Origin of the sequence: Saccharomonospora sp. NPDC046836 (assembly GCF_040645195.1) — a bacterium.
Taxonomy (GTDB): Bacteria; Actinomycetota; Actinomycetes; order Mycobacteriales; family Pseudonocardiaceae; genus Prauserella_A.
In genome coordinates, this window is the sequence record NZ_JBEYXW010000016.1 from 1 (window position 1) to 56,983 (window position 56,983).

54 protein-coding genes are annotated in these 56,983 nt (G+C 70.0%); 41 read left to right on the forward strand and 13 right to left on the reverse strand.

The genetic code is table 11. The annotated features are described in order from the left end of the window. Nucleotides 1-198: 198 nt before the first annotated feature. Nucleotides 199-768 (reverse strand): carboxymuconolactone decarboxylase family protein, encoded by a 570-nt coding sequence (locus tag ABZ863_RS18935; RefSeq protein ID WP_358537143.1) that lies wholly within the window; start codon nucleotides 766-768, stop codon nucleotides 199-201. Then, a complete protein-coding gene (locus ABZ863_RS18940) occupies nucleotides 765-1,409 on the reverse strand; it encodes a nuclear transport factor 2 family protein (protein ID WP_358537510.1) in 645 nt (214 codons plus the stop codon). The genes ABZ863_RS18935 and ABZ863_RS18940 overlap by 4 nt, the downstream gene beginning before the upstream one ends. Nucleotides 1,410-1,561: 152 nt before the next feature. On the opposite strand from ABZ863_RS18940, the gene ABZ863_RS18945 reads away from it, so the two are divergent. The 6 genes from ABZ863_RS18945 to ABZ863_RS18970 all read left to right on the forward strand — a co-directional run bounded on the left by ABZ863_RS18945 (nucleotide 1,562) and on the right by ABZ863_RS18970 (nucleotide 8,333). Beyond that, on the forward strand, nucleotides 1,562-2,119 hold the full coding sequence (locus tag ABZ863_RS18945) for a hypothetical protein (RefSeq protein ID WP_358537145.1): 558 nt from the start codon (nucleotides 1,562-1,564) through the stop codon (nucleotides 2,117-2,119). Between the two features lie 136 nt (nucleotides 2,120-2,255). Next, nucleotides 2,256-3,308, forward strand: a complete 1,053-nt coding sequence (locus ABZ863_RS18950; RefSeq protein WP_358537148.1) for a LacI family DNA-binding transcriptional regulator — start codon at nucleotides 2,256-2,258, stop codon at nucleotides 3,306-3,308. 106 nt (nucleotides 3,309-3,414) lie between these two features. Next, nucleotides 3,415-4,374: an ABC transporter substrate-binding protein gene (locus ABZ863_RS18955; protein ID WP_358537151.1), complete on the forward strand. Its 960-nt coding sequence runs from the start codon at nucleotides 3,415-3,417 to the stop codon at nucleotides 4,372-4,374. A 4-nt stretch (nucleotides 4,375-4,378) separates the two neighbouring features. Next, nucleotides 4,379-5,905: a sugar ABC transporter ATP-binding protein gene (locus tag ABZ863_RS18960; RefSeq protein ID WP_358537153.1), complete on the forward strand. Its 1,527-nt coding sequence runs from the start codon at nucleotides 4,379-4,381 to the stop codon at nucleotides 5,903-5,905. Beyond that, the gene (locus ABZ863_RS18965; protein ID WP_358537156.1) at nucleotides 5,898-6,941 is read left to right on the forward strand and encodes an ABC transporter permease; all 1,044 of its coding nucleotides are present in this window, start codon (nucleotides 5,898-5,900) and stop codon (nucleotides 6,939-6,941) included. Before ABZ863_RS18960 ends, ABZ863_RS18965 begins: the two co-directional genes overlap by 8 nt. Before the next feature lie 42 nt (nucleotides 6,942-6,983). Then, nucleotides 6,984-8,333 carry a hypothetical protein gene (locus ABZ863_RS18970; protein ID WP_358537158.1) on the forward strand — a complete coding sequence of 450 codons (1,350 nt, stop codon included), beginning with the start codon at nucleotides 6,984-6,986 and terminating at the stop codon, nucleotides 8,331-8,333. Nucleotides 8,334-8,348: 15 nt separating this feature from the next. On the opposite strand, the gene ABZ863_RS18975 is transcribed toward ABZ863_RS18970, so the two are convergent. Together ABZ863_RS18975 and ABZ863_RS18980 are read right to left on the reverse strand one after the other, a co-directional pair. Continuing rightward, nucleotides 8,349-9,251, reverse strand: coding sequence for an SDR family NAD(P)-dependent oxidoreductase (locus tag ABZ863_RS18975; protein WP_358537160.1), 903 nt, complete (start codon nucleotides 9,249-9,251; stop codon nucleotides 8,349-8,351). A gap of 61 nt (nucleotides 9,252-9,312) precedes the next feature. After that, on the reverse strand, nucleotides 9,313-9,924 hold the full coding sequence (locus ABZ863_RS18980; RefSeq protein ID WP_358537162.1) for a TetR/AcrR family transcriptional regulator: 612 nt from the start codon (nucleotides 9,922-9,924) through the stop codon (nucleotides 9,313-9,315). Between the two features lie 126 nt (nucleotides 9,925-10,050). Between ABZ863_RS18980 and paaZ the strand changes: the two genes are divergently transcribed. The 10 genes from paaZ (at nucleotide 10,051) to ABZ863_RS19030 (ending at nucleotide 21,421) form a co-directional block, all read left to right on the forward strand. Beyond that, complete coding sequence (gene paaZ, locus ABZ863_RS18985; protein WP_358537513.1) at nucleotides 10,051-12,078, forward strand: phenylacetic acid degradation bifunctional protein PaaZ; 2,028 nt, start codon at nucleotides 10,051-10,053, stop codon at nucleotides 12,076-12,078. An 8-nt stretch (nucleotides 12,079-12,086) separates the two neighbouring features. Then, nucleotides 12,087-13,022 carry a 1,2-phenylacetyl-CoA epoxidase subunit PaaA gene (paaA, locus tag ABZ863_RS18990; RefSeq protein ID WP_358537516.1) on the forward strand — a complete coding sequence of 312 codons (936 nt, stop codon included), beginning with the start codon at nucleotides 12,087-12,089 and terminating at the stop codon, nucleotides 13,020-13,022. Then, nucleotides 13,019-13,306: a 1,2-phenylacetyl-CoA epoxidase subunit PaaB gene (gene paaB, locus ABZ863_RS18995; RefSeq protein ID WP_358537164.1), complete on the forward strand. Its 288-nt coding sequence runs from the start codon at nucleotides 13,019-13,021 to the stop codon at nucleotides 13,304-13,306. The genes paaA and paaB overlap by 4 nt, the downstream gene beginning before the upstream one ends. A 7-nt stretch (nucleotides 13,307-13,313) precedes the next feature. After that, nucleotides 13,314-14,198, forward strand: a complete 885-nt coding sequence (gene paaC / locus ABZ863_RS19000; protein WP_358537167.1) for a 1,2-phenylacetyl-CoA epoxidase subunit PaaC — start codon at nucleotides 13,314-13,316, stop codon at nucleotides 14,196-14,198. Next, complete coding sequence (gene paaD, locus ABZ863_RS19005; RefSeq protein WP_358537170.1) at nucleotides 14,192-14,683, forward strand: 1,2-phenylacetyl-CoA epoxidase subunit PaaD; 492 nt, start codon at nucleotides 14,192-14,194, stop codon at nucleotides 14,681-14,683. Before paaC ends, paaD begins: the two co-directional genes overlap by 7 nt. Before the next feature lies 1 nt (nucleotide 14,684). Next, nucleotides 14,685-15,764, forward strand: coding sequence for a 1,2-phenylacetyl-CoA epoxidase subunit PaaE (gene paaE / locus ABZ863_RS19010; protein ID WP_358537173.1), 1,080 nt, complete (start codon nucleotides 14,685-14,687; stop codon nucleotides 15,762-15,764). 50 nt (nucleotides 15,765-15,814) lie between these two features. Beyond that, nucleotides 15,815-17,284 carry an MFS transporter gene (locus ABZ863_RS19015; RefSeq protein WP_358537175.1) on the forward strand — a complete coding sequence of 490 codons (1,470 nt, stop codon included), beginning with the start codon at nucleotides 15,815-15,817 and terminating at the stop codon, nucleotides 17,282-17,284. 71 nt (nucleotides 17,285-17,355) lie between these two features. After that, the gene (locus tag ABZ863_RS19020) at nucleotides 17,356-18,396 is read left to right on the forward strand and encodes a ketoacyl-ACP synthase III family protein (protein WP_358537178.1); all 1,041 of its coding nucleotides are present in this window, start codon (nucleotides 17,356-17,358) and stop codon (nucleotides 18,394-18,396) included. After that, nucleotides 18,384-19,883: an AMP-binding protein gene (locus tag ABZ863_RS19025; RefSeq protein ID WP_358537181.1), complete on the forward strand. Its 1,500-nt coding sequence runs from the start codon at nucleotides 18,384-18,386 to the stop codon at nucleotides 19,881-19,883. Before ABZ863_RS19020 ends, ABZ863_RS19025 begins: the two co-directional genes overlap by 13 nt. After that, entirely contained in the window at nucleotides 19,880-21,421 is a 1,542-nt protein-coding gene (locus tag ABZ863_RS19030; RefSeq protein ID WP_358537184.1) for a phosphopantetheine-binding protein, read from the forward strand. Before ABZ863_RS19025 ends, ABZ863_RS19030 begins: the two co-directional genes overlap by 4 nt. Nucleotides 21,422-21,475: 54 nt before the next feature. Here ABZ863_RS19030 and ABZ863_RS19035 read toward each other — a convergent pair whose 3' ends face one another. Next, the gene (locus ABZ863_RS19035; protein ID WP_358537186.1) at nucleotides 21,476-22,282 is read right to left on the reverse strand and encodes an AfsR/SARP family transcriptional regulator; all 807 of its coding nucleotides are present in this window, start codon (nucleotides 22,280-22,282) and stop codon (nucleotides 21,476-21,478) included. Between the two features lie 400 nt (nucleotides 22,283-22,682). Here ABZ863_RS19035 and ABZ863_RS19040 point away from each other — a divergent pair, with 400 nt between their 5' ends. The 15 genes from ABZ863_RS19040 to ABZ863_RS19110 all read left to right on the forward strand — a co-directional run bounded on the left by ABZ863_RS19040 (nucleotide 22,683) and on the right by ABZ863_RS19110 (nucleotide 40,125). Further along, on the forward strand, nucleotides 22,683-24,419 hold the full coding sequence (locus ABZ863_RS19040) for a fatty acyl-AMP ligase (protein ID WP_358537188.1): 1,737 nt from the start codon (nucleotides 22,683-22,685) through the stop codon (nucleotides 24,417-24,419). Next, nucleotides 24,416-26,185, forward strand: coding sequence for an acyl-CoA dehydrogenase family protein (locus tag ABZ863_RS19045; protein ID WP_358537190.1), 1,770 nt, complete (start codon nucleotides 24,416-24,418; stop codon nucleotides 26,183-26,185). Before ABZ863_RS19040 ends, ABZ863_RS19045 begins: the two co-directional genes overlap by 4 nt. Next, nucleotides 26,182-27,816, forward strand: coding sequence for an acyl-CoA dehydrogenase (locus ABZ863_RS19050; protein WP_358537192.1), 1,635 nt, complete (start codon nucleotides 26,182-26,184; stop codon nucleotides 27,814-27,816). Before ABZ863_RS19045 ends, ABZ863_RS19050 begins: the two co-directional genes overlap by 4 nt. Before the next feature lie 25 nt (nucleotides 27,817-27,841). After that, nucleotides 27,842-28,120 (forward strand): acyl carrier protein, encoded by a 279-nt coding sequence (locus ABZ863_RS19055; protein ID WP_358537195.1) that lies wholly within the window; start codon nucleotides 27,842-27,844, stop codon nucleotides 28,118-28,120. Then, nucleotides 28,117-31,044 carry a beta-ketoacyl synthase N-terminal-like domain-containing protein gene (locus ABZ863_RS19060; protein ID WP_358537198.1) on the forward strand — a complete coding sequence of 976 codons (2,928 nt, stop codon included), beginning with the start codon at nucleotides 28,117-28,119 and terminating at the stop codon, nucleotides 31,042-31,044. Before ABZ863_RS19055 ends, ABZ863_RS19060 begins: the two co-directional genes overlap by 4 nt. Then, nucleotides 31,041-32,057: a 3-oxoacyl-ACP synthase III family protein gene (locus tag ABZ863_RS19065; protein ID WP_358537201.1), complete on the forward strand. Its 1,017-nt coding sequence runs from the start codon at nucleotides 31,041-31,043 to the stop codon at nucleotides 32,055-32,057. The genes ABZ863_RS19060 and ABZ863_RS19065 overlap by 4 nt, the downstream gene beginning before the upstream one ends. Then, on the forward strand, nucleotides 32,054-33,784 hold the full coding sequence (locus ABZ863_RS19070; protein ID WP_358537203.1) for an HAD-IIIC family phosphatase: 1,731 nt from the start codon (nucleotides 32,054-32,056) through the stop codon (nucleotides 33,782-33,784). Before ABZ863_RS19065 ends, ABZ863_RS19070 begins: the two co-directional genes overlap by 4 nt. Beyond that, nucleotides 33,781-34,008: an acyl carrier protein gene (locus ABZ863_RS19075; RefSeq protein WP_358537206.1), complete on the forward strand. Its 228-nt coding sequence runs from the start codon at nucleotides 33,781-33,783 to the stop codon at nucleotides 34,006-34,008. Before ABZ863_RS19070 ends, ABZ863_RS19075 begins: the two co-directional genes overlap by 4 nt. Further along, complete coding sequence (locus ABZ863_RS19080; protein WP_358537209.1) at nucleotides 34,005-34,772, forward strand: 2-oxo acid dehydrogenase subunit E2; 768 nt, start codon at nucleotides 34,005-34,007, stop codon at nucleotides 34,770-34,772. Before ABZ863_RS19075 ends, ABZ863_RS19080 begins: the two co-directional genes overlap by 4 nt. Continuing rightward, a complete protein-coding gene (locus tag ABZ863_RS19085) occupies nucleotides 34,759-35,439 on the forward strand; it encodes a 4'-phosphopantetheinyl transferase superfamily protein (RefSeq protein ID WP_358537212.1) in 681 nt (226 codons plus the stop codon). The genes ABZ863_RS19080 and ABZ863_RS19085 overlap by 14 nt, the downstream gene beginning before the upstream one ends. Further along, complete coding sequence (locus ABZ863_RS19090; protein WP_358537215.1) at nucleotides 35,436-36,521, forward strand: hypothetical protein; 1,086 nt, start codon at nucleotides 35,436-35,438, stop codon at nucleotides 36,519-36,521. The genes ABZ863_RS19085 and ABZ863_RS19090 overlap by 4 nt, the downstream gene beginning before the upstream one ends. Then, entirely contained in the window at nucleotides 36,518-37,291 is a 774-nt protein-coding gene (locus ABZ863_RS19095) for a thioesterase domain-containing protein (RefSeq protein ID WP_358537217.1), read from the forward strand. The genes ABZ863_RS19090 and ABZ863_RS19095 overlap by 4 nt, the downstream gene beginning before the upstream one ends. Next, complete coding sequence (locus ABZ863_RS19100; RefSeq protein WP_358537220.1) at nucleotides 37,288-38,511, forward strand: FAD-dependent oxidoreductase; 1,224 nt, start codon at nucleotides 37,288-37,290, stop codon at nucleotides 38,509-38,511. Before ABZ863_RS19095 ends, ABZ863_RS19100 begins: the two co-directional genes overlap by 4 nt. Continuing rightward, entirely contained in the window at nucleotides 38,508-38,819 is a 312-nt protein-coding gene (locus ABZ863_RS19105) for a hypothetical protein (protein ID WP_358537222.1), read from the forward strand. Before ABZ863_RS19100 ends, ABZ863_RS19105 begins: the two co-directional genes overlap by 4 nt. 172 nt (nucleotides 38,820-38,991) lie before the next feature. Next, a complete protein-coding gene (locus ABZ863_RS19110; protein ID WP_358537225.1) occupies nucleotides 38,992-40,125 on the forward strand; it encodes a cytochrome P450 in 1,134 nt (377 codons plus the stop codon). Between the two features lie 58 nt (nucleotides 40,126-40,183). On the opposite strand, the gene ABZ863_RS19115 is transcribed toward ABZ863_RS19110, so the two are convergent. Continuing rightward, nucleotides 40,184-41,401, reverse strand: a complete 1,218-nt coding sequence (locus ABZ863_RS19115) for an MFS transporter (protein ID WP_358537227.1) — start codon at nucleotides 41,399-41,401, stop codon at nucleotides 40,184-40,186. Nucleotides 41,402-41,509: 108 nt separating this feature from the next. Between ABZ863_RS19115 and ABZ863_RS19120 the strand changes: the two genes are divergently transcribed. The 3 genes from ABZ863_RS19120 (at nucleotide 41,510) to ABZ863_RS19130 (ending at nucleotide 42,711) form a co-directional block, all read left to right on the forward strand. After that, nucleotides 41,510-41,821, forward strand: coding sequence for an SRPBCC domain-containing protein (locus ABZ863_RS19120; protein WP_358537230.1), 312 nt, complete (start codon nucleotides 41,510-41,512; stop codon nucleotides 41,819-41,821). Continuing rightward, nucleotides 41,797-41,958 (forward strand): hypothetical protein, encoded by a 162-nt coding sequence (locus tag ABZ863_RS19125; protein ID WP_358537232.1) that lies wholly within the window; start codon nucleotides 41,797-41,799, stop codon nucleotides 41,956-41,958. The genes ABZ863_RS19120 and ABZ863_RS19125 overlap by 25 nt, the downstream gene beginning before the upstream one ends. Before the next feature lie 87 nt (nucleotides 41,959-42,045). Next, entirely contained in the window at nucleotides 42,046-42,711 is a 666-nt protein-coding gene (locus ABZ863_RS19130) for a hypothetical protein (protein ID WP_358537235.1), read from the forward strand. On the opposite strand, the gene ABZ863_RS19135 is transcribed toward ABZ863_RS19130, so the two are convergent. From ABZ863_RS19135 to ABZ863_RS19160, 6 genes are read right to left on the reverse strand one after another with little or no spacing between them, the layout of a single operon-like run. After that, nucleotides 42,693-43,475 carry an ABC transporter ATP-binding protein gene (locus ABZ863_RS19135; RefSeq protein WP_358537236.1) on the reverse strand — a complete coding sequence of 261 codons (783 nt, stop codon included), beginning with the start codon at nucleotides 43,473-43,475 and terminating at the stop codon, nucleotides 42,693-42,695. The genes ABZ863_RS19130 and ABZ863_RS19135 overlap by 19 nt on opposite strands. Next, complete coding sequence (locus ABZ863_RS19140; RefSeq protein WP_358537238.1) at nucleotides 43,472-44,497, reverse strand: iron ABC transporter permease; 1,026 nt, start codon at nucleotides 44,495-44,497, stop codon at nucleotides 43,472-43,474. Before ABZ863_RS19140 ends, ABZ863_RS19135 begins: the two co-directional genes overlap by 4 nt. Then, entirely contained in the window at nucleotides 44,494-45,513 is a 1,020-nt protein-coding gene (locus tag ABZ863_RS19145; protein WP_358537240.1) for an iron chelate uptake ABC transporter family permease subunit, read from the reverse strand. The genes ABZ863_RS19140 and ABZ863_RS19145 overlap by 4 nt, the downstream gene beginning before the upstream one ends. Beyond that, entirely contained in the window at nucleotides 45,510-46,496 is a 987-nt protein-coding gene (locus tag ABZ863_RS19150; RefSeq protein ID WP_358537243.1) for an ABC transporter substrate-binding protein, read from the reverse strand. Before ABZ863_RS19150 ends, ABZ863_RS19145 begins: the two co-directional genes overlap by 4 nt. Further along, nucleotides 46,480-47,268, reverse strand: coding sequence for a TIM barrel protein (locus ABZ863_RS19155; protein ID WP_358537245.1), 789 nt, complete (start codon nucleotides 47,266-47,268; stop codon nucleotides 46,480-46,482). The genes ABZ863_RS19150 and ABZ863_RS19155 overlap by 17 nt, the downstream gene beginning before the upstream one ends. Further along, nucleotides 47,265-48,521 (reverse strand): MFS transporter, encoded by a 1,257-nt coding sequence (locus ABZ863_RS19160; RefSeq protein ID WP_358537247.1) that lies wholly within the window; start codon nucleotides 48,519-48,521, stop codon nucleotides 47,265-47,267. The genes ABZ863_RS19155 and ABZ863_RS19160 overlap by 4 nt, the downstream gene beginning before the upstream one ends. A 141-nt stretch (nucleotides 48,522-48,662) precedes the next feature. On the opposite strand from ABZ863_RS19160, the gene amiA reads away from it, so the two are divergent. The 4 genes from amiA to ABZ863_RS19180 all read left to right on the forward strand — a co-directional run bounded on the left by amiA (nucleotide 48,663) and on the right by ABZ863_RS19180 (nucleotide 52,500). Continuing rightward, on the forward strand, nucleotides 48,663-48,785 hold the full coding sequence (gene amiA, locus ABZ863_RS19165) for a streptamidine family RiPP (RefSeq protein ID WP_358537250.1): 123 nt from the start codon (nucleotides 48,663-48,665) through the stop codon (nucleotides 48,783-48,785). Between the two features lie 61 nt (nucleotides 48,786-48,846). Continuing rightward, the gene (locus tag ABZ863_RS19170; RefSeq protein ID WP_358537252.1) at nucleotides 48,847-49,692 is read left to right on the forward strand and encodes a hypothetical protein; all 846 of its coding nucleotides are present in this window, start codon (nucleotides 48,847-48,849) and stop codon (nucleotides 49,690-49,692) included. A gap of 4 nt (nucleotides 49,693-49,696) precedes the next feature. Next, nucleotides 49,697-51,142, forward strand: coding sequence for a CocE/NonD family hydrolase (locus ABZ863_RS19175; protein WP_358537254.1), 1,446 nt, complete (start codon nucleotides 49,697-49,699; stop codon nucleotides 51,140-51,142). Beyond that, the gene (locus ABZ863_RS19180) at nucleotides 51,136-52,500 is read left to right on the forward strand and encodes a YcaO-like family protein (RefSeq protein WP_358537256.1); all 1,365 of its coding nucleotides are present in this window, start codon (nucleotides 51,136-51,138) and stop codon (nucleotides 52,498-52,500) included. The genes ABZ863_RS19175 and ABZ863_RS19180 overlap by 7 nt, the downstream gene beginning before the upstream one ends. A gap of 5 nt (nucleotides 52,501-52,505) precedes the next feature. On the opposite strand, the gene ABZ863_RS19185 is transcribed toward ABZ863_RS19180, so the two are convergent. Further along, a complete protein-coding gene (locus tag ABZ863_RS19185; RefSeq protein ID WP_358537259.1) occupies nucleotides 52,506-53,735 on the reverse strand; it encodes a CoA transferase in 1,230 nt (409 codons plus the stop codon). A gap of 73 nt (nucleotides 53,736-53,808) precedes the next feature. On the opposite strand from ABZ863_RS19185, the gene ABZ863_RS19190 reads away from it, so the two are divergent. The 3 genes from ABZ863_RS19190 to solA all read left to right on the forward strand — a co-directional run bounded on the left by ABZ863_RS19190 (nucleotide 53,809) and on the right by solA (nucleotide 56,951). Then, nucleotides 53,809-54,639, forward strand: a complete 831-nt coding sequence (locus ABZ863_RS19190; protein ID WP_358537261.1) for an IclR family transcriptional regulator — start codon at nucleotides 53,809-53,811, stop codon at nucleotides 54,637-54,639. 98 nt (nucleotides 54,640-54,737) lie between these two features. Then, complete coding sequence (locus ABZ863_RS19195; RefSeq protein WP_358537263.1) at nucleotides 54,738-55,796, forward strand: C45 family peptidase; 1,059 nt, start codon at nucleotides 54,738-54,740, stop codon at nucleotides 55,794-55,796. A 12-nt stretch (nucleotides 55,797-55,808) separates the two neighbouring features. After that, a complete protein-coding gene (solA, locus tag ABZ863_RS19200) occupies nucleotides 55,809-56,951 on the forward strand; it encodes an N-methyl-L-tryptophan oxidase (RefSeq protein ID WP_358537265.1) in 1,143 nt (380 codons plus the stop codon). Nucleotides 56,952-56,983: the final 32 nt, after the last annotated feature.

The following is a 56,983-nucleotide window of genomic DNA, read 5'->3' on the forward strand; positions in this document are numbered from 1 at the left end:
CCGCTTCGCCATCTCAGCCACAAACGATCATGGCAACCCCAAACCCCGGCTCCGCCGGGGACCCACCACGCCACCACCGAAAGCGCGCCAGAGCCGTTTGCGGTACGGACCCGATCCGGTGGCGCTGGCGTCATGATCGGTCGGCTGCCTCGGCCGGCGGATCCCTTCGGGTAGGCCAAGGCGTCAGCGGCGCGTGGATCAGTGGCGGTGGGCGGGTACCCCGGGATGTGGCGGAGCTGCGGCGGCGATGTCGAGGGCGTGGAGAACTGCTTTCCGGCCAGCGCCGAGCCGGACTGCGTTAGCGAGGTGCAGCCGGAGGCGGGGCACGTAGCGACGCGCGGGGGTGGCGTCGCTGGCCATGGAGATCAGTTCCTTGACCACGGCGCGCGCCTGGCGGGTGCGCCAGGGGAGGGCGCAGTAGGCGAAGAACGCCTCGTACGCCTCCGGCGACATCCGCAGCAGCGCGTCGAGGAAGCCAGGGACCTCCCGCTCGAACTCGGCCCAGTACGGGTCGAGGCCCGGCAGCCGCTCTCGCAACGCCGTGCGCTCGGCATCCAGCGGTTCGTTGAGGTCGCCTCGTTGCCGCAGGATCGTGGCCAGTCGACGCGAGCCTTCCGTCAGCGTGTGCACACCGAGCCCGGACACGACCACGAGCGTTTCGTGCGCCTGGGCCGTGGTGGCGCCAGCATCGAGCGCTGCGCGGATCCGGTGATCGATACCGCCGGGATGCAGCGTCGCCACCGCCGCCCAGACCGTCGACACGTTCACGGAGATCCTGTTCGGTGGCCTCCTGCGCTCGTCCGAGAAGGACTAACGCGGTAGGTCGGCGGGGGCGGGGCCCTGGCCGGGCCAGGGGGCGCGCAGGTCACTGGTGAGCGAGGTCGCCACGTCCTCCTACCGTCCGACGTGGATGGTCGCGAGCTCTCGCCGTGTGATCTTCCAGCTCTCCGGCGTGCGGACGTAGTCGTCGAGGGTTCCGGACTCCGCCGTACACCGTGGTCCCGCCGCGGTCGAGTTCCAGGCGCGCGCCGACGACGCCGCTCGCGTGGTCGTCGTTTGGTGAACGTCAGCAGGGTGTAGTTGTGGGTATGCACGGTGGCGCCCATGTTCTTGCGGTCGTTCTCGATGAACTTGACGATCGCTGCGCGATCGGAGCCGCCCGAGAATCCACCGCCCATGACGAACTCGGCGTCCTCGGCGAAGGTCGACCCGAGTGTCTCCAGGTCGTTGTCGTCGGCGGCGATGAAGTAGCCGAGCACCGCTGGTTCTGGGACAAGTGGTTCATCCCGCACGGCCAGCAGTTCCCCAACGTGGTCATCGGCACCGCCGACGAGATCTCGCGCCAGATCGAGCAGGCACACGAGCGGCTCGGCTTCAACGAGTGCTTCCTCATGTTCGGCCAGGGCCACCTTGAGCCCGGCCGCAACAACGAGGAACTGGCCCGCTTCGCCGAAGAGGTGGCGCGAGATTATCCACAAAGGACAGTGAAGGAACCCTGGTTTAGCGCGCGAACACCGTCCACATCGACCATCCAAAAGAACCAGAAGGTGAGCCCGAGATCATGAAGAGCGGAATCTTCCACGTCCCGTACATGCGCCCAGAGCGCTCACCGCGCGAAGTGTTCGACTACTCCGGCCTCTCGCCGATCTCGTTCTTCGGTGGGCTGGACATCGCGCGCTCGCACTGGGACACCTACGCCAAGGGGGCCGCCGCCAAGGGGTACGCGGCCGACCGCTGCCGGTTCCGCATCTGTCGTGACATCGTCGTCGCCGACACGGACAAGGAAGCCAAACGGATCGCGATCGAGGGCGGGCTCGGCCACTGCTGGCGTCAGTACCTCGTGCCGGTCTACAAGACCTTCAACATCCTTGACGGCTACATCGACGGCACCGACATCGACGCGGCAGACATCGACCTGGACTTCATCGCCGAGCACGTGTGGATCTGCGGCTCGCCCGAGACCGTGATCGAGAAGATGGCCGAGGACACCGGCGGGTTCGGCCAGATCGTGATGAACACCCACGACTACGTCGAGGACCCCAAGCCGTGGATCGCGTCGATGCACCGCATCGCCAAGGAGGTTGTGCCCAAGGTGCGCGGTACCGTGCAGGTGAGCTGAGCCTGACGACGGCAGTGAGGGCCACCGACGCAAGCACAGTGGCCCTCACTGCGTTCAACACCTGTCTTGACGAGCGTGAGATCACCACTTATGGTCCTTCCTAATCGTTTAGCCCTAATCGTTTAGGAGACGGCAGGTGGCGAAGAAGCCGACGCTACGGGACGTCAGTCGTGCCTCGGGACTGTCGATCTACACCGTCTCGCGCGCGCTGAGCAACGCCGACGGCGTCTCCCCGGCGAGCCGGGAGCTCGTCCTGAAAGCCGCTCGTGAACTGGGCTACGTGCCGAACCGGGCCGCGCAGGAGCTGCGGAAGAACACCCGCAGCTCGGTCGCGGTCATCACGGCGAGTACCTCGAACTACTACTACATCGACCTGATGAAGGGCATCCAGCGGACACTGCGCGCCTCCGGCAGGACCGCCGTCGTCGCCGACATCGCCGTCGAGGGCTACCACACCGCCGAGCACGAGGACGCCACGGTGCAGCACCTCATCCAGTCCCGGACCGCGGGTGTCATCTCGACGCTGCCGCTCAGCCCGCACAACACGCGGCTGCTCGCAGACTGGGACATCCCGCTGGTATTCGTCGACTCCCAGCCGCTCGACAACACGCGCATCCCGAGCGTCACCACCGACAACTTCTCCGCGAGCATGAGGGTCGGTGCTCACCTCGCCGAACACGGCTATACCGACTGGCTCTTCCTCGTCTACCCCGCGCTCTGGTCCACCCGGCTCGAACGCGAGCGGGGGATCAGGGAGGCCGCTCGCAGGCACGGCGCGGCGCTCACCATACTCGAGAGCGAGAACGACTCGGCCTCCGCCTACGCCACTCTCGCGGCCCACCTCGACCAGGGCGGTGGCACACCCCCACGTGCCGTCATCGCCGGTAACAACCCGATGGCGCACGGCACCCTGCATCTGTTCAGCGATCGCGGGGTGAGGGTTCCCCACGATGTCGCGATCATCGCCTACGACGAGTTCGCCTGGGCATCCCTGCTGGACCCGCCGCTGACCGTGCTGAACGAGGACAGCGAGCACATCGGCGTGCTGGCCGCGCGGACCCTCACGCGCATCATCGATGAGCAGGTCGAGGCCGAGCGCCGCGGTGACCAGCCCACCCCCGCCTACCGGCCTGAAGACCGCCAGGAGGTGAGCGCCGATCTCATCATCAGGCGATCCTGCGGCTGCTGACCTGCCGCGCGCATAACCCAGAACCACCCCAGCGAGCCGCTCCCGGCGGCGGGCTCGCCAGCCCCTTACGCCCTCAATCCTCAATCCCTCAACGAGGAGGTACTCCATGAAACGTCGCACGCCCACAGTCACCGCCTTGGCCATCGCCGCGATGACCGCACTCGCCCTGACCGGCTGCACCTCCGGCGACGCCGATACCGCTGCTGCCAAACCCGAGAAGATCGCCTCGATCGGGCTCATGGTCCAGGACATGTCCAACCCGTTCTTCTCGGCGATGGACAAGGGAGCCAAGCAGGCCGCGCAGAAGATCGGCGCCACCATCAACACCCAGGACGCGCAGCTGGACCTGGCCAACCAGAACAACCAGATCGACGCGTTCATTCAACAGGGAGTCGATCTGATCGTCGTCAGCGCGGTGGACGAGAGCGGCCTCGAGCCGGCGATCCAGCGAGCCAAGCAGGCCGGCATCATCGTGATCGCCGTCGACACCCCTGCCAAGGGAGCCGATGCCGTCGTCATGACCGACGCGGTGCAGGCCGGAACGAAGTCCTGCACCTACCTGTTCGAGCAGCTGGGTGGCAAAGGCAACATCCTGCTCGTCGACGGCACGCCCATCCAGACCATCCGCGACCGGATCACCGGCTGCCGCAACGCCATGAAGGAGTTCCCTGGCATCAAGGCCGTCGGCCAGCAGGCATCCAAGAACGACCGCGCCTCCGGGCTCGCCGTGACCACCGACATGCTCACCGCGACACCGGATGTGCAGGGGATCTTCGGCATGAACGACCCCTCGGCACTCGGCGCGGTGCTCGCGGTGGAGCAGGCGGGCCGCGGCGACCGGGTGAAGGTGACCGGCGTGGACGGCAGCCCCGAAGCGGTCTCCGAGCTCCAGCGCGGGGGCTCGCCGTTCATCGGTACCGCCACCCAGAATCCGGCGGAGATGGTGCGCACGGCGGTTCGCGTCGCACAGGACATTGTGGACGGGAAGCCGCCGAAGGAGCACACCATCCTGATCCCGAGCGAGCTGGTGACCCGGGACAACGTCAAGGAATACCAAGGCTGGTAGTCCGATGTCGGGTAACCTGCGCACTCCATTGCTGCGGCTGGCGGGAGTGACCAAGAGCTTCGGCGCCACCGTCGCGCTCCGCGGCGTCGACTTCGAACTGCGTGCGGGCGAGGTGCACGCGCTGCTCGGCGAGAATGGTGCGGGCAAGTCGACGCTGATGAAGATCCTCGCCGGAAACGAGCAGCGGGACGCGGGGCGGATCCTGCTCAATGGCGCGGAGATCGAGATCCGAACACCCGCGGAGGCCCGGCAGCACGGCATCGCCATCATCCACCAGGAGCTGAACACGCTCCCGAACCTGACGGTGGCCGAGAACCTCGCCCTGGGACAGGAGCCGCGGACCGCCTACGGCTCGCTCGACCGGCGGGCGATGATCCGTGGCGCGCGGGAGAAACTGGCCCGCATCGGTGCCGACATCGACCCGCGCAGGCCACTGGGAGCGCTGAGCGTGGGCATGCAGCAGCTCGTGGAGATCGCCCGTGCTGTCAGCGAGGACGCCAGGATTCTCGTGCTCGACGAGCCCACCGCCGCCCTGTCCAGGGCGGAGGCGCTGCGCCTCTACGAGGTGATCGAGGAGATGCGTGGCGCCGGGGTGGGAATGATCTACATTTCCCACCGCATGGAGGAGGTCTGGCAGCTCGCCGACCGTGTCACCGTCTTCCGGGACGGCGGGTACATCGGCACCAGGGACCGGGAGGAGGTCCGCCCTGCCGACGTTGTGCGCATGATGGTGGGGCGCCCCGTCGACGACCTGTACCAGCACCGCGCGCGGAAGCCGGGCGAGGTCGTGCTCGACGTGGCTGGGCTGACCGGTGACGGGGTCGGCCCTGTCAGCTTCCGGGTCCGCGCAGGTGAGGTCGTCTGCCTCGCCGGGCTCGTCGGCTCCGGCCGCACCGAGGTCGCCCGGCTCGTCTTCGGAGCCGATCGGCCCCGCGCCGGTTCGGTCGGAGTCGGCGGCCGGACCGTCACACCCCGCACGCCCCGCGAGGCAATCCGCGCCGGTATCGCGATGGTGCCGGAGAGCCGCAAGGACCAGGCGTTGTTCCCGCAGCTGGCCGTGGAGGACAACATCGCTGTCAGCTCGCTCGGTTCCCACGTCACCGCGGGTGTGCTGCACCGGCGCCGGATCCGCGACGGTGTCACGACCACATTGGACCGGCTGCGCCTGCGGCGCGGCGCGCTACGCCTACCTGTGGTCGCGCTGTCCGGCGGGAACCAGCAGAAGGCAGTGCTCGCGCGCTGGCTCCTGCGCGACTCCGCGGTACTGATCCTCGACGAGCCGACCCGGGGCGTCGACATCGGAGCCAAAAGCGAGATCTACGAACTGATCAACGAACTGACCGACCGTGGCAAGGCTGTCCTCGTCGTCTCGTCCGACCTGCCCGAGGCGATCGGCATCAGCGACCGCGTCCTCGTCATGCGTGGCGGGCGCATCGTGCACGAGCTCGACTCCCAGCACGCAACCGAGGAGGACGTCATGTTCCACGCCACCGGCACGGCGGCAGGCTCCACCGGAGTGACCCATGACTGAGCGCACCCTTGACACCACCGAACCCACTGGCGCGGCGGCACCCGAGCCCCCGCGCGCGTTCGACTTCGCGTACTGGTGGGACCGCGTCGGCATCCTCGTCGTCCTGATCGCCCTTGTAGCGCTCATGGCGGTGATCGCACCGAACTTCGCCTCGGTGGACAACCTGTTCAACATCGCCCGCTCGATCGCGATCAATGCCATCCTCGCAGCCGGGCTCACGTTCGTGATCCTCACCGCGGGCATCGACCTGTCCGTCGGCTCGATCCTCGCCGTGTCCGGTGTGGTCGCCGTGCTCACCGCCGTGGCAGGGCTGCCCGCACCGGTCGCCATCCTGCTCGGCGTCCTCGCCGGCGCGGCAGCCGGTTTGCTGAACGGCGTGCTCACCGCCTACCTCTCGCTGGCAGCGTTCATCGTCACGCTGGGCTCCATGACGTTCCTGCGCGGGCTCGCCTACACGATGACCGACGGGCAGCCCATCGTCGACAACAGACTGAGCTTCCGCGACATCGGAAACGGTTACCTCGCCGGGATCCCGGCACCCGTCGTGATCATGGTGTTCGTCTATCTGGTCGCGTGGTTCCTGCTGGAACGCACCCGCTATGGGCGGCACGTGTACGCGGTCGGCGACAACGCCGAGGCCGCGCGGCTGGCGGGGATCAACGTCAAGCGGGTCATCACGTCGGTGTACGTGCTGGCCGGGGCCTGTGCCGGGCTGGCAGGGGTCATCTTCGCGGCCCGGGTCGTCTCGGCACAACCGACCGCGGGCACCAGCTACGAGCTGGACGCGATCGCAGCCGTCGTGCTCGGCGGGACCAGCCTGATGGGCGGCAGGGGCCGCATCCTCGGCACGCTCATCGGCTCGATCATCCTGGGCGTGCTCAGCACCGGGCTCATCCTGATGAACGTTCCGTTCTTCACCCAGCTGCTCATCAAGGGAGCGGTGATCATCGTCGCGGTTGCGATCGACAGCCTCAAACGGCGATCCCTGAGGTTGCGCCGCCGCGCGCCGAAAGTGCCCACGGCGGCGGGGGCCTGACCCCACCCGCCTGCCATCGTGAACAGGAGAGGAGCCAGCGACGTGTCCTGCACCGTCGTCGTCACCGACACCCAGCCCGGTCCACGCATCCACGAACCCGTGACCTTCACTGTCCACAGTGAACTCGATGGTGACTTGTGGCTGGCGCGCACCCCGGGCGGCGAGCGGGTGCTGTGTCAGCGGTTGACCGCGGGCGCGCAGCCGGGCCGGACGAACTTCGTCGCCGTGCTGTCCTTCCAGGGCAGCACCGAGTTCACCCTGATCGGCCCCGTCGAGGACACCGGTGCGGGCATACGCGCGCTCGATCCGCGTGAGCCCGACGCCTTCGCCCGGCTGGACACCGGCTACTTCGACCTCGAGCTGTGCACCGGCACCGCGCAGGGAACCGGCTCGTCGAAGTGGGGCATCCGGCATTTCCGGTCGTTGCACGAGGGCGTCGACCTGCTGCCCTCCGGCAACAACGCGATCGGCGGCTTCTACGGCCCGTTCTTCACCCCGGAGAACGGGCTCATCAACCCGCCGGAGCACACGACCGTGGAAATCGAGGTCGTCGAGCGAGGACCGGTCCTGCACCACTACCGCATGCACGGCACGGTGCCGGACGGGCTGCTGGATGAGCTCAAAGGCAAGACGTTCTCCATCGACTGGCGGTTCACCCACGGCACGCCCTACTTCAACCGGCGTTACCGGGTGGACGACTTCCAGATTGTCGTCAACGGCCGGTCGGTGACCAACAAGATCACCGTGGGCGACGAGTTCGAGGGCGGGCGGGGGCAGCTCGTTTTCGACCGCTTCGAGTCCTATGCGGACACTCATTACCGCTCGGGTGACCCGTACGCCGAGGAACTGGTCGCCATGGTCACCGACACGCTCGCCACCTCCGAATCGGAGAGCAGCCGGTTCAAGGAGTTCCGTGCGCAGCTCGACGGCGACATGACGGCCGCGCACTGGGACCTGTACTGGCGGCTGTTCTGTGCCTGGGAGCAGGCCCTCGACCACGACGAGATCCGCAGCAGGCTCGCACACGTCCGCGCAGCGGCACATGTCCGGGCGGATGTGCCTGGGCGCGCTTGGACGCACGCGACCGGACCGGTCGACGTCTCGGCGGTACCGGACGCGACGATCTTTCCCGGCCCCGCCTCGAAGACGGCCGAGTTCCACACAGGCACGAAGCGGGCGATGGTGTGGTGGACTTCCGCGCCGTCCGGCGCATTCCAGATCGTCCAGCGCCGCGAGTCCGGCTGGGTCAACTGGGGCTCCAACGGCGAGAACGAATGCCCGGAGCTGCCCGTCGGTGTGGAGATCAAGACGGCGTACGGCCTGTTCGCCGACACCTGGCGCACGGTCGCCGACCAGCTGGCCGGCCCGCCCACTGTGCACATCAGAGGGTGACCAAGCCCTGCCTGTTCAGCCTCGTCCGCTGTTTCGGGTCGACAGGGCCGGCGTGAGACCGACGAGCCGCGCGCTCTCGTCCCAGAGTTGGTCACAACGCGCGACATCGGTGGTGTGCGGTGCGGTCGGCACCTGCTTCCGCCGGACGAAGAACTTTCCGGTGACTCCGTCGACCTCCGGCGCTGTCGCAAGCCAGGCGGGAGTATCGGCGCCGGTGTCGGGGCCGGACAGGAACGGCTTCGACAGAAGGTTGAGCAGGCGCAAGGTACCGCCGATATTCTGGTCGAGCCCGGTTCCCTTGATGATTCCGGGGTGCGCGCCGTTCACGGTGATGCGTGTGTTGGTGAGGCGGCGGGCGAGGGCGTAGACGAACATCGCGTTCATGTTCTTGGTTCGTCCATATGCGACGAACGGCTTGAAGCTGGGCGCGATTCCCAGCCCACGCCCGGTTGCGCAGTCCAGGTCGGTCAGATCGACCGGCACCCGCGTCAACCCGGTCGGCGATGCGCCCACGACGATGAACCGTGCGGGTCGCTGCCCGATGGGCTCGATCAGCGAGCGCATCAGCAGATACGGCGCCAGATGGTTGGTGGCGAGGGTTGGCTGGATCCCCTCGGGCGTGCGGTCCCGGATCCCGGCGATGGTCGCCGCGTTGCTGATCACGATGTCCGGCACGACGTCGGCGGCCAGGCGCTCGGCGAGAGCACGCACATCACCGAGCAAGGACAGATCCGTCCGCTCCAGCTTCACCTCGGCGCCGGGCACCGCGGCGGTCACGCGCCGCCGTGCCGCGTTGAGCCGTTCGTCGCTCCGGCCGACCATGACGACGGTCATTCCCTCGGCTGCCAGCCGCCGTGCGATTGCTTCCCCGATGCCGGATGTGGCACCGGTGACCACAGCCCGCTTCCCTTGGTTCATGACGTGCTCGCCCCTCCAACTTAGGTTGACACTGTCAACCTAGCCGGATGAGTTGACAGTGTCAACCGCGCACGCGCAGGCCGTCGAAGGCCACCGTGGTCACCGCGTCCGCCAGCGTGGCCGCATCGACGCCGCCCCGCGGCCGGTACCACTCGACCAGCGAGTTGACCATGCCGAACAGCAGACGAGCGGAGGTCGCGGGGTCGATGTCGGGGCGCAGGTCACCATCGGCCGCGGCCTTGCTGACCAGATCGGTGACGATCTGGTCGAACTCCCGGCGCCGGGCCAGCGCGGCCTTCTCGGCCTTGGTGTTGCCCCGCACTCGTAGGAGCAGGGTCACGAACGGCAACTGCTCGACCAGCACGCCGACGCTTGCCCGCACGAGGTGCTCGAGCTTGTTGATGGCGCGTTCCTCCATCGCGTCGAGCTTGGCCACTTCCGTGAACAGCCCGTCCAGGCCGCGGTTCACGGCCAGCTCCAGGAGCTCCTCCTTGCTGCGCACATGGTGGTAGATCGCGGACTTGGTGATGCCGAGCTGGCGGGACAGGTCCTCCATGCTGGTGCCGTCGTACCCGCGCTCGTTGAACAGTCTGACCGCCACCGCGAGCAGGGACTCCAGGTCGTATCCGGGCCTGCCTCGTTTGGCGGCTCGGTTGCGCGGTGACTCGGTCATGGCCGCATTATCGCAATGCCACCATCACCGCTTTCGTTCTCTACGGCTGCACGCTAGCATTAATTCCTGAACGTTCGGTTGGTAAATCTGGGAGAGCGAGGAACGATGCCCCAGCATTCGACGACGATGCTGCGTAGCTACGTCAGCGGCGGCTGGCGGACCGGCGAGGGCGAGGGAGCGCCGCTGCACGACGCCGTGACGGGCGCCGAGGTCGCACGGATCTCCTCGGCTGGCATCGACATGGCCGCCGCGCTCGACCACGGCAGGCGGGTCGGTGGGCCTGCGTTGCGGGAGCTGACCTTCCACCAGCGGGCAGCGCTGCTCAAGGCGCTGGCCTCGCGCCTGCGTGAACATCGCGCCGAGCTGTATGAGCTGTCCGCGAAGACCGGCGCTACGCTGGGCGACTCGAAGTTCGACGTCGACGGCGGCATCGGCGTGCTGTTCGCCTACTCCAGCAAGGGCAGGCGCGAGCTGCCGAACGACACCGTCTACGTCGATGGGGGCGTCGAGCCGCTGAGCAAGGGCGGCACGTTCCTCGGCCAGCACATCGCCACCCCGCTGCGCGGCGTCGCGGTCCAGATCAACGCGTTCAACTTCCCGGTCTGGGGCCCGCTGGAGAAGTTCGCGCCCGCGTTCCTGGCGGGGGTGCCGAGCCTGGTCAAGCCGGCCAGCCAGACCGCTTACCTCACCGAACGGCTCGTCGAGCTGGCCATCACCTCGGGCCTGATCCCCGAGGGCACGCTGCAGCTGATCTCCGGCAGCGCAGGCGATCTGCTCGAGCACCTCACCGAGCAGGATCTGGTGTCGTTCACCGGCTCGGCCTCGACAGCGCAGAAACTGCGCACCCACCCGGCGATCGTGCGCAACGCCGTGCGGTTCAACGCCGAGGCCGACTCGCTCAACCTGTCGATCCTCGGCCCGGATGCCGCTGCCGGTACGGCCGAGTTCGACCTCTACGTCAAGCAGCTGGTCACCGAGATGACCGTCAAGGCAGGCCAGAAGTGCACCGCGATCCGGCGTGCGTTCGTCCCGGCGAACCTCATCGACGACATCGTCGACGCCGCGCGTGAACGGCTGGCGAAGGTGACGATCGGTAACCCGGCCAACGCCGAGGTGCGTATGGGCGCGCTGGCCAGCCTCGAACAACGCGAAGAGGTCCGGCGCTCCCTCAAGGCACTCCAGGACGCGGCCACCGTCGTGTTCGGCGACCCGGAGCGGGTCGAGGTCATCGACGCCGACGCCGAGCGAGGCGCGTTCCTCTCACCGGTGCTGCTGAAGGCCGGCGACCCCGAACGTGCCGAACCGCACGAGGTCGAGGCCTTCGGTCCCGTCTCCACACTGCTGCCCTACACCTCCACCCAGCAGGTCATCGAGCTGGCCGCGCGCGGCCATGGCAGCCTCGCCGGGTCGATCGTCACCGGTGACGCCGGCTTCGCCCGCGAGGTGGTCCTCGGTGTGGCGCCCTGGCACGGGCGCCTGCTGGTGCTCGACACCGACGACGCCGGGGAGTCCACCGGTCACGGCTCACCGCTGCCGCAGCTCGTCCACGGCGGTCCCGGTCGTGCCGGCGGCGGCGAGGAGATGGGCGGCATCCGCGGCGTCCTGCACCACATGCAGCGCACCGCTGTACAGGCCAGCCCGGTGGTGCTCTCGGCCGTTACCGGCCGGTGGGTCGAGGGTGCTCCGCGGACCGGGGGAGACGTGCACCCGTTCCGGAAGTCGTTGGCGGAGCTGAAGATCGGCGACTCGGTGGTGGCCGGGCCACGAACCGTGACGCAGGCCGATGTCGACCATTTCGCCGAGTTCACCGGCGACACCTTCTACGCCCACACCGACCCGGAGGCCGCGGCCGCGAACCCACTGTTCGGCGGCATCGTGGCCCACGGCTACCTCGTCGTGTCCTTCGCGGCGGGCCTGTTCGTCTCGCCCGAGCCCGGTCCGGTGCTGGCCAACTACGGCCTGGAGAACCTGCGCTTCCTGACCCCGGTCAAACCTGGTGACGAGTTGACGGTGACCCTGACGGCCAAGCAGATCACGCCCCGCGAGAACGCCGGCTACGGCGAGGTCCGCTGGGACGCCGACGTGACCAACCAGAACCAGGAGTCCGTCGCCAAGTACGACGTGCTCACCCTGGTGGCCAAGGAGAACTCGTGACCGCCACCATGTCCGAAAAGGACCTCGAGGCCCACTTCGAGCACACGCTCGCCAGGGACCAGCGGATCGAACCGCGGGACTGGCTGCCCGAGGGCTACCGCAGGACGATGATCCGCCAGATCGCGCAGCACGCGCACTCGGAGATCATCGGGATGCAGCCCGAAGGCAACTGGATCACCCGCGCGCCCTCGTTGCGGCGCAAGGCGATCCTGCTCGCGAAGGTGCAGGACGAGGCCGGGCACGGGCTCTACCTGTACTCGTCGGCGGAAACCCTGGGCGCCGACCGTACCGACCTGACCGAGAAGCTGATCACCGGCCGGCAGAAGTACTCGTCGATCTTCAACTACCCCACACTGTCGTTCGCCGACGTCGGCGTGATCGGGTGGCTCGTCGACGGCGCGGCGATCTGCAACCAGGTTCCGTTGTGCCGCAGCAGCTACGGCCCCTACGCGCGGGCGATGATCCGCATCTGCAAGGAGGAGTCCTTCCACCAGCGGCAGGGCTACGAGCTGCTGATGACGATGATGAAGGGCACCGACGGCCAGCGTCGCATGGTGCAGGACGCGGTGGACCGGTTCTGGTGGCCGTCGCTGATGATGTTCGGCCCGCCCGATGCGGACTCGCCGAACACCGCGCAGTCGATGGCATGGAAGATCAAGCGGCACACCAACGACGAGCTGCGGCAGCGCTTCGTCGACATGACCGTGCCGCAGGCCGACGTGCTCGGCGTGACGCTGCCGGACCCCGAGCTGACGTGGAACGCCGAGCGCGGGCACTACGACTTCGGCCAGGTGGACTGGTCCGAGCTCAAGCAGGTCATCTCCGGCAACGGGCCGTGCAACACCGAACGCATCGCCCGCAGGAGGCAGGCACACGAGGACGGCGCGTGGGTCCGCGAAGCCGCGGCCGCGCACGCGCGCAAGGCGGCGGAGGCGACAGCGTGAACGAGAACGAGTGGCCGCTCTACGAGGTGTTCGTGCGTGGCAAGCGCGGCCTCAACCATGTGCATGTCGGGTCGCTGCGCGCGGCCGACGACCAGATGGCCCTGCACAACGCCCGTGACCTCTTCACGCGGCGCAACGAGGGCGTGAGCATCTGGGTCGTCAAGGCCGCCGACATCACCGCGTCCAGCCCGGACGAGAAGGACCCGTTCTTCGCGCCGTCGGGCGACAAGGTGTACCGGCACCCGACCTTCTACGACATCCCCGACAACGTCCCCCACATGTGAGCCCGAGATGTCCTTCGACAACGCCTACGAGGCACTCGCCGACGCTCACGACGACTCACGCTGGGCGTTCGGCACCGGGTTCTCCGACCCGCTGTCCGGTGTGGACACCTCGGTACCGTCCGGTGTGGATGGTGCCGACCTTGCCGCCTACTGCCTGATGCTCGGTGACGACGCGCTGATCTTCTCGCACCGGCTGCAGCAGTGGTGCACGCACGCGCCCGAGCTGGAGGACGAGGTCGCGATCGCCAACATCGGGCTGGACCTGCTCGGCCAGGCCCGGTTGCTGCTGGCCCGCGCCGGTAAGGCGGACGGTACCGACCGCGGCGAGGACCATTTCGCGTTCCTCCGCGACGAGCACGAGTTCCGTAACGTCCGGCTCGCCGAGCTCGAACGGGGCGACTTCGGGCAGCTGATCGCTGTGCTGCTGGTGTACTCGACCTGGCGGCTCGCGTTGTTCCAGGCCCTGACGGCGTCGCAGGATCCGGTTCTCGCCGCGATCGCGGACAAGGGCGTCAAGGAGCTCACCTACCACCGCGACTACGCCGCCTGGTGGGCGGTGCGGCTCGGCGACGGTACCGCGTTCTCGCACGAGCGCATGCGGGCCGGGCTGGCCGGGATCTGGCCGTTCGTCGAGGAGCTGTTCGCCCCGCACGAGATCGAGTCGCGGCTGGCGCGGGCCGGTGTCGCGGCAGATCCGGCGGCGGCGCGCGCCGAGTTCGACAGCGTGCTGGAGCAGGTGTTGCAGGCGGCGACTCTGCGCAGGCCCGAGACCGCGGGCAGGGCCGGGGTCGCCGGCCGTACCGGCCGCGGCGGCAGGCACACCGAGGCCATGGGCTACCTGCTGGCGGAGCTGCAGAGTGTCGCCCGTGCCCACCCGGAGGCGACATGGTGACCGCACGAGCCATCGCGGAGACCGTCCGCGATCCCGAGCTGCCGATGCTGACGCTGGCCGATCTCGGCGTGCTGCGCGAGGTGTCCGAATCGGACGGCACGGTCACCGTGTCGATCACGCCGACCTACACCGGCTGCCCGGCCATGGACACCATGCGCGACGACCTGGTGCACGCGCTGCAGGGCGCCGGGTACTCCCGCGTCGAGGTGCGCATGGTGCTGCACCCGGCGTGGAGCACCGACTGGATCACCGGCAACGGCCGCCGCAAGCTCGCCGCGGCCGGCATCGCCCCGCCGGGCAGCGCGCCGCGGCCTGCGCCAGGGCCGGTCCGGCTGACGCTCGCCCCGTCGGTGCGACAGGTGAGCTGCCCCCGGTGCGGTTCGGCCGACACGGAGCTGGTGTCGGAGTTCGGGGCCACCGCGTGCAAAGCGCTGCTGCGGTGCCGCTCGTGCCACGAACCCTTCGAACACGTCAAGGAGATCTGAGGTGACCGCGAGCACGAGGTCCAGGTTGCGGGGCGACTTCCACACCCTCACCGTCGCCGAGGTGACCCCGCTGTGCGACGACGCGGTCGCGGTGACCTTCGACGTGCCGCCGGAGCTGGCGGAGTCCTACGCGTTCCGGGCGGGACAGTCGCTGACGTTGCGCCGTATCGTCGACGGCAGGCAGGAGCGCCGGGCCTACTCGATCTGCGCACCGGAGGGCAGCGCGCCCCGCATCGGGGTGCGGGAGGTGCCGGACGGGCTGTTCTCCAGCTGGCTGGTCCGCCGGGTGCGGCCCGGTGACGAGATCGAGGTCGGTACCCCGACCGGGAAGTTCACACCCGACGGGGCGGCCGCGCACCATGTGCTGATCGCCGCGGGATCGGGCATCACGCCGGTGCTGTCGATCGCCGCGACCGTTCTGCGCGACCCGGCCGTGGCGGTCACCGTGTTGTACGGCAACCGTCGTACGGACACGGTGATGTTCGCCGACGAGCTGGCCGATCTCAAGGACCGTTACCCGGACCGGCTCGAACTGGTGCATGTGCTCTCCCGGGAACCGCGTGAGGCGGAGTTGTTCACCGGGCGCCTCGACGGCGAGAAGCTCACCGCGCTGCTGGCGTTGGTGCCCGACGTCGGCGCGGTGGGGCATTGGTGGCTCTGCGGTCCTTTCGGGATGGTCACCGTCGCGCGGGATCGCCTGCGCGAGGCGGGTGTCCCGGCCGAGCGCATCCACCAGGAACTGTTCTATGTGGACGATGTGCCACCGGAACCGGTGCGGCACGAGGAGGCACCGGTCGAGGGGCTGACGAGCGAGGTCACGATCGTCCTCGACGGGCGTTCCACCACCACAGCGCTCTCACGGGAGATCCCGATCCTCGACGGCGCACAGCGGGCCCGCCCGGACCTGCCGTTCGCCTGCAAGGGCGGCGTCTGCGGCACCTGCCGTGCCAAGGTCACCACCGGCAAGGCGGACATGCGCCGCAACTTCGCGCTCGAGCCGGCCGAGGTCGCGGCCGGTTTCGTGCTGACCTGCCAGTCGCTACCGTGTTCGGAGACTCTCACCGTCGACTTCGACGCCTGAACCTCCACAAGGGCAAGCGGTACTTAAGGCGGACATGCGGTCATTGACCGGTGACCGCTACCGAGTCGCCGACCGTGCGGGAGCGCAGCCGCTGGATCGTGCTCACGCTGATGGGCCTCGCGCTCTGCGTGGTGGTGCTGAACAACTCCGCCATGAACGTCGCGATACCCGCGCTGATGCGCGATCTCGGCGCGGACCTCACCGCCGTGCAGTGGATCATCGACAGCTACTCCATCGTGTTCGCCGGCCTGCTGATCGTGGCGGGAGTCTGGTCAGACCGATGGGGCCGTAAACGGCTGACGCTCGGGGGGCTGGCGGTGTTCGGTGCGGCCTCGGTGCTGGCGGCGTTCGCCACCAGCACCGCCGAGCTGATCGCGCTGCGCGCGGTTCTCGGTGCGGCGGCGGCGTTCGTCATGCCCGGCACGCTCGCGATCCTGCTGCACACCTTCGACCGGACGGAGCGGCCCAAGGCGATCGCCGCCTGGAGCGGCATCGCCGCACTGGGCGTTGCGCTGGGCCCGGTGCTGGGCGGGCTGATGGTCGACGAGTTCGGCTGGTCCGCGGTGTTCTGGCTCAACGTGCCGCTCGTCGTCGGCGTCGTGGTGGCGAGTCTCGTCGTCGTGCGGGAGTCCGCCGACCCGGCCGCGCCACCGACCGACGTGCGCGGCGCCGTGCTGTCGGTGCTGACCATCGGGGCACTCGTGTTCACCGTGATCGAGCTCGGGGCGCCGGCGACTCCCTCCGGTGTCGTGGTGGCGGGCGGGCTGGTGGCCATCGTCGCCGCGGTCGCGTTCGTGCGCAGGCTGCGGACGGCGCCGCACCCGTTGATCGAGGTGTCGTTGCTGCGCGACCGCCGGTTCGCCGGTGCCGCCGTGAGCAACATGTTGTTGTTCTTCGGCCTCGCCGGTGCACTCCTCGTACTCACCCAGCGGCTGCAACAACAACTGGGCATGAGCCCGTTCACGGCGGGGCTCGCCGTGGGACCGGTCGCCCTCACCGTCCTTGCGGCCACGGCGTTCTCGCCCGCGGTGGCTCAGCGCCTCGGTGCGCGGTGGGCTGTCGGCGCCGGGATGATCATGGCCGCGGCAGGACTGCTCATCCTGGGCTGGTGGGGCCACCAGTATCCGATCATCGTCGTGGCGCTGTCCGCGGTCGGGATCGGCTTCGGGCTGGCCACACCGGTGGCGACCAGCATGCTCGTGGCAAGCCTGCCCGATGACCGCGCCAGTTCGGGCTCGGCGGTCAACGACACCATGCAGGAACTCGGTTTCGCACTGGGCGTCGCGGTCGTCGGTGCCGTGTTGAACCGGGTGTTCCAGCACCGGATGCCGGACGCGTCGCTACATGCCGCGCTCGATCGCGCGGCCGTGGAGGGAACAGCGGTGGCCGAACAAGCGGGTACCGCTTTCGACATCGCCTCCGCGAGCGCCATGACGATCGGCGCGCTCATCACCTTGCTCGCGGCAGCGGTCGCGATCCGCCTGCTGCCGGGCAGGGCAGGCACGAAAAGCGCGCCCTAAGCGCCGCATCAGCCGCCCCGGCAAGGCTAGGGCGCAACCGCAATCCCGATCACCTCGCCTGGGAGAACGACATGCAGTGGGACAACATCTTCCTCGCCGGAATCGGCGTGTACCTGCCACCCGCGGTGTCCGCGGAGGACGCGGTGGCGGCGGGGCAGTACGACGCGGAGGAGTTCGCCGCCAACGGGATCACCTCGGTGCTGGTCGAGCCTGAGAAGGCCGCTCCCGAGATGGCCGTGCTTGCCGCGCGGGACGCCATCACGCACTCGGACGTCAACATCGCCGACATCCGCATGGTGTTCCACTCCAGCCTGTGGTACCAGGGCGTGGACATGTGGCCTGCAGCGTCCTATGTGGCCCGTTATGCCGTCGGTGAGCAGGTGACCGCGTTCGATCTGCAGCAGCAGTGCAATGCCGCCGTGGGAGCGATGGACCTCGCCGCGTCGCGGCTGGTGTTCGAGCAGGGCGGCGCCGCGTTGCTGACGACCGGCGACCGCTTCTGTCTGCCCGGGGTGGACCGGTGGCGCAGCGAGCGAGGGCTGCCCTACGGCGACGGCGGCACCGCGCTGCTGCTGTCGACCGAAGGTGGGTTCGCGCGGCTGCTGTCGACCGCGACGGTGTCCGACAACGGGCTGGAGCAGGTGCTGCGCGGCCCCCGGTTCTTCGACTCCTACCAGCGGGGCCCGCTGGACATCACCGCCCGCATCGAGCACCATTTCGCCACTCACGGTGGGATGCGCGCCTCGACCGTCCGGCTCGCCGAGGCCGTGCAGTCGGCCGTCGCGCAGGCGCTCGCCGAGGCCAAGACGGAGCTTGCCGACCTGCGCGGCGTCGTGATTCCCGCTGCGGGGCGCGCGAAGCTGGACTGGCAGCTCAGCCAGCTGGTCGGCGTCGGGGAGGAACAGACCACCTGGCCCTTCGCCCGGACCCATGGCCACATCGGCGCGGGAGACCAGTTCGCCGGGCTCCGGCACCTGCTCGTCACCGGCGTGGTCGGCGCTGGTGACCGGGTACTCGTCGTCGGCGGTGGTGCCGGGCTGACCTGCACCTGCGCCGTGGTGGAGATCCTCGACGGCCTGCCGCAGGCCACCGAGCGGACGTGGCCGCAGTGACCGTTGCCGGCACCACGGCAGCGGCTGGTGTCGCCGGGATACTGGATGAGGCGGCGCACCGGGATCCACACGCGCCCGCGGTCCGGGACGCGGCTGGTGCGTGGACCTACGCCGAGCTGCACATCGCCGCACAGGCCGTGGCCGGGGCGCTGCACCGGGCCGGGGTTCAGCGCGGCGACCGCGTGGTGCTGCGCTCGCGGAACCGGCGAGAGCTGCCTGCCGTGGTGTTCGGAGCACTGCGGCTGGGGGCGGTCCTGGTACCACTGAGCCCGCAGCTGCCCCCGGCGGGAGTGGCCACGGTGCTGACCGACGCCGAGCCCGCCGTTGTCCTCGCACCCGCAGGCGATGCGCTGGCGGCGAACTGCCCCGTGCTCGCCATCGAGGACATGGTGACCGCGCCACCGCTGTCGGAGGCGGCGCCGGTGACCGGCGAGGACATCGCGCTACTGATCTACACCTCGGGCAGCACCGGCGGCCCCAAGGGCGTGGTGTGCCCGCACTCGGCGGTGGACTTCGCGGCCCGCGCGATCGCCGCCCGCCTTGCCTACCGCGACAGCGATTCCGTGCTCGTCGGTTCGCCGATGTCCTTCGACTACGGTCTGTACCAGGTGTTCCTGGCCGCGCTGGCCGGTGCCGAGCTGGTGCTGGCCGACGCGGACGACCCGATCGGCATGGTCAAGACCCTGCGCGACACGCGTGCCACGGTGCTACCCACTGTGCCCTCGACGGCACGGATGCTGGCGCGGCTGGCCCGCCGCGGCGAGGTCGCCGACCACGTGCGGATGTTCACCAACACCGGCGCCGCACTGACCGCCGCCGACATCGCCGAGCTACGCGCGGTGTTCCCGAACGCTGCGGTCGTGGCGATGTACGGCATCACCGAATGCAAGCGGGTCACCATCGCCGAACCGGACGTCGACCGGCACAAGCCGGGTTCGGTGGGCACGGCGCTGCCCGGAACGTGCGTGGACGTCCTGGCCGACGACGGTACGCCCCTGCCCCCGGGCGAGCTGGGCGAGATCGTGGTCACCGGCCCGCACGTGATGCTGGGCTACCGGGGCGCCCCCGAGCTGACCGCGCACCGCTTCGACACCGATCCGGCCACCGGTGCCCGCCGGTTGCGCACCGGCGACTACGGCAGGCTGGACCCGGACGGGCACCTGTACTTCCACGGTCGCCGCGACGACCAGTTCAAGCGGCGCGGAGTGCGAGCGAGTGTGCTGGAGATCGAGGCCGCCGCGGCCACACTGGCGGGTGTCCACACGGTCGCCGTGCTTCCGCCCGAAGGCGAGCACGACCTGGAACTGGTCGCGGTCGCGGACCTCGACGGCGACGCCGTGCTGACCGGGCTGGCCGCACTGCTGGAACCCGCGAAGGTCCCCGCGCGCTGTCATCTCCTCGAGGCGCTTCCCCTGACCGCCAACGGCAAAACCGACAAGGCGCGGCTGCGTGAGCTCCTGCCGCCGCGGGAAGGGAGTTCGCTGTGATCTCTCCCGATCTGGCCACGGAACTGCTTGCCAGCTACGGCAGCCCGGCCTACGTCTACGACCTGGACCGCGTGCGGGCCGCGCTGGCCGACCTACGGGCCGCCGTTCCCGCCGAGGCCACACTGCTGTACTCGCTGAAGGCCAACCCGCACGAGGATCTCGTCGCCGCGTTGCTGTCCGGGGGCTGCCACGCCGAGGTGTCCTCGCCCGGTGAGCTGGCCACGGCGCTGCGCGCGGGCGCGGACCCGGCGGAGGCGTTCTACACCGGGCCGGGCAAGACCGCCGGCGAGCTGCGGACCGCGATCGCCGCCGGGGTCGCCACCTTCTCCGTCGAGTCGCTTGTGGACCTTCGCAGGGTCGGTGCGGTGGCGGTGGAGCTGGGCCGCGAGGTCGACTGTGTACTGCGGGTCAACGGTTCCGATGCCCCCGGCGACGCCGGGATGCGCATGACCGGCGCGGCCTCGCAGTTCGGCACCGACGTCGACGTCCTCCTCGACCGCAAGGCCGAGCTGGCTGGTGTTCGCGGCGCTCGGGTGGTCGGGTTCCACTTCTTCCCGCTGACCAACGCCGCCGACGAGCAGAGCCTGGTCACGGAGATGACGGCGAGCATCGCGACCGCGAGCACGCTCGCTGAGGCGCTCGGTATCGACGTGCGGGTGCTCGATCTAGGCGGTGGGTTCGCCTGCCCGTTCGCCGGGCCTGGTGAGCGGCCGCGTTACCAGAACCTCCGCGCGCCACTGGAAACCGCGCTGGATGAACGGTTCCCGGGCTGGCGGCAGGGCGCGCCGCGCGTGCTGTTCGAAAGCGGGCGGCATCTCGTCGGCGACAGCGGCACCCTGCTCTGCACGGTCACCGACGTCAAGGACAGCCGGGGCAGCCGGTTCGCCGTACTGGACACCGGCATCAACCATCTCGGCGGGCTGTCCGGCATCGGCAGGCTGCTGCCGTTGTCCGCGGTCCCGCTCCCGGTGGTGGCGGACGGTGTCGAGGCCGCGGACGATCCGGTGCCGACCCGGCTCGTGGGTCCACTGTGTACGCCGGCCGACACGCTCGGCAGGGGTACGGCCGAACTGCCGGCGCTGCGCGTGGGGCAGCACCTCGCCGTGCCGAACGTCGGCGCGTACGGTGCCACGGCCAGCCTGATCGGGTTCCTGTCCCGGCCCGCGGCCGCCGAGATCGTGCTCAGTGGGGGTGAGGTGGCCTCGGCCAGCAAACTCGCCCTGGTTCGCCAGCCCGTCACCGTCGAAGCCCCAGCAGGGCAGCGCGCAGAGGAGACCGAAGTGGACAGTGAAGCGATCGCGTGGGACAGCCGGTTCCCCGAGGTGCTCCGGTCGGTGCTGCCTCGCCTCGGCGAGGCCGTCACGGCCGAGGTCAGCCTGCGAGCGGCCGGGCTGGATTCGCTGGCGCTGGTGGATCTGCTGGTGCGGCTGGAGGAGGCCTATGACGTCACCATTCCGGATCACGAGCTGACTCCGGAAGCCTTCGCTACGCCCGGTGGGCTGTGGCAGCTCCTCGCCTCGGTGAGAGAACGCAGCTGAGCGGAAAGGGTGCTCCCCGGTATCCGGCAGGGCCCGGGGAGCGCCACCGCAAGCTTACGACGCAGCGGTATTGAGCTGGTGCCGGTCCAGCGAGGGGTCGGCGCTCAGCACCGCCTGGTGCAGTTGCTGGATGGGCCGGCACGGCTCAACGCCGAGCTCCTCACGCAGGCGGCTGCGGAGTTGCACGAAGCAGTTCAGCGCGTCGGCGCGCCGTTCCGAGCGGTAGAAAGCCAGCATCAGCTGCTTGTAGAAGGTCTCGCGCAGCGGGTAGTCGTGCACCAGGCGGATCAGCTCGGCGATCACCTCCCGGTGCCGTCCCAGCAGCAGGTCGATCTCCACCCGCAGTTCCAGTGCCGCCACGTACTCCTCGTCGAGGCAGGTGGCGAAGACACCGAGCATGGTGCCGGTTCCCTCGGCGAGACCGGCAAGCGCGGGACCCCGCCACAGCCCGAGTGCATGGCGTATGGTCGTGCCCGCCGCGGACAGCTCGCCGTGCTGCAGCTGGGACCTGGCGCGGCCCAGCAGCGGCTCGAACTCGGTCTGGTCGAACTCCGCGCCGATGAGCCGCAACGCGTAGCCGGGACCTTCGGTCACGATCGTGGCCGCGTTGTCCGTCACACTGGCCTGTGCCAGCTGGTTGCGCAACTGTGCCATGTAGACGTGTAGCGCCCCGCGCGCCTTCGCCGGAGGCCGGTCGCCCCAGATCTCCGAGATGAGGCTCGGGGTCGACACGATCTCACCCGCGCGGGACAGCAACGCCGCTAGCAGGATCCGCTTCTTGATCGCGCTCGGCAGCAGCGACCGTCTCTGTCCGTCAACGCAATCGACCACGGAAAGCGGTCCGAGAACTTCGAAGCGCACGCGAACTCCCTGTATTCAGTTCCCTGCTCGGGTATCGGCAGGATTTTTGCACAGCGTGGCGGTGCGGTGACGGAATTGATCAGATTTCGATCGAAGTTACCCCGCTGTTCCGGCAGGCGTTGTGCGGTCGTCCCGGCGCTCCGGCGTACGGGTGAGGTACGGATTTCGGTGCCTGTCACGGAGCAACGTCCGCTGGTCCGATCGACAGGTGGGTGGTGGTCCAACCGGTTGTAATGATGGTCACGTCTATTGCCGTGGTTGCCAGAATATGCAATCGGCGCCCACTCGAGCTTATTTGACTCGGCAGTACTTAAATGATGGATAAGCACGGTTTCAGGGGCAATGCAAGGTCTATTTCGGTGCTCGTCGCTAGCGTCATCTCCGCCAGGAGGTGTGTCCGGTGAATGTCACTGCTGAACACTTTGTTACGAGATTTCGAACGTGGGTCGACAGCCGCCCCGACCATCCCGCGGTCGTCTTCGCCGCGGAGCACGGCGAGGGTGGGGTTTCCGGGCCCGTGCTGACGTACCGGGAGCTGGACCGGCGGGCGACCGCGTTCGCGTCCGGGCTGGTTCGCGCGGAGCTGACCGGTTCCCGGGTACTGCTGCTGTACCCGCCGGGGCCGGAGTTCACGGTCGCGATCCTGGGCTGCTTTCTCGCCGGTGTGGTCGCGGTGCCCGCGCCCATGCCGGAATCGGGCGGCCGCGGCGATGCGAGGCTGGCCGGCATCGTGGCCGACGCGGCAGTGACCCAGGTGCTCACCAGCCCGCAGGGCAGCGACACCGTGCGCGGCTGGCTGCACCGCTGCGGGCTTGCCGAGCGGGTCGGGGTGCTCGTCGAGTCCGATCTGGACGGACCCGCGGTCCCGCTGCCGACCCCGGATCTGGCCGGGCTGGCCTTCCTGCAGTACACCTCGGGTTCGACCAGCGAGCCCAAGGGGGTGCTGGTCACCCACGCCGCGCTGGCGCACAACCAGTCGGAGATCGGCAGGGCGCTGGGCCTCGGCTCGGATGTGCGCTCGGTGAGCTGGCTGCCGCACTACCACGACATGGGTCTGGTCGGTCAGGTGCTCGGTCCGCTGTACCTCGGCGGTACCGCCTACCTGATGGCCCCGATGACGTTCCTCAAGCGGCCGTACCGCTGGCTGCGCCTGGTCAGCGTGGCCCGCGCGCAGATCACGGTGGCCCCGGACTTCGGTTACGCACTGGTGACGCGGCGCACCACCGACGAACAGCTGGCCGAACTCGATCTGAGCTGCCTGCGGGTGGTGATGAACGGCTCGGAGCCCATACACGTCACGACACTCGAGCGCTTCGCCGCCCGGTTCGCGCCGGCTGGTCTGCGCGCCGAGGCGATCATGCCCTGCTACGGCATGGCTGAGACCACGCTGTTCGTCACCGCCGCCGCGGCGGGCACCGGCTTCCTCGCGCGCGACGTCGATGCCGCCGCGCTGGCCGCCGACCGGCTCGTCCCCGCCACACCCGGCCGCTCGTACCGGCGGTTGGTGAGCAGCGGCCGGGCAGTGGACTTCGACATCCGGATCGTCGACCCGGCAGCCGGCACACCGTTGCCGGACGCGGCGGTCGGTGAGATCTGGTTATCCGGACCATCGGTTGCCGCCGGTTATCTCGGCAAGCCGGAGGAGTCAGCGGCGACGTTCCGTGCCCGGCTGCCGGGCTCCACCACCGAGTACCTCCGCACGGGCGATCTGGGTGCGCTCGTCGACGGTGAGCTGTACGTCACCGGCAGGCGCAAGGAGATGCTGATCGTCAACGGCCGCAACCTCTATCCCTACGACATCGAGCGGACCATACGCGAGGCACACCCGGCGACGGCGGGCGGCAGCACGGCGGTGTTCACCGTCGGTGACGATGCGGCGCCCGCTGCCATCGCCGTCCAGGAGGTACGTCCGGCCGACCTGCGCGCCACCGACCCCGACGAGCTCATCGCGACCGTGCGCAGGGCCGTGCGTGCGGAGCACGAGCTGCACCTGGCCACGGTGGTGCTGGTGCCGACCGGCGTGATCGAGCGCACCACGAGCGGCAAGGTCCGCCGAGCCGCGACCCGCGCGGCGTTTCTCGCCGACGGGCTGCGCGTACTGCACTCGACCGCGGCGATCCCGGCTGGTGCCGAATGAGCAGCCACCCGGGTTTCCGTCATCCGCCGCTGCTGGCAGCCGAAGAGCTGCGGCGCCGCCTCACCCCAGCCGTGTCCGCCGCGGAACGGGACGCCGCCGATGTTGCGGAGGAGTTTCCGGCCGCCGAGGTAGCGGTGCTCGACGACTATGGCCTTGCCCGCCACTACGTGCCGGCGGAGTACGGCGGGCTGTTGCGTGACTACGAAAGCGCGGCCGCGCTGATGCGTGGTGTCGCCGGGCACGACCTGACGGTGGCCATCGCACACGGCAAGACCTACCTCGGCTCGGTGTGCACCTGGGTGGCAGGCACCGCCGAGCAGGCGCACCGGGTCGCGGCGCTGGTGAGCGCGGGAGTACCGGTCTCCTGGGGGCTGACCGAACGCGAGCACGGTAGCGATCTCGTGGCCGGCGAGCTCACCGCCACGGCCGACGGGAACACCTTCCGGCTGGACGGCGAGAAGTACCTGATCAACAACGCCACCCGTGGTGGCCTGGCCACCGTTCTCGCCCGCACCGCGCCCGAGGGCGGGCCACGCGGGTTCGACGTCTTCCTGGTCGAGCGCTCCCGGCTCGCCGAGGGTACCTACACCCCGTTGCCCAAGGTGGCGACGATCGGCATCCGCGGAGCGGACATCAGCGGGTTCACCCTGCGAGCTGCGCAGGTCGACACCACTGACCGGATCGGTGCACCCGGTACGGGCCTGGAGACGGTGCTGCGTGCGCTGCAGCTCACGCGCACGTTGTGTTCGGCGCTGTCACTGGGCGCGGGCGATCACGGCCTGGCCGAGGCGGTCGCCTTCGCAGGCGAGCGGGAACTGTACGGGCGCCGCCTTGCCGCCTTGCCTGCGGCCGCCCGGACCCTGACCGACTGCTATGCCGACCACCTGCTCAACGAGGCCCTCGCCACGGTGGCAGCCCGCGCCATCCACACCATGACCGGCGAGCTGGCGGCGCTGTCCGTCGCGGTCAAGTACCTCGTGCCGGTGCGCACCGAGGCGCTGCTGGCCCGGCTGCGCAGGCTGCTCGGCGCGCGGGCTTGGCTGCGTGACGTGCGTGGCGGCGTGATCGCCCAGGGCACAGGGCGGTTTCAGAAGATCGAGCGCGACCACCGCATCGTGTCACTGTTCGACGGCAACACGGTCGTGAACCTGAACTCACTGGTGAGCCAGTTCGCCACACTGGCCCGCGGGCACCGCGCCGTCCGCGAGCCCCCGCCGGGACTGGCGGTGGCCGCCGACCTCGCTGCCCCTCTGCCCGCCGTGAACTACGGTGCGCTGCGACTGGTGCCGACTCGCGGGATCGGCCTGCTGCACAATCTGGCTCCGGCTTCGGCTCAGCTCGCGGAACTGGCCGGCGCCGATCCGTTGCTGGGTCCGGTCGCTGCGGCCGTGCGCAGACTGACCGAGCGGACCGAGACGCTGCTCGCCGAGATCGGCACGCAGCCGATCGTGCCGCCCGACGTCCCGCCGTATGCGTTCGCGCTGGCTCGCCGGCTCGCCGCGGCAGTGGCCGCAGCGGCGGCAGTGGCCCTCTGGCTGGGCAGCCACCGGTACTTCGTCGACGGGACGGACGAACCCGGTTCCGCCGCGCCCCTGTGGCGGCACGGCCGGTGGCTGCTCGCCGTGCTCGACAGGGTGCTCGGCCAGGAGTCCACTGTGGAGGACGAGGTGCTCGACGAAACACACGCGGTGCTCGGCACGGTGCTGGCCGGTCAGGTAGCCGCCGGTGCCATGCCGTCACTGTTGTCACTGGGGAGCGTGGCATGACCGCGCCCACGCTGGAAACGCTGCTCGGCGATCCCTACGACGAGACGAACCCCACCGGCCACGCGGCGGTGCTGGCCGCCGACGACGCGGGGGAGCCGCTCGCCGCGGGTGAGGCCGTACTGGACGGCTGGTCGGTCAATGCCGAGTACGTCCCCGTCGCGCTCGGCGGCAGGCTGGCCGACGTTCCCACACTGATCCGCAGGCTGCGGCCGGTGTTCCGGCGCGACGCCGGGTTGGGGCTCGGCCACGGCCTGACCACGTTGATGGCTGCGCTGAACGTGTGGACGGCCGGCACGCCGGAGCAGTGCCGGCGAGTGGCGGGGCTGCTGCTCGCGGGCGAGCGCATCTCCGTCGCCTACCACGAGCTGGCGCACGGCAACGATCTGGCGCGCAACGCGCTGCGCGCCGAGCCCACCAGCGCCGGATTCCTGTTGCACGGCACCAAACAGGTGATCAACAATGCCGGGCGGGCCAGAGCCGCCGTGATCTTCGCCCGCACTGCCGACCCCGCGGCGCCACCGGGCGGGCGCGACCATTCTCTGCTGCTGCTCGACGACCTCGACGCGGTTGCCGGGCTCACCCGCCTGCCCCGGCTGCGCACCTCCGGCCTTGCCGGGTGCCGGCTGGCCGGGCTCGGGTTCGACGGAGCCGCCGTACCGGCCGGTGCGCTGGTGGGCGAACCGGGTACCGGCGGGTCCACCGCACTGCGCTCGTTCCAGGTCAGCCGCTGCGTGACCGCGGGGGTCGGCACCGCCCTGCTCGAGGCGGCCCTGTTCGGGGTGTATCGCTTCGCCGCAGGCCGGATTCTTTACGGCCGCCCGGTGACCGCGCTGCCCCACGCGCGCTACCTGCTGGCCGGCGCGTTCGCCGACCTGCACATCGCGCAGGCCTTCACACATGCCGCCGCCCGATCGCTGCACCTCTGTCCCGCCGCCGCGGGCCGCTACGCCGCCGCGGCGAAGTTCCTGGTGCCGCGGCTGGTCGAGGACGCACTCGGCGATCTGGCCGTGGTCCTCGGGGCACGCAGCTACCTGCGCACCGGTCCCTACGCATTCGTCGGCAAGCACCTGCGGGACATCGCAGGCCTGAGTATCGGGCACGCCGGGGGAGTGAGCTGCCAGCTCGCGCTGCTGCCGGACCTGCCCGGCCTGGTTCTCGACGAGCCTGCAGCACCGGAGCTTTTCGGCACCTCGCCGTTGCCCCCGCTCGACTTCACCGCGCTGCGGATGCGCGCCAGCCGGCCCGATCCGCTGCTCGCCGCGCTGGCACCGGCTCTCGACGCGGTGGGCGGTGAGCTCGCCGCCGGTGTCCGCGTGGAACTGGCCGAACTGCGCGCGGCTGCCGGCGCACTGCCAGTGGCCGAACGTGGCGTGACGGCGGGGCACCGGTCGCTGGCGCTGACCGAGCGATACGCCTGGCTGCTCGCCACCTCTGCGTGCCTCAACTCGCCGCACGCAGGCGATCCGTTGTGGACGGACGCGGTGCTGGAGCGGATCGGGCTGCGGTCCGGCCGACTCGGCGAGCCGCGTACCACCACGGCGGCGGAGGCCGCGTTCGCCGTGCTGACGGACCGCGCCGAGCGTGGCCGGAGTTTCGACCTCGATCCCGAACCTGTCGTCCGCACACGGTGACCGCGTCGCCGGAGAAAGGAACCCGATGAGCCTCCCCGAGCACACCAGGCCCCCGACGACGGCGGACCTCGTCACCTGGCTGGCCGAGCGCGTCGCCGAGTACCGCGAGGTCCCCGTGGGGCAGATCGACGCGACGGTACCGCTGGCGGAGCTGGGCCTCGACTCGGTGTACGTGCTCAGCCTGTGCGGTGACGTCGAGGACACCTGGGGCCTCGAAGTCGAACCGACCGTTGCCTGGGACTACCCGACCATCGAGGCGCTCGCCGGGTACCTGCATGGCGAACTCGCGGCGGGGCGGCCGTGACACCGCCGCGAGGCGGGATCGCCGTCGTCGGTATCGACTGCCGGTTACCCGGCGCGCCCACGGTCGATGACTTCTGGCGGTTGCTCATCGACGGCCGCACCGCGGCGGGCCCTGTCCCCGCCGACCGCTGGGATCCGGCGCGGGTCGACGGCGCTCCGCCGGGCGTGACGCTGCCCGCGGCCTTCCTCGCCGACGTCGCCGGCTTCGACCACGGCTTCTTCGGGATCTCACCGGCCGAGGCCGCGGCCATGGACCCGCAGCAGCGCCTGCTGCTGCAGGCGACCTGGCGGGCCGTAGAGGACGCAGGCCACGACCCGCGCGCGCTGGCAGGCACCGCCACCGGCGTGTACGTGGGCATGATGTCCAGCGAATGGGGCACGCTGCACCTGTCGGACTACCGGGGCATGACCGCGCACCGCGGTTCCGGCAACGGTTACTGCATGGCCGCCAACCGGATCTCCTACCACCTCGATCTCAAGGGCCCGAGCATGGCGGTCGACACGGCGTGCTCGTCGTCGCTCGTGGCCACCCAGCTGGCAGCCACCGCTCTGCAGGCGGGCGAGGTGGACATCGCGATCGCCGCCGGGGTGAACCTGATCCTCACTCCCGCACTGTCCATTTTCTACGCACAGGCGGGCCTGGCTGCCCCGGACGGCCGGTGCAAACCGTTCGCCGACGGTGCCGACGGTATCGGCCGCGGTGAGGGCGTCGGCGTGGTGGTGCTGCGCAGGCTGTCCGATGCGCTGGCCGACAAGCAGCGGGTGTACGCGGTGATAGAGGGCGGCGCCGTCGGGTCCGACGGCCGGAGCAATGGCCTGACCGCACCGAACCGGTTCGCCCAGGCCGGTGTCATCCGCAGGGCACACGACCAGGCAGGCATCGAGCCGTCCGCGGTGTCGTTTGTGGAGGGACACGGCACAGGAACCCGCCTTGGCGACATGATCGAGGTGCGGGCCCTCGGCGACGTGCACGCGGGCAGGCAGACCCCCGCGCTGCTCGGCTCGGTGAAGGCCAACCTCGGGCACCTGGAGGGCGCGGCAGGCATCACCGGGCTGATCAAGGCGTGCCTTGCGCTGGAGCGGCGCACGTTGCCCGGCATGCCGGCGGGGGAGGAGAACCCCGAGCTGCGGCTGGCCGACCACGGTTTCCGGCTGGCGACCACCGCGTCCCGCCTGCCTGCGGGGACGGTTCACGCCGGGGTCAGCAGCTTCGGCCTCGGTGGCACGAACGCGCATCTGGTGCTCTCCTCACCGCCGCGTACGACCACGCCCGCGCCGCGGGAGCCGGAGGCGGCGGTACTGACCGTCACCGCGGCGACCACGGCAGCGCTGGCCGCCAACCTCACCGAGCTCCGTGCCGCGGTTGCCGCCGAAGTGCCCGGTCGCGTCGCGCAGCTCGCCTGGTCGTCCACTGTGGTCAAACGTGGGCTGCGGCATCGCGCGGCGGTCGGCGGCGTTGGGCGTGACGGCTTGCTCACTGCGTTGGACCGCGTGCTCGGGGAGCAGAACGGACATGACGCCGGGTCCGCCCCGCGCATCGCGTTGGTGTTCACCGGCCAGGGGAGCCAGTTTCCCGCCATGACCGCGGCACTGTACCGGCACTGCCCCCCGTACCGGCAGCAGCTGGACCGGGTGTCCGCCGCGATCGGTGAGCTGCCAGGCGGAACGCTCGTCGAGCTGTTGCTCTCCGGTGCCGACCTGGAGCCGACCGCGCTCGCCCAGCCCGCGTTGTTCGCTCTCTCCTACGCGCTGGCGGCCACACTCCTGGAGCTCGGCGTACAGCCGGTCGCGGCGATCGGCCACAGCGTTGGCGAGTTCGCCGCCGCGTGCGCCGCGGGTGCACTCGACCTCGCCGACGCGGCGCGGCTGGTGACCGTGCGCGGCTCCCTCATGCAGGCGCTGCCCGGCGGCGGTGCGATGGCTGCTGCCAGGCTGTCCGCGGCCGAACTGACCGGGTTGCTCGGCCCCGATCTGGGTGCCCGCGACGGTGAGGTGCTCGATGTCGCCGCCAGCAACGGCCCGCGCTCGGTCACGGTGAGCGGCAGCGAGGCCGCGGTCGAGCGCGCCGCCGCCGCGATCCGGGCAGCGGGGACGGCGGTGACCCGGCTCGCGGTCTCGCATGCCTTCCATTCCGGATTGATGCGCCCCATGGTCGGGCAGTTCGCCGCGGTGGCTGAGAAAGTGCCCGCAGGTACGCCGCGCTTTCCCCTGCTGTCCACTGTGCGCCATGGCGACTCCGGTGCCGAGACACTGACCACAGTAGACGGTTCCTATTGGACGGAGCAGATCTGTGCCCCGGTGCGGTTCGCCGACGCCGCCGACGCGCTGGCCGCACTGGCGCCGACACACGTGGTGGAGGTCGGACCGAGGCCGGTGCTGCTCGGCCTGCTGCGCGGCATTCTCGGCCCGCACACGGCGTTGGCGTGCTCGCCGGGGCCGCGTGCGGACGGTGGCGAGCTGGCGGCCGTGGTGGCGGCCCTCTGGCGGGACGGCGCCGACGTGGCTCTCGACCGCTGGTACACCCCGGCCGCGCGGGTCCGGCGCAGGCTGCCCGGCTACGTCTTCGACATCCGCACCGAGTTCTGGTTCGACCCGGGCGCCGCACCGGCCGCCCGGGTGCACACCACGGCGGACACCGGTTACGAAGCCACGACCGTTTCCGAGCCGGCCGCGTCCGGTGTCGCCGACCTCGTGCGTGCGGCGATCCGCGTGGTCAGCGGCCACGACGACGCTGCGCTGCACCCACAGGCGGAGCTGGCCGACCTCGGCTTCGACTCGATCATGGCGATGCGGTTCGTCGACGAGCTCGAACCCCGCATCGGGCCGCTCGACCTCGAAGCCCTGTTACCGCACCTGACCACAGTCGGAAGCCTCATCACGCACTTCGAACGAGCCCACCCCGCCCCGGAAGGAGCCCCGGCGTGAGCCACCTGCTGTTGGGCAGCGGCACAGCGCTGCCAGGTGACCCCATCGACAACGCACGCATCGGAGAACGCTTCGGCACCGACCCGCGCTGGGTGGAGCGGTTCGTGGGCACGCGCACCCGGTACCTCGGCGTGGACCTGGACACCGGCGAAGTCACGCACACACTGGTGGACCTGGCGGCCGAAGCGGCCGCGGCCGCGGCCGCCGATGCCGGGCTGGAGCCCGGCGACATCGACGTGGTGGTGCTGGCCACCGCCTCGCCCGACCATCTGATGCCGGCCTCGGTCAACCTGGTCGCCGACCGGCTCGGCCTGCAGGAGGTGCCCACTTTCCAGCTGCAGTCCGGTTGCGCGGGCGCGGTGCAGGCATTGGCATTGGCCGGCCGGATGCTCGACGACGAGCAGCGCACCGCACTCGTGATCGGCGCCGACTCATGCGCCAAGCACCTGGTGCTCGACCACGACTTCGCCGCGCTCCCACCGAGTGAGCTGATCAACTACGTGATCTTCGGTGACGGCGCCGGCGCGGTCGTGCTCGGCAAGGACGGGCCCGCCGACGCGACCAGGCTCGGCCCGGTGCGGACCACCTTCGTCGGTCTCGGACGTGAGCCGGGGCAGGTCATCCGCTGGTTCGGCGCCGCCGACCGCGACAGTGGCGAGCAGCCGGTCGCCGAGGACTACAAGGCCATCGAGGCCGGCGTTCCGGTGCTGGCAGCGGAAGCACTGGCCGATCTGCTGGCGCGGACCGGATGGACGCCGGATTCGGTGACCCACCTGCTGCCGCCGCAGCTGGGCGGGCGGATGACCGAGCACATCACCGCCGGCCTCGTGGAACGTTTCGGCCTGCGCGCCGCCGAGGTCAGCTGTGTCGCCGACACCGGCAACAACGGAAACGCCCTGCCGTTCCTGCAACTGCACCGGGTCCTGCCACTGGCGCCCGGCGACCGGGCGCTCGCGGTGGCCATCGAGTCGAGCAAATGGATCAGGACCGGATTCGCGTTGGAGGGAATGTGATCGAGCAGGCCAACCCGGGCGTTCCCACCGTGTCGATCGCGGTGACCGGCAGCGGCACCATCGCCCCACTCATCCCCGCGCTGACCGGGGAACTGGCCCGGCACGCCATGCTGGGCGGGGTACGCGCGGGTGATCCCGGGGCTTTCGCACTGCACCTCGCTCAGCCTGCCGAGAGCGACGTGACGCTGTGCCTGCTCGACGCCACGGCGGTGTTCCAGCGCATCACGAGTCCGGTGTGGACAGTGGACGACGTCGAAGAGGCCGCGGCAGGACTGCTCGACCTCCTGCGGGAGCTGACCGCGCTGCACCGTGACCGGGGCCAGGGCGCGCTGGTGTTCACGACCGCACCGCTGTGGTCCTGGTACACGAACCAGATCCTCGATCTGCGGGAGCGCGCCCGGCTCGGCGCAGTGTGGCGCCGGTTCACCGCGGAGCTGCTCGAACTGGGCACGGGGGAGGGCGGCTGCTACGTCATCGACCTCGACCCGCTCCTCGGTGACAGCGGGCCCGCCCGCGATCCCCGGCTCGCGGTATACGCCCGGGTGGCCTACACCGACGAGGTGCTCGGCCTGCTCGCGCGCACGGTCGGCCACCTGGCCCGCGGCCTGCGTGGCAAGCCGCGTAAATGCCTGGTACTCGACCTCGACGGCACGTTGTGGGGTGGCACGCTGGCCGAGTCCGGCGGCGACGGGCTCGAGATGGCCGACGGACTGCGCGGCGAGGCCCACCGCCGCTTCCAGCGTGCGGTCGCCCAGCTCAGTAGCCAGGGCGTCCTGCTGGCGATCTGCAGCAAGAACGATCCCGACGAGGTCGAGCAGGTCCTGCGGACCCACCCCGATCTCGTGCTCAGCCGCGACGACTTCGTGACGGTGGTGGCCGACTGGGGCCCGAAGGCCGACACCATCGTCGAGGTCGCCGAGCGGATCGGCATCGGCGTGGACAGCCTGGTGTTCGTCGACGACAGCCCGACGGAAGCAGGACTGGTGCGTACTCGCCGGCCGGAGATCGCGGTCATCGAGGTCGATGCCGCCGAGCCCGCACGGCACACCGACCGCCTGCTGGAGGAGGGCTGGTTCGACAGCACCGCGATCACCGCCGAGGACCGGGAACGGGTCGACCGCTACCGCACCGAGGCGCGTCGCTCCGAGTTCCGCGCCGGCTTCACCTCGCTCACCGGCTACCTCGCCGAGCTGGACACCCGGCTGGAGCTCTTCGCGCCCGGCCAGGGCGATGTCGCGAGGCTGGCACAGCTGACGCAACGCACCAACCAGTTCAACCTCACCACCGTGCGGTTGGACACCACAGCCGTCCGCAATGCACTGTCCGATCCGGACACGGTGGTCGCACCGATCCGGGTACGCGACCGGTTCGGTGACCACGGCGTGGTCGGTGTGCTGTTCGCCCGGCAGGACGCGGGCACGATCGTCATCGACAACCTGGTGATGTCGTGCCGGGTGCTCGGCCGCGGCATCGAATCGGCCTGGCTCGGCGAGCTGCTGCGCTGGGCGGCCGCGCAGGGCGCCTCCGCGGTACTGGGCACCTACCGCCCCACACCGCGGAACGGCCGCGTGGCCGGCCTATACCCAGAGCACGGCTTCACGGCAGTGGACGGGCCGGACGGCGCCTCGTGGTTCCGCCACGACCTCGCCGTGCTGCCGGAGCCGATCGCCCATCTCACCGTCGACTCGGCGCTTCCCGGGTCGCTGACACTGGGAGAACCGCGATGACACTGGACACCACGGCGTTTCTCGTTCTGCTGCGTGACGAGGTGGGGCTGCAGGTGACGGAATCCGATTTGGACACCCGCTTCGACGACCTGCCCGGCTGGGACTCCGTGCTACTGCTCAAGCTGCTCAGCGCGGTGGAGCAGGCGACCGGCAGGCAGGCGCCGATGCTGGCGATGCTCGAGGCCACCGATCTGCGCGGTGTGCACGCCGCCATAGGCACATGAGCGTCACGGTGGGGCCGGTTCCCCGGCAACGCAGGCACACCCTGCACTTCCTCGCCCACGCGCGCGCGGCCAGCCCGGTGCACCTCGGCGCGGAGGTGGACGCCACCGCACTGCTGGCCGACCGGGTGGCCACCGGCCGCGCGACGTCGGTGGTCACGTATGTCATTCACTCTGTGGGCCGGGTGCTCGCCAGGTACCCCGATGCCAACGCCGCCTACGGTGGGCTGCTGCGGCCGCGGCTGGTTCGCTGCCCGTTCGTGGACGTGAAGGTGACGCTGGACCGCGAGATCGCCGGCACGCGAGTGGTGCTGTCGGCTGTGCTGCCGGATGCCGATCGGGCCTCCAGGCTGTTCCTGCAACACCGGCTCGACCGGCTGGTGACCGGCGACCCGTCGCGGCTGCCGGACTTCGCCGGGGCTCGCGCGCTGCAGCGGATGCCGTTCCCCGCGGGCAGGCTGGCGTTCGCGCTGGCGAACCGCCTGCCGGAACGGCATCGCAGGCTGGGCACGGTGGCGGTCACGTCGCTGGGGCACCGGCGGGTTCGTACCTTCTTCAGCTCTGGCGGCACCGCGTTGACGATCGGTGTCGGTCACATCGAGCGGCGGCCCCTGATCCGCGGCGGCGAGATCACCGCCGCGCCGGTGCTGCCGCTGTCGCTCACGTTCGACCACCGGGTGCTCGACGGCGCGCTCGCCGCGGACGTGCTCGACGACCTGGTGTCCACATTGGAGCGTTCCCCGGAGTCGGCCGATGCGGTTCGCTGAGCCGCCGGTGTGGCTGCGGCCGGACACCGGAACCGGGTGGGCGCGGGCGCTGTCCGGCTGGTCCGCGCACGGCAGGCTGGTCGCCGCCGCCACCGCGGCCGACTGGGGCACGGGCCGGGCGGGCTCCCGCCACCTGATCGCCGCGACCCTCGGTCACCTGCTGGGCCGCGAGGCCGCCGGCATCGCGCTGGCTCGCGACGATCAGGGCAGGCCCTACCCGGTGCACGGCGGCACCGGCGAACGGCTGCCGGTCGATGTGAACCTCAGCCACACCGGGGACCTGTTCGTCCTCGGGGTCAGCCGGGCGGGCCGGATCGGCGTCGATATCGAACGCGCCGACCGCATCATCGCCACCGGGCCGTCCATGTTGGCGCGGTTCTGCCACCCCGCCGAAACCGTCGCGCTGAGCGGCGTCTCCGGCGCCGTACGCACCGAGGCCATAGCCCGGTTGTGGGTCGGTAAGGAGGCGATCGCCAAAGCCGATGGCCGGGGGCTGGCCATCGGCATGCCCACCGTGCGGGTCGACCGGCCCCCGCAGGGTTACCGGCTCGGCATCGACCGCCTGCGCCGCGCACCCTCCGGCGCTGATTACTGGGTCGCGGTGGCACTGCGCGAGGACCGAACCACGCCGATCACGACCAGGACCCTCCAGGAGGCAGCCCGATGACATCCACCCTGCCCGGCCGCCGCGCTGGCGAGGCGCCGCCGCCCTTGGCGGAACTGGCGGGCTTCGCGCGGCTGCACGCGCGGGCACTGGGACTCGACCCGGTCGCGGCGGGCGCGGTGCTGGACCGCCTCGTCGCCGACGGGGACGAGGCGGCGTGGCCCCGTGTGTGGTCAAGGCTGGGGGAGCGGCGCCTGGCCGCGGGCAGGCCGCTGGAGGCCTGTCGCTGCTTCGTGCTCGCCCGCTTCCCCTTTCCCGCTGATCCCGATCGCCTGCGCGCCGGCGAGGCAGCCGTCCGTGCCTTCGACAGCTGGCGCCTCGCGCACGGCGGAATCGACCGGCTCGATCTCTCGCTTCCCGCCGGACAGGTGGCCGCCTGGACGGCCGGTGTCACCCCGGGCCGCCCGGTGCTGCTCGTCATGGGCGGCATCATCAGCGTCAAGGAACAGTGGGCTCCGTTCCTCACGGCGGCCCGCCGGCTGCGTGCCGGTGTCATCGTCACCGAGATGCCATCGGTGGGGGAGAACACAACCCCTTATCTGCCCGGCAGTGTCGAGCTGATTCCGGAGATCCTCGACCGGCTCGGCGCAGCAGTGTGCGCGGCGGGTGTGCATGTGGTGGGGCTGAGCTTCGCCGGGCACCTCGCGCTGGCCGCTGCCCGGCACGACCCCAGGATTCGCAGTGTCCACACTGTCGGCGCGCCCGTCTCTGCCGCGTTCACCGACCGTGACTCGCTGCCGTCCACGACCCGTGCCACGGTGAGCCATCTCTCCGGTGGAGCGGACCTCACCGCACTCGCTCTCGATCGCGACGCCCTCGCCGAACTCCGGGTTCCCGTGCGGTACGTGGCCAGCCGCCGCGACGAGATCATTCCCCGGCGGGAGTGGGAGCTGCTCGCCGAGTCGCTTGTGGACTTCCGCTGGGTCGAGTTCGACGACGTGCACGGCTCACCGGCCCATCTCACCGACACCCGGCTGTGGCTGCTGCGTGGTGTGCTGGAGGCGCTCGGCGACCGGCGCGCCAGCGCGCTCGGTCTCCTGCTGGCACTGCGCGGCAAGGCGACCAGGACGGGAGTGTCGCGGTGACCGTCAACCTGTTCTGCTTCCACCACGCGGGCGGCACGGCCTCGGTCTTCCGCGCCTGGGAAGGCGCGCTGCCGGACGGGGTCACGCTGCGCCCGGTGCAGCTGCCGGGGCGGGAGAACCCGGCTGCCGCGCTGCCGTACGCCGACCTGCGGTCGCTGATCGCGGACCTGGACGCGCAGCTCGACGACGAGCTGGCGGCGCCGCATGCCTTCTTCGGCCACAGCATGGGGGCGTTGCTCGCCTACTGGCTCCTCCAGCGGCGAATGGCCCGCGCGGCCCGCCTGCCCGAGGTCTTCCTCGCCGCCGCCTACGCCGCTCCGCACCTGACCAGGCCCGTGCTCGTGGGGAACGACATCGACAGCGTCGACGACCTGACCCTGGCCCACCGGCTGCGCGCGATCGGCGGCCTGCCAGAGGACCTGCTGACCAGACCGGAATGGTTACGTGTGCTGCTCGGCTCGGTCCGCGCCGATCTGCGGTTGTGCGCCGATCATCGCTACATCGCCGCACCACCCTTACCCATGCCGGTTTTCGTCTTCGGCGGCCGCCACGATCCGCTGGTCACACTGGACCAGCTCGACGGGTGGCGCGAGCACGCCGCCGACGCGTTCGCACTCGACGTCCTCGACGGCGGGCACTTTCTCGTACAGGACCGCAACGCCGGCCTGCTGCCCGCACTCGGCCGCAGGCTCGCCGAGGTCGCCGGTCGCGTGCCCGATCGTCTCGCCGCGCAGCACACCACGGTCGCACCACTGAGGAGAGTCCGATGAACATCCACACCACCGACGTCTGCGTTGTCGGCGGCGGGCCCGCCGGGCTGACGCTGGCGCTGTGCCTCGCCCGCGCCGGGCATCAGGTCACGGTGCTGGAGCAGAGCCCCCGCTTCGACCGCAGCTTCCGCGGCGAGTCGCTGTCACCCGACGGCGTGTGGTTGCTCGACCAGCTCGGTGTCCTTGGTACTGTCGCCGAGCGTGGCGCGCTGACCGTCGAGCGGCTCGAGATCGCCGAGTCGGGAAAGGTGATGATGCGCACCGAGTTCGCCGACTTCTCCTACCATTGCCGGTTTCCGATGGAGATCCCGCAACCGACACTGCTGTCCGCGCTCGCCGAGGCCGCGGCCGAGGAGCCGGGGTTCGAGCTTCGCCAGGGGGCGACCGTCACCGATCTGGTCGAGGACGACGGCACGGTGACCGGGGTACGGTACCGTGCCGCAGGCGGCGAGAAGGGTGAGATCCGGGCCGCACTGGTGGTCGGCGCCGACGGCCGGTACAGCAAGATCCGTGGACTGTCCGGTTTGGACTTCACGAAGGTTCCGCTCGACCGCGACGTCGTGTGGCTGCGCGTGCCGAGGCCGGCCTCGTGGGAAGCCGGAACGTACCGCATCCGTTTGCGCGGCGCGCGGCACGGCCTGTTCATCCCCACGTACCCAGACGACATCCGCGTCGGCTTCAACATTCCCAAGGGCGGCCTGAAGGAGCTACGCGCCGATGGTATCGGTGCTCTGCACACGCGCCTGCACGAGATCGCCCCGGAGCTGTCGGAGACGCTGCGCGCGACCGTCACCGGCTGGTCCGGCACCACAGTGCTCGACATCTTCACCGTCGCCACGCCGCGCTGGTCGCGTCCCGGCCTGGTGCTCGTCGGCGACGCCGCGCACACGCTGACCCCGATTCTCGGTCAGGGCGTCAACCACGCGCTCATCGACGGTCGCACGCTGGCCGGGCTGCTCGACCCAGCCTTGCGCGCCACGGGCACACGCCGTGCCGAGCTGGTGACCACCGCCGCATTGCGGTTCCAGGCGGAGCGGGAGACCGCCGTGCGAATCTCCCGGAACCTGCAGCTGCGCCAGGAACGGGCCTTCACCTTCGGCCACCGGCTCGCGGTGGCCGGACGATCCACGCTGTACCGGGCGCTGCACCACAGCAGGTACCTGCAGAAGCGAATCCTGTGCAGCGCGTACTTCCAGCTCCAGCCGGAGCTGACCGGATGAGCGGCCGTCGTCTCATCCCGGGTTGGCTGCTGCTCGCCGGGGTCTGCGGTGCGTTCGCCGCTTTCGAGATCACCAAGCACCTCGGCTGGACCGTACCCGGTGCGCTGCTCGGCGCGTTGCTGCCGTTCGCGGCGCGGCTACGGCCGATGCGGGTCCTCGCGCACTGGGCACCACCACTGGTGGTGCTGGTGGCCTTCACCGTCGTGCCGGAGACGCAGGCGCAGGCCGCGCCCGGCTTCACCCTCGGGCTGGTCTGGCTGACACATGTGGCGCTCGCCCGCGGGATCCGGCGGGAAAGCCAGGCCTAAGCCACGGCTCAGCAGTGCGCGGGACAGTGGGCGGCGCAACGACCCTGCCTCAACTGGGAGAACCATGAACGCCGAGACCGTTGCCGGAAACGCTGATACCGCCGACCTGGCGCCAACGGGCTGTCCACGCCACTACCCGTTCCACCGTCCATCTGCGACAGAGCTCCCTCCCGTGTACACCGAGCTGCGCGCGACCGAGCCGGTGGCGCAGGTCGTCCTGCCCAGCGGCGACACGGGCTACGTGGTCAGCCGGTACGAGGACGCCAAGCTGGTGCTGGCCGACCCGCGATTCAGCAGGGCGGCGATGGTCGCCGAGGGCGCACCGCAGCTGACCGCGGCGCCGATGCCGCCGAACAGCCTGTTCTCCACCGATCCGCCGGAGCACACCCGGCTGCGCAAGCTCGTGATGGGTGAGTTCACCGCCCGCCGGATTCGCGACCTCGAGCCGCGCATCCAGGAGCTCACCGACACGCTGCTCGATGCGATGGCCGCGCGGGAGAACCGGCAGGCCGATCTCAACGCCGCGCTGGCGTTCCCGCTGCCGGTGCAGGTGATCTGCGAACTGCTGGGTGTTCCGTTCGAGGACCGCGAGCGGTTCAGGGAGTGGTCCAACGCCATCGTCTCGCTGACCACGCACACCGCTGAAGAGATGCTGCAGCAGCGGCTGGAGATGGCCGGCTACATCCATGAGCTGATCAACCGCCGTCGCGAGGAGCCCGGTGACGACCTGCTCAGCGCGCTCATCGCCGCACATGACGAGCGGGATGCGCTCGATCAGGCCGAGCTGATCGTCATGGCGATGACCATCCTCGTCGCGGGGCACGAGACCACGGTGAGCATGATCGGCGCCTGCGTGCTGACGCTGCTGCGCAGCCCGGAGCACCTGGCGCGGGTGGTCGCCGATCCCGACGTCGTCGGCGACTTCGTCCCGGAGCTGCTGCGCATCAACCCGATCGGCGACGGCGGCCCGATGCGGATCGCGCTGGAGGACGTCGAGATCGCCGGGACGATGATCCCGAAGGGCAGCGCGGTGCTGGCCGCGGTGTGCTCGGCCAACCGCGACGCCGACGTGTTCGAGCGGGGTGAGGAGTTCCACCCCGACCGGAGCAGCAACCCACACCTGGCTTTCGGCCACGGCGTCCACCACTGTCTCGGTGCCGCTCTCGCGGTCGCCGAGCTGCGGATCACCATCAGCAGCCTGTTCCGCCGGTTCCCGACCCTGCGCCTGGACGGCGATGTCGCCGACCTCCAGATGAAGCAGGGGATGCTGGTGCACGGCCTGAAGTCGTTGCCCGTCACCTGGTAGTACCCACGCGCGAGTCCCCCGCTCCGGTTGCAGGAGCGGGGGACTCGCGCGCGGCGGGTCAGCGGACTGAGCGGACGCGGAGGACCAGTGCGCCGCCTGCGCCGGCGACCAGGCCGGTCATCAGGTACAGCCCCGTGTAGCCGGCCAGCGCGAGAACCGGTACGGCCAGTGCGGGGGCCAGAATCTGTGGCGCAGCAACAGCAATGGCGAACACCCCGAGGTCACGCCCGGTGTTGCTGGCCGAGGGGAGCACCGAGGCGACCACCGCGAGGTCCACGGCGAGGAAGGTGCCGAATCCCACGCCGACCGCAGCGGCAGCCGCGATCGCAACCGGCCAGGTGGGAGCCAGCGCCATGGCGAGCGCGCCCGCACCCAGCAAACCCCCGCCCGCGGCGACGAAGACCCGTCGCCTGCCGACCCGATCGGACCAGCGTCCGGCGGTGAGCGCGGCGACCATGGCGCACAGCACTGTCACCGCGGTCACCATCAGCAGCGACCGCTGGGGGTCCGCGACGTCGAGCTCGTCGGTCAGGTAGTACAGGAGGTACTGGGTGATCAGGGCGAAGCCGAGCATGACCAGGAACCGGCTGGCCCACGCCCACGCCAGGTCCGGCGTCCACCGCACTGCGGACTTCGGCTGCCGGGCCGGCGCCAGGTCGCCGTCCCGGTACCGCAGCAGGAAGGGGACCGCCGCCGCCACCGCCACCGCCGCGCAGGCGAGGTAGCCTGCCGCCAGGTCCACCACCAGCTGATTGACCAGCACGGTGCCCAGCAGCGCACCCAGCATCTGGGTCATCCCGGCCCAGCCGGCCACCATTCCCAGCTGGGGCCGGGGCACGCTGTCCGGGATCGTCGCCACCAGTCCGGCCTGTACCGCGGCCAGCCCGAGTTGCGCGACCACCCAACCGAGCAGCATCGTGGTGGCGCTTGTGGCGCTCGCCAGCCACAGGAAGCCGGCGGCGCCGAGAAGCACCCCGCCGCCCACCCATGGCCTGCGTTTACCGAAACGCGTGCGTGTCCGGTCGCTGGCCGCGCCGAAGACCGGAACAGCGACCGCGGTGACGGCGGAGCCCAGCCCGGTCGCCAGCCCGAGAAGGGCTTCCTTGCTGTCCGGTGCGAAAATCTCCGCCTGGCGGGCCAGCTGCACCTGCGCGGGCGTCAGGAGCGCCAGCCACAACCCTGTGCTCGCGAGGGCATAGCGCGCTGTCCAGCCGCGGCTCACCGCGGAGCGGTGCTCGTCGACGTCGGGAACCGTGGTCACATCGTGGCTCGTCACCTCGCCAGGGTCACCGCTCCGGGCAGCCGCGCGCCTGGGTATGACCTAAGCGGAGCTGAAGCCGGAGCAGCCGTACTGTCCTGGTCGGCCCAGCACGGAAGGGGACACATGCCCACCATCGAGACCACGATCGACATCGATGCGCAACCGGGCCGTGCCTGGGAGGTGCTGGTCGACTTTCCGGCGCATCCGGACTGGGATCCCTTCATTCTCAACATCGCCGGCGAACTGCGCCCCGGTGCCAGGCTCGCGGTCACGGTCGCGCCACCTGGTGGTGAACCCATGGAGTTCCGGCCCAAGGTGGTCGACGTCACCCGGGGCGCTGCCTTGCCTGGCTGGGGCGGCTCGGTGTGCCCGGACTGTTCGACGGCCGCCACGAGTTTCTGCTTGCGGCGTTGCCCGATGGGGGTACCCGCCTGACGCACCGGGAGAGGTTCACCGGCGCGCTCACGGTGTTCGGCGGTGCGATGTTCGATCGGACACGGGCGGGATTCGAGGCCTTCAACACGGCGTTCAAGGCGCGCTGCGAGCAGCCGAGCATGGTCGACGGCCGGTGACCATTGGGTAAACGGTCAGGGGCCGCTGGCGCGCGCCGTCCGGACTACGGACAAGATAGTGACATGGCACTACCGGGAGGAAACACCGTGAGCACAACGGTTCGATCGACCAGCAGCGGCATGAGTACGGTGATGCTCCTGGCTGCGGCGGGGGTGTTGTTCGCGGTCTACCCGGCATTGCGGCCCTACACCGACGAGACCACCCTGGTGGGCGCCGAAGCGATGGCATCCACCGCCTGGGGCTTGGCCCACGCCGCGGCCATGATCGGTTTCATCCTGCTACCGCTCGCGTTGCTCGGTGTGCGTGCCGGGTTGGCCGACACGCAGGGCGCTGCGGCGGCCGGTGCTGCGTACCGGACCGCATGGGTCGGCGCCGGATTCGTACTTCCGTACTATGGCGGGGAAACGTTCGGCTTGAAGGCGATCAGCGACGCCGCGCTGTCCGGCCAGGACACCGAGTTGCTGACGTTGGCCGAGACAGTGCGCCTGGATTGGCTCCCCGGCACGTTCTTCGCCGTCGGGATGCTGCTCCTTGCCGCTGCCGGTGTTCTTACCGCCCGCGCGGTCGCCCGCTCCGGCGTTATGCCGGGCTGGGCGGGAATTCCGCTGGCAGCGGGACTGGTGCTGTTCATTCCGCAGTTCTTCGGACCGGCCGCGGGCCGTATCGGGCATGGCCTGCTCATGGCAGCGGGGTGTCTCATCCTTGCCTGGGCGTACTTTCGTCGGGCCGGCGGTCAACCGACGGCGTCGTAGGTACACAGCGGCCGGCCTGTCAGTTCGTCCGGCCATACCCGTCCACGCACGCCGAACACGGCGTTGAGCAGGTCGGCGTTCACCACGTCGCTGGCGCGGCCGTCCGCGTACACCCGGCCGTCGCGTAGCGCGATGACGCGGTCGGCGTACCTGGCCGCCTGGCCGAGATCGTGCAGCACGGTCACCACGGTCAGGCCACGCTCTTCGCGCAGCCGCGCGATCAGTTCCAGCATCTCCAACTGATGCCGGACGTCGAGATAGGTCGTGGGCTCGTCCAGCAGCAGCACCGGTGCATCCTGGGCCAGGGCCAGCGCCAGGCGGACGCGTTGCCGTTCACCTCCGGAAAGCCGGTCCAGCGCGGCATCGGCATACGATGCCACACCGGTGTCCGCCAGCGCGCGACGTACATGCTCGTCATCCCCGCCCGCGAGCATCCCCAGAGGACCCCGCGTGGCGTAGCGGCCTTGCCGCACCAGTTGCCTCACGGTCAAGGCCGGCACCGCGGGCATCGCCTGCGGCAGCACCGCCACCTGCCGCGCGATCGTCCTGCGGGACAGCGAGCGTAGCGGGCTGCCGTTCAGCGATACCGAGCCGTCGTCCGGCGTGAGCAGTCCGGCGAGTACCCGCAGCAACGTGGACTTGCCACAGCCGTTGCGGCCCACCAACGCCAGCCACGCACCCCCGGGGACAGCCAGGTCTACTTCCCGCAGGATTACCCTGTCTCCGAAGTGGACGGTGATTCCGGTTGCCGCGATCGTCGTCATGACTGCCCTCCGGACGTGAGCGTGGATAGGCGGCGCGCCGCCCTGATCAGCACCACCGCTCCGACGATGGCGGTCACCGCGCCCGTCGGAATGCCCAGCGGCCGCTCCCCAGCGGCGGCCAATGTGGTCAGTTGCTGGGCGACGGTGTCGGCGGCGCACACGGTCGCCGCTCCGATGAGTGCGCTGCCGGGTATCGCACGGCGGTGGTCAGCACCGAACACCAACCGCCCGGCGTGCGGGGCGAGCAGCCCGACGAACGACAGGGCGCCCACCGTGGCGATCGCCGCGGCGGCCGCGACGACCGCCAGCAGCAGCGCCGCGCTGCGCCAGCGGGGTGGTTCCAGTCCGACGCCGCGAGCGTGGTCGTCGTCGACCGACAGCAGCCCGAGTACCGGTGCGATCAGCAGCCCGGCAACGAGTACGAGCACCAGCCACGGCCACAGCGCATGCCAGTGCGCCCAGCCTCGGCCATTCAGGGAACCGATCAGCCATTGCGCCATCGTTCCCGTCGACTGGGGCCGCGCGGTCAGCAGGATGAGCGTGATTCCGCTGAGCACGGCGGAGATCAGCACCCCGATCACCGACAGCCGCAGCGGGTCGCTTCCTGCCCGCGCGGCGACCACCCAGAGCACCCCACCGCCGAGGACACCGCCGGCGATGGCCGTACCGATCATGCCGTGCGGAGTGGCGCTGAACCCGCCGAGCAGGGTCGCCGTCACCGCACCCAGCACCGCACCGGAGCCGATACCGGTGATTTCCGGCGCGGCGAGCGGATTACGCAACAGCGCCTGCAGAATGCAGCCGGCGATGCCGAGGCAGGCACCCGCGGCCAGCGCGACCAGTACCCGCGGCGCGCGTAGTTCCACGACGATCTGTCGCGCGACGTCATCGCCGAGCATGCCCCACAGCGCGGCGGGCCCGTTCCCAGACGATCCGGTCATGAGCTGGGCCAGAGCCAGGAACGCGGTGATCGCCGTGAGAACAGTCCAGACCCCGCGACGCGGCATCCATGTGCTCCTCATGCCAGGGCGTCCTTGAACCGTCTCCGCCGAGCCGCCAGCGCAACCCCACCCACCACCGCGATCAGGGCAGTCAGCCCTCCGACGGGCAGTTCGATGGGGTAGAGCAGCGTGCGCGCCAGCAGGTCGGCTGCCGTCACCAGCAACGCTCCCAACACTGTCGACCACACCAGCCAGGACCGCGCTTCCGCGCCCGGACGTACCGACCGGGCCAGCTGCGGGGCCAGAAACCCGACCCAGGCAATCGGACCGCACGGCCCCACGACCGTCGCGACCAACAGGCAGCCGACAGCCAGCACCGCCACCCGGGCCGCACCGGCGGACAGGCCGAGCGCGGTCGCGGTGTCGTCGCCGAGCCGTAGCACACCCAATGCGGGCAGGGCGAGCACCGTCAACGGCAGCACGAGCAGCATCCCGGGGACCGTCGTGACCACGGTGGACCAGGTCGTGCCTGTCAACGAGCCCAGCAGGTAACGGACCAGCACCCCCTGCTCCCGCGAGTCGGACAGTGACACCCCCGTCAGCAGCACCGCCTGCAGTGCCGCGCTGATCGCGGCACCGATCAGCAACACCGCGGCCGGCCCCACTGCCCGTCTCACCGCCATGATCGTGAGCGCGCCACCGACGGCCGCCCCGGCGAGCGCGGGCACCAACGGCGCCCCGGGCACGCTGATGCCGAACACGACGACCAGCGCCACCGCCGCGGCCGCTCCGGAGGAGACTCCGAGCAGTTCTGGTACAGCCAACGGATTGCGCAGTGATTCCTGCAACAGCAACCCGGCGGCGCCCAGCACCGCGCCCGCGAACAACGCCAGCAGCAGCCGCGGCGCGCGTAGTTCGACGACCATCACGCGCTCCAGTGCGGACGCCTCGCCGGACAGCACGGCCGGCAACCGACCGGGAGCGATCACCGGTTGACCCAGGCACAACGCCAGCGCGGCGAGCGCGACCGCGGACAAGGCGACGGCCACGACCGGTGCGAGCCTCCGGCGCCCCGTGACCGCCGGGACGTCGATCACGCTGTCGGCACCTTCTCGATGGCTTCCCGCACGATCGCGGTGAGGCTTCGGGTGCCGCGGCCCTTACCCCAGAGCTCGGGGTTCATCTCGTGCACCGCGCCCGCCTGCACGGCCGGGATCTCCCGCCACACCGGGTTGTCCGCGAGCTGCTGGGACAGTGGTGTCGCGTCATCCGAGAACAGAAGTGAGTACACGAACACCACATCCGGTTGCTGGGCAAGTAGTTCCTCGATGCTGTAGTTGCTGGCAGTGTCCACATTGGAGCTCCTGGCGGGGAACGGGTAGTGGAACAGGTTCGCCAGCAAGTCGCCCTTGAGCGATTCGGTGTTGTCCACCCCGATCGAGTCGAGGCTGCCGTACATCAGCACGGCCGTCTTCGGCTCCTGTCCGGCCTTGCGCTCGACAGCGTCGGCCAGCACGGTGCGGAACCGCTCCTCAGCTTGCGTCGCCTCGCTCACCCGGCCGGTCAGCGAACCCAGATTGCGGAGGTATGCCAAGGATTCCTGCCAGGTGGCTGGCTCCGTCAGCCACAGCGGTGCGAACTTCTCCACGGCGTCGGCCAGCCCATCGTGCACACCGGACAGACCGATCACCAGGTCCGGTTCGAGCCTGGCGATGCTTTCCACGTCCTCGCTGCCGAAGCCGCCCTGCACCACCGGAACCGTTGAGCCCTCGTCGCCGAGCAACGCCGGATGGGTGAGCAGTCCCGGGTTGCTCGTGCCCGCCGGGACGAGACCCAGTTCGACGACGATGTCGTCGCACAGGCCGCTCAGGCAGACAATACGCTGCGGCGGCGCGTCCACTGTGAGTTCCTGCCCATGCGGATCGGTGATCCGCAGCGAGGGTTCGAGCGGCGCCGCGGTGCGCTCGATCGCCGGTGTCTCACCACCGACGGGGCCGTCGCTGGTGGGCGCGGTGGAGCAGGCGGACAGCACGAGTGGCAGTGCTGCCAGCGCGGCGATGACGTTACGGGTTCGGCGCACAGGTGTTCTCCAGTTCGTTCAACCAGTGGTGCAGCTGATGGGCGTCCTCGGCCAGCGCCGCCGGGCTGTCGTCGCGGACGAACTCGAGCGAGACGTGCCGCTGCACTTCGTCCGCGGCGAGCTCGGCGAGGATCGCCTGCCAGAGATCGGCACGCGCGCCAAGCGGAAGGCGTTCGGTGAAGCCGTCCGAGCCCCAGGAGAAGGCGTGTACCGAGGCCAGTTCCGGCAGTAATGCTCGGACTTCGGTGCGGCATTCGCCGATGTCGGGAAGTTCCCGCGGTTGCCAGTGGACCGCCACGGCCCCGCTACCGAGATCGGTGTAGAGGCGCAGTGCGGAGTCGAGTGTGTCGGTCAGCGACTGGACGTGGTGTTCCACCGTGAGCCGGACGCCTCGGTCACCTGCCAGGTCGGCGCACCGCCGCAAGGCGTCGGTGATGTGCCTGCGTTCGGCCGTCGAGACCTCGGCCGAGCCATGGGTGCCTGCCCAGACGCGGACGCGCGGTGCGCCGAGCGCGACGGCGGTGCCGACCAGAACATCGAACTGGCGTGGGTCGTCCTCCCCGGCTTTGTGGTAGCTGCCGTAGGTTCCGATGGCGATGCCGTGGTCCGTACATTGTGTACGCGCGTGCTCAGCGGCTGCGAGGTCGCCGGGCCTGACATGGACATCGGCAGCCCATTCGATGACACCGAGCCGGGCTTGTGCGGCCAGCGTGACGATCTCGTCCACGCCGTGACCGCGAAAGGTGACCGAGGCCAGCCCTGTAATGATCATTCAGATTCCTTTGTGGAGTGTTGTGCTCTGCGAAGAGTGGGGTCGAGCCACGCCACCGCAACGCCGATGGCGAGCAACGTCGCACCGGCCGCGAGCCCGCCTCGTGCTCCCGCACCGGCCACGGCCACAGCGCCCGCCACGGCGGCACCGACCGGCTGGCCGACTCCCCACGCCAGCATCCGGCCGGTGGTGTTGACCCTCGCCTGAAGGTGGTCCGGGCTGACCTGCTGCCGGTAGGTCACGGCGTTGAGCACGACCACCGAATGCGCCGTCCCCCAGCAGGTCACCGCCACGACCGCCGCCAGCCAGTGCGTTGTCAGCAGCGTCGCGACGGCGGCGAGCAGTGAGCACGGCAGTGCCGTGAGGGCGAGGCGGGCCTGGCCCAGCCGGGCGCCGAGCCGGGGAACGATGCGAGCGGCGAGAACACCGCCGATGCCCCAGCACGCGAACAGCGCTGCCAGCCGGGCATCACCGGATGCGGCCACGCCGAGCGTGTGATCGGCGAACGGAACGAGCATGGCCACCCATGCGCCTCCGGCGGCCGCGTGTGTGGTGCCGACCAGCGTCAGCAGCCGCACCACCCGGTTACCCCAGATGAAGCTCAGTCCGGCTCCGATGTCGGCCAGTATCGTCACCGGCCGCCGAGTCTCGGGCGTATCGGTGGACAGCGGGCGCACGATCGCGCGGATCAACAGGGCCGAGGCCACCGCGGTGACGGCGTTGAGTGCGATCAAGGGCGCGGGCGCGATGATCGCCACGGCGAGGCCGGCCAGCGGCGGCACAGCCACTTCGGCGATCGTCGTGGCACCGTAGAGGGTCGAGTACGCCGACGTGAGACGTGCCTTGCCCACCAGCGTGGGCAAGGCGCCGAAGTTGGCTGCGTCGAAGAACACGAACAACGTTTGGATGGCGAAGCCGGCCAGGAGCACGTGCCCGGCGGTGAGCATGTCCAGTGACCACGCGAGCGGAATGCTGGCAAGCAGCGCCCCGGTCGCCAGGTCCAGCCCGATCATCAGCCTGCGCCGCCGCACACGGTCGGCGATCGCTCCGGCGATCAGGCCGAACAGCAGATAGGGCAGCGCTTCCGCGACCGCGACGGCGGACGTCCAGCCAGGTGAGCCGGTGAGCTGGTAGACGAGCACGGGCAGTGCCACTACCGAGATCAGGCTGCCGGCGACGGAGACCACACGCGCCGCGAGGTAGCGCCGGAAGTCGATTCGGATGCCCGCATCAGCGGCCGTCGCGCTGTCCACGCTCACCTCCTCTACATGAAGGTGAAAATCATTACTAATAAACCTCCTCGGCCGCAAGATGCAGCCGACGTGGTCTGTGCCACTATTGAAAATGGTTGTCATTTATGCGTAACTGGAAGCTCGTTCGAGCACCGGGAGGAGGTGACAACCGTGGAGGAGAAGAACATCTTCGTGAGCGTGCAGGCGGAGCGCACTCTGCCGCACAACTCGGCCAGCCACAGCAACGCGCTGGTGGAGAACCCGTTCGACGACGACCAGGAGTGAGTAGGTGGGGTGCCGCCGCAGAACAGGTGCGGCGGCACCCCCCGAATCGTAGGAGACGAGCATGGCCGCACAGCCCACCGAGTCGCTACGCCCAGGGGCGGCACTGTTTCGCACCGGCGACGGTTCCACTGCGCTGCGGGACGCCGAGGGCGAACTGTTCGACCTGGCGCTGCCTGCCGATGCGGCGGACCGGATTTGTGCCGCGTTGCAAGGGAAAGCAGCCGACCCCGAGGAACTCGCTGCCTTTCGCGCGGCAGGCCACCTCGGTGCGCGGAGGCACTGGCCTGCCGAGCGCCGGCGGATCGGGCTACTGGTCACCGGCTCCCGTCCGGTGGCCGCGGCGATGATGGATGCGGTGGTCGCGGCCGGAGCGTGCCCGGTCGAGCTTCCGGGCGAGGTGAGTGTCGCCGGCGTCGTGGACAGGGGAGTAGCCGCGGTGTCCGCGCTCCACGACGGAGCGGCCCCCGAGTGGTGGTCGCGTCTCGATGCCTTGCCCGAACACGGGATCGCCTGGCAGCGAGTGAGCCGAGAAGGCAGGCATGTCCTGCTGGAGCCGATCGCGGCCCACCCCGGCGATGTCGGTCACGTTGACGTCCGGGCACGAAGGCTCGCCGCGGCCGGATCGGGGCATCGCCACCTTTCCGCCTACTGGCAACAGTCGGCGACCGGCCGCACGATCACCGGCGAGGAGCTCCTCGACGCGGGGGAGTGCCGGCTGGTGGCATCGCTGGTCACGCACGATCTCGCGACCTGGGCGATCGGCACTGCGTCATCCCACAACAGGTTGTCCCATAACAGCTTCACCCCGACGCCGCTGCCGGCGAACCGTCGTCTGCGCGTCGTCGATCTCGACGGTGGCGCGATCGCCGACCATCCCGTGCTGCCGGTACCCGCCTGTGCCGAGTGAAGCCGTGGCGGACATCCTGACTGCCGACGGGGAGCAGCTGGCCGTCACCGTCGTCAGCGAGACCCAGGATCGTCCGCTGCCCACCGTGTTGATCCGCACGCCCTACGGCCGCGAGAACCTCCTGCCGGAAGCCCGAAGCTGGGCCCGGCGCGGGTTCGCCTGCGTCGTAGGCGACGTGCGGGGGCGTTTCGCGTCCACCGGCGAATTCCTGCCGTACGAGCACGAGTACGTCGACGGCGGCCGGGTGCTGGACTGGGTGCGGGAACAGTCCTTTTGCGACGGACGGGTGATCGTGGCGGGGGCCTCCTACGGAGCGTTCTGTGCGATCGCCACTGCGGTGGCCCGGCCGAACGGCGTGAAGGGAGTCCTCGCCGCCGTCCCGGCGCTCGGTCTCGGCGAGACCGCTCGTGAGCCCGGCGGTGCTGTCCGGCTGGCCTGCCGGGTCGGTTGGTGGAGCGAGCATGGCGGCGTACACCGTCCACGTACCGGGCTCCGCTGGGATGACGCCCTGCTTCGTGGTCTCCCGGTGCGGGACCTGCCCGCCCTCGTGCTCGGGGCGAGCCCAGCAGGCTGGAGTGCACTGTGGACAGCTCCGGAGCGCTCCGCGGTGTGGCAGCAGGTCCACCGGTTGCGGATGCCGCTGCTGGCCGTGGGTGGCCTGGCCGATCCGTTCGCAGCGCATACGGCGGAACTCGCCGACGCCTGGGGCGGCCCCACCCGACTGGTTCTGGGGCCGTGGGGCCATGAGCTGGACAGCGGAAGGCCGGGTGCCGCCCTCGGCGGAGCACGCATCGGCGCGCTCTACCTCGGCTGGGCACGACACGTCATTCGAGGCCAGGCAAGGTACCGCCGAGCTGTGCTAGCCGTTGGCGAGAGCGGACAGTGGCGCCGGCTGAACACAGTGGACGGTGCTCAGGTGACGGTACTACCGCTCACCGGAGCGCCGGCCGGGTTCGTGGCTGACCCGGACGGTCCGTTCCAATCGGAGCCGCTCGGCGGCACGCTGAACATCGACCGGTCCCGGTGCGCGGTGCTGCACAGCCCTGCTGTGGGGCCCGCTGAGATCCGCGGCAGACTCACCCTGCGGCTGAGGGCCTCGGCAGACACGTCCGACGCCGACTGGGTCGTCCGGGTTTCGGTCGACGGCGTCCAGCTCACCCACGCGATCCGGCGCTTCTCCGGTCTGCGGGCAGAGCCCACGCGGATCGCGCTCACCACACCACCGGTCGGTGCCGTGCTGCGCGCAGGTGCCCGCCTGGTCGTGGAGATCGCCGGCCATCACTGGCCCCGGTACGCCCGCAACCCGCATACCGGCGAGGACGCGGTCACCGCCACGGCACTGCAGCCGAGCAGGCGCCGCGTACTCGGTGCGGACCTGGAAGTCCCGCTGCACACAGTGGCGACCGACGCGGTCGCCCCAGAAAAGATCATTGAGGAGGCGGCGTGGTAGCCGCATCATTGCCCGCCGAAGCGCTGATCGATCCGCTGACCGGAATCGTGCGCAGGCTCGTGGACATCGAACCGGTCGCGGGCATGCCGCGCCGTTATCGCGGGTTCACCGCCGAGGTCGCCGACGCGCGGCAGTTCGGCGCCTGGCCCGCCGACCGGGTGAGCCTGGGAGTCACGTTCGGCGACCCGGAGAACGCGCGCGCGGCCGCGCTGGGGGAAGCCGTCGAACGGTACTGCGGGAACAGGGTTTCTCCTGGGCTGCGCAGAACATCCGCCGCCGAACTGGTGGCCGCGGGCGAGCGTCTGTTCGGGCCGGACGACCTGCCGTTCTTCGCGCCATGGCAGTACGAGCGCCCCGGCTTCGAGTACCGGCGGTTCACCCCGGACCTCGACCTGGCGTGGGTCCGTGGGACTGAGGACGGCCAGGACTGCTGGCTGCCGGCGTCCTGGGTGTACCTGAACTACCACAGTGGAGCGCGGCGCGCCGAGCCTCGGCTGCACCACCTCAACTACGCCGGTATCGCCACGGGTGTCGACGCCGAGGACGCGTTCCGCCGTGGCCTGCTGGAACTCGTGGAGCGCGATGCGCTCGAGTTGTGGTGGCACCTGGGCGCGCCGACACGCGCGGTCGACATCGACGACGTGCCGGGCCTTGCCGGGGAACTCGCGGGGACGCGGCTGCGGGTGCATCTGGTCGAGCTGCCGACCGAACACCCGGTGGCTTGCGTTGCCGCGGTCGTGACAGATCCCGAGACGGGAATCGTCGGCGGTGGTGCCGCCGCACGCTTCGACCCGGCCGAAGCGTGCGTCAAGGCGGTGCTGGAAGCGGTGCACACCTGGGTGTTCACCCTGGGGTTGGTTCGGCCGGATGGCTGGGTGTTCGACGCCATCGAAGCCGGTGTGCTGGCCAAAGGACTGTATCTTCCGTTTCGTGCCGACAGGCGCTATCTCGACGACGCGGGCCTGTGGTTCTCCCGGGTGCGTGACCTCGGCGCGCAGGTGGAGGTGTGGTTGGACCCGAGGGTGCAGGAACGGCTGCTGCACCGCTTCACCCGCCCAGCCGAAACCGTGGGTCTCGGTGCGCTCCCGCGCGGCACCATGCCGGACCTCCTCGCGAGCCTGCGTGCGGGCGGCTGCCGGCTCGCGCATGCCGATCTCACCACATCGGACGTGGCGCACACGCCGTTGCGCGTGGTCCGGGTCTGCGCGACCGGGCTGGTGCCCAACGCGCCGGCGGCGTTCCGGTACTGCGGCCTGCCCCGCTGGCGCCAGGTAATCGGCAAACGAGGTTGGGCGGCCGGGGCCGATCCGCTCACCGGACCGGACGGATTGCTGCTCGATCCGCCGCCGTTCTTGTGACGTGCTCAGTCCGGGCTGCCGCTGCCCGTGGGGGAGGACCCGTTGATCACTCCTTGTTCCTGGAGCTCGGCTACCCGCTCGGGTCCGAAACCGAGCTCATCGAGGACCTCGAATGTGTGTTCACCGAGTTCCGGCGGAGGCAGCCGGCAGTCACCACGGGCACCGTCCACAGTGATCGGTGTGTCCACGAGCCGCAGCCCGTCGATCGCTGAACCGGGTATCGCTCGAAGCAGGCCGAGCGCGTCGAGCTGCGGATCCGTGGCCAGTTCGGCGATGGTCCGCACTCGGCTGCAGGGGATGTTCCTGGCCCGAAGCCGTTTCTCCCATTCTTCGGCCCTACATTGTCTGAGCGCGGGAGCCAGTTGGCCGCACAGCTCGAAACGATGGGCGACGCGGTCGGGATTGGTCGTGAATCGCGGTTCCGTGGCGAGCCCTGGCACTCCGAGCTCATCGACGAGCCTGCGGAAAAGCTCGTCGTTGGGTGCGGCGAGCATGAGCCGGTGGTCCGCGGTGTCGAAAACCTGGTAAGGGGAGATGAACGGGGTCGCGGTTCCCTGGCGTCGCGGCGCGACTCCAGTGCCGAGGTACCCGGCCAGGTGATACGACAGCCACCACGTTGAGGTCTCGAAGAGGCTGCTCCGCACGTGGCTACCCTGTCCGGTCCGCTCGCGGTTGGCCAGCGCGGCCAGGATGCCGAGGACGCTCCACAGCGCGGCCCCGAGGTCGATCGCGCCGACGCCAAGGCGCACCGGATCCGCTTCCGGATCGCCGGTGAGGTCCATGATGCCGGTGTCTGCCTGCAGGATCGGGTCGTAGCCGGGCAGCCCGCTCTTGGGCCCCCGGTCGCCGTAGGCGCTGATGGAGCAGTAGACCAGACGCGGGTTCGCCTCGGCGAGCTGTTGGTAGCCGAGGCCGCGGCGGGTCAAGGACCCTGGCTTGAAGCTTTCCACGAGCACGTCCGCGGAGGCGGCGATGGCGCGGACGATGTCCCTGCCGCTGGGGTCATCGAGGTTCACGGCGACGCTTCTCTTGTTCCTGTTCGCAGCAAGATAGGTGGCGCTGCGGCCGTCCCACTCCGGTGGCCGCCACCGCCGGGTGTCGTCGCCGCCGGCGGGGTGCTCGATTTTGGTGACCTCCGCTCCGAGGTCACCAAGCGTCATAGTGCAGAAGGGGCCGGCGAGGTTGCGGGTGAGGTCGAGCACGCGTACACCGCGCAGCGTCGTCGCCAGGCTCATCGGACATCCTCCTCTTGTGAGGAACACTTGTACGCTGTTACGGTACACCAGATCGGGCGACAGGGAGGACCGAATGACGGAACGGAGCGCACGAGCGGGACAGCGCGAACGCAACCCGATCGCGGCACTGTCTCGTGTGCTCGCCGCGCTTGCCGAGTCCGATCAGGACAGTGTGGGCGTCCGTGAACTGGCCAGAATCCTCAACTCGCCACCGAGCTCGGTACACCGCACCCTCGCGGCCGCGCAGGAGGTCAGTCTGGTCTCGGTGACCGCGGCCGACCGCTGGGAGCTCGGCTGGGAACTCCATCGCATCGCCTCCTTGGCCGCTCGCAAGGCCCCATATCGCGCCGCGGCGGCCGACATTCTCGACGACCTCGCGACGAGCACCGGCGAGTCGGCGCTGCTCGCTGTCTACGACACGAAAAGACTGGCCAGGATGTGGGTCGCCACAGCAACGAGCAGGCACAGCGTGCGCTTCGTTCCTCGGCTTTACGAGTGGTTGCCGGCACATGCGGGAGCCGGCGGGCTCGCCATCCTTGCCCACCGGCCGGCTGCCGAGCTCGACGAACTGGAGCGACGTGGCCTCGACAGGTTCACCGATACGACGATCACCAGCCGCGCGGAGCTCGATCAAATACTTGAACAGGTGCGCGCGGACGGATACCGGGTCAGCCGCAACGAGGTCAACCTCGGCGCCGTCGGTGTGGCTGCCCCGATCACGACACACACCGGAGTGACGAGCAGCCTGGCGTTGATCGTCCCGCAACAGCGGTTCACCACCGCGATGGAACGCGAGTTGCCCGACCGCGTGGTCAATGCGGCCGAGAAGCTCGCGCAGCGGCTCGGGGACCCGGTCTTCGGGCTGCCAGGCGACGGCCCGTTCAACCAGGGCGCGGACAACTGAGGATCCATCCATAGTAGACAGACAAAGCAGACGGTGGTGCCCGCGGTGACCTGACCTCGGCTGCCGTGTCCCGGTCCCGCACCGAGGAGGGAAGACCGATGACCGTTCCCGCACTCGATCTGGCAGATGACCCTACGGAACGCGGCCGGCAACAGGGCGAGGCACTGCGTGCCGACATCGAGAACAACATCGCGGTGTATCTCGACGTGTTCACGCGTCTGGGCTTGCGCACCGATGAGCTCCTCGAGCAGGCCCTGTGCTGGCTTCCTCACCTGCGGCGCCAGAACACCGAGTTCAGCGCGGAGGTCGAGGGAATCGCCGAAGGAGCGGGCCGCCCACTCGCCGAGGCGGTCATGCTCAACGTCCGCTACGAGTTGATCATCGGCATGATGGCGCGCCACGGCCGCGAGCCCACCGGTGTCGACGGGTGCACGTCCTTCGGTTTGCTCGCTCACCGCAGTGAAACCGGTGGTCCGGTACTCGGCCAGAACTGGGACTGGGTTCCTGGCGCACGTACCTACGTCGCGCGGGTGCGCAGGAATGGCCGCCCTGACTTCATCGGCCATGCCGAGGCCGGTACCGCGGCGGCGACGCAGCAGGGCGTCAACGAACACGGGATCGGCGTGGTCATCAACGCGCTCATGGCGACCGCGGACTCACGCTACCGCTACCAGCGGCCGTTTCGGCTACGGGTACGCGACATCCTCAGCGCGACCACCCTCGGCGACGCGATCAAGGCCGTGACCGCCAGCTTCCGGACGGTGTCGATGAACTTCATGATCGGTCATCACCTCGACGAGATCGTCGACGTCGAAGCCGGCCCCGACACGGCGGCCTGCCTGCTGCCGACCGATGGCATCCTCACCCACGCCAACCACTTCGCGCAGCTGGCCATCGACACCGATGTGATGCGCGCGTGGCCGACGACGGTGTTCCGCGGGCCACGACTGGACCGGCTGTTGCGCCGCAACACAACTCTTGACCGCAAGCACATCCACGAATGTCTCGCCGATCCACTGTTGTGCGCCCGGGCCGATCCCGACAGCCCAGGGGACACGGCAACTCTGACCGCCATACTGATCGACCTCGAACGCCGGGCGATCGCGGTCACCGCCGGGCCACCGGATGCCCACGAGTTCGAAGAACACCTCCTCTGAGGGAGCCACCACATGGAGACATTCGACGTAGCCGTCGTCGGCATGGGCGCCCTCGGCAGCGCCGCCGCTTACCATCTCGCCCGGAAGAACGTCGATGTCGTAGCGTTCGAGCAGTTCGAGCTCGGACACGTGCGCGGAGCCTCGCACGACACCTCGCGCATCATCAGGACGTCGTACGGGGCACCGCAGTACGTACGCCTCGCGAAATCGGCCTATCAGGACTGGGCCGATTTCGAGGAAGTAGCCGGAGAGCGGTTCGTGACCACGACCGGCGGTCTTGTTTTCTGCCCGACGGACGGGACTGTCTCCGCTGACGACTTCGCGTCGAGTCTCGATGCCGTCGGTGTCACCTACGAGCTCTTGCGCGCAGCGGAAGTGACCGCGCGCTGGCCGCAGTTCCGGATCCCGGACAACGTGCCGACGGTCTACACCCCCGACACCGGAATCGTCCACGCGTCCCGCTCGGTCGCCGCGTTGCAGATGCAGGCAAGGGCCCACGGCGCGGTGATCCGTGATCGAACTCCAGTGCAACGGCTGAGTCCCGATGACTCCGGCGTAATCCTCCACACCGCGACAGGCAACGTTCGCGCGGGGAAGGTCGTCCTCGCGACGGACGCATGGACGAACACGCTGCTCGAGCCGCTCGGCGCCGGCATCCCGCTGGTCACGATGCAGGAGCAGGTCACCTACTTCAAGCCGACCGATCCGGACGCCTTCGACCACGACCGCTTTCCCGTGTGGATCTGGGAGGACGCCTTGTGCTTCTACGGATTCCCGACCTACGGCGAACCGACGATCAAGGCCGCGCGCGACGCGTCGGACAACCTGATGACCCCGGAAGAACGCACCTTCGTACCGTCACCAGAGCTGCTCGAACAGCTCTCGTCGTTCATGAGCGACCTCATCCCACGGAGCGGCCCGCCCCTGCGCTCCGTGACCTGCCAGTACGCGCTCACGCCGGACCGAAAGTTCGTCATCAGCCCGTTGCGGAAGCATCCGGACATCATCCTGGCGTTGGGCGCCGGGCATGCCTTCAAGTTCACCCCGGCGATCGGACGGATTCTCGCTGAGCTGGCTGTCGATGGCGACACGAGCGATGACATCTCCGCCTTCGCCGAACCGTCTCCGGCCGCGACGCCGGCCACGTCCGGCTAGCGGAGCCTGCGCTCCTTGTCGCTAGGAGGCTG

Excerpts from the sequence above, each read along its gene's own strand:
- paaA (WP_358537516.1), top strand. The coding sequence starts at position 12,087 with ATGTCCGAAAAGGACCTCGAGGCCCACTTCGAGCACACGCTCGCCAGG.
- paaC (WP_358537167.1), top strand. The coding sequence starts at position 13,314 with ATGTCCTTCGACAACGCCTACGAGGCACTCGCCGACGCTCACGACGAC.
- ABZ863_RS19140 (WP_358537238.1), bottom strand. The coding sequence starts at position 44,497 with ATGAGGAGCACATGGATGCCGCGTCGCGGGGTCTGGACTGTTCTCACG.
- ABZ863_RS19075 (WP_358537206.1), top strand. The coding sequence starts at position 33,781 with ATGACACTGGACACCACGGCGTTTCTCGTTCTGCTGCGTGACGAGGTG.
- ABZ863_RS18955 (WP_358537151.1), top strand. The coding sequence starts at position 3,415 with ATGAAACGTCGCACGCCCACAGTCACCGCCTTGGCCATCGCCGCGATG.
- ABZ863_RS19170 (WP_358537252.1), top strand. The coding sequence starts at position 48,847 with ATGGCCGCACAGCCCACCGAGTCGCTACGCCCAGGGGCGGCACTGTTT.
- ABZ863_RS18945 (WP_358537145.1), top strand. The coding sequence starts at position 1,562 with ATGAAGAGCGGAATCTTCCACGTCCCGTACATGCGCCCAGAGCGCTCA.
- ABZ863_RS19105 (WP_358537222.1), top strand. The coding sequence starts at position 38,508 with ATGAGCGGCCGTCGTCTCATCCCGGGTTGGCTGCTGCTCGCCGGGGTC.
- ABZ863_RS19020 (WP_358537178.1), top strand. The coding sequence starts at position 17,356 with ATGCAGTGGGACAACATCTTCCTCGCCGGAATCGGCGTGTACCTGCCA.
- ABZ863_RS18975 (WP_358537160.1), bottom strand. The coding sequence starts at position 9,251 with ATGAACCAAGGGAAGCGGGCTGTGGTCACCGGTGCCACATCCGGCATC.
- ABZ863_RS19120 (WP_358537230.1), top strand. The coding sequence starts at position 41,510 with ATGCCCACCATCGAGACCACGATCGACATCGATGCGCAACCGGGCCGT.
- ABZ863_RS19085 (WP_358537212.1), top strand. The coding sequence starts at position 34,759 with ATGCGGTTCGCTGAGCCGCCGGTGTGGCTGCGGCCGGACACCGGAACC.
- ABZ863_RS19195 (WP_358537263.1), top strand. The coding sequence starts at position 54,738 with ATGACCGTTCCCGCACTCGATCTGGCAGATGACCCTACGGAACGCGGC.
- ABZ863_RS19155 (WP_358537245.1), bottom strand. The coding sequence starts at position 47,268 with ATGATCATTACAGGGCTGGCCTCGGTCACCTTTCGCGGTCACGGCGTG.
- paaD (WP_358537170.1), top strand. The coding sequence starts at position 14,192 with ATGGTGACCGCACGAGCCATCGCGGAGACCGTCCGCGATCCCGAGCTG.
- ABZ863_RS19135 (WP_358537236.1), bottom strand. The coding sequence starts at position 43,475 with ATGACGACGATCGCGGCAACCGGAATCACCGTCCACTTCGGAGACAGG.
- ABZ863_RS19045 (WP_358537190.1), top strand. The coding sequence starts at position 24,416 with ATGAGCAGCCACCCGGGTTTCCGTCATCCGCCGCTGCTGGCAGCCGAA.
- solA (WP_358537265.1), top strand. The coding sequence starts at position 55,809 with ATGGAGACATTCGACGTAGCCGTCGTCGGCATGGGCGCCCTCGGCAGC.
- ABZ863_RS19185 (WP_358537259.1), bottom strand. The coding sequence starts at position 53,735 with ATGAGCCTGGCGACGACGCTGCGCGGTGTACGCGTGCTCGACCTCACC.
- paaZ (WP_358537513.1), top strand. The coding sequence starts at position 10,051 with ATGCTGCGTAGCTACGTCAGCGGCGGCTGGCGGACCGGCGAGGGCGAG.
- ABZ863_RS19080 (WP_358537209.1), top strand. The coding sequence starts at position 34,005 with ATGAGCGTCACGGTGGGGCCGGTTCCCCGGCAACGCAGGCACACCCTG.
- ABZ863_RS19055 (WP_358537195.1), top strand. The coding sequence starts at position 27,842 with ATGAGCCTCCCCGAGCACACCAGGCCCCCGACGACGGCGGACCTCGTC.
- ABZ863_RS19190 (WP_358537261.1), top strand. The coding sequence starts at position 53,809 with ATGACGGAACGGAGCGCACGAGCGGGACAGCGCGAACGCAACCCGATC.
- ABZ863_RS18965 (WP_358537156.1), top strand. The coding sequence starts at position 5,898 with ATGACTGAGCGCACCCTTGACACCACCGAACCCACTGGCGCGGCGGCA.
- ABZ863_RS18960 (WP_358537153.1), top strand. The coding sequence starts at position 4,379 with ATGTCGGGTAACCTGCGCACTCCATTGCTGCGGCTGGCGGGAGTGACC.
- ABZ863_RS18980 (WP_358537162.1), bottom strand. The coding sequence starts at position 9,924 with ATGACCGAGTCACCGCGCAACCGAGCCGCCAAACGAGGCAGGCCCGGA.
- ABZ863_RS19100 (WP_358537220.1), top strand. The coding sequence starts at position 37,288 with ATGAACATCCACACCACCGACGTCTGCGTTGTCGGCGGCGGGCCCGCC.
- ABZ863_RS19050 (WP_358537192.1), top strand. The coding sequence starts at position 26,182 with ATGACCGCGCCCACGCTGGAAACGCTGCTCGGCGATCCCTACGACGAG.
- ABZ863_RS19090 (WP_358537215.1), top strand. The coding sequence starts at position 35,436 with ATGACATCCACCCTGCCCGGCCGCCGCGCTGGCGAGGCGCCGCCGCCC.